The sequence below is a fragment of the Prevotella sp. E15-22 genome (assembly GCF_023204875.1).
In the GTDB taxonomy this organism is placed as follows: Bacteria; Bacteroidota; Bacteroidia; order Bacteroidales; family Bacteroidaceae; genus Prevotella.
In genome coordinates this window covers 2,306,577-2,364,247 of sequence record NZ_CP096247.1, presented here as the reverse complement: position 1 = coordinate 2,364,247, position 57,671 = coordinate 2,306,577, and the positions used below count along the sequence as shown (strand labels likewise).

Here is a 57,671-nt window from a genome sequence, read left to right as displayed (position 1 = left end):
GAAGACCTATCGTATCTCACCTGAGTTCAAACTCGACTATGAGTTGATGGGTAAGGACGATGAGCACACACGTCTGAAGTATACCGGTCTGGTATATCTGGATATCTTCTCAAAGAGTGAGCCTAAGTTCTGGCCTGGTTCTTTGGAGACCAAGGGATGGAACGATGGTAACTATAACCGCAACCAGGTGTACGACTACAACTCACAGGCTGTGACCACTCGCCACACCTTGACCTTTACTCCTCACTTCAAGAACGAGGACTTCTATGCTACGATGCTAGGTCGCTGGGAGATGACGATTGGTAATGATAACAACCAGACGGTGGTTAACAGAAACACACCTAATGGTATCACCTCGCCTACTGTTGACGTGAATATCGAGAGCATGAGTTCTGGTAACGGTCAGTGGCGTTCAATGTCAATGATCTACACTGGTCACTTGTCATTCAAGGAAAGATATGTGCTCGACCTCTCACTCCGTGCCGACGGTACCACTCGTTTCGGTGACGATAAGAAGTGGGGTTGGTTCCCTGGTCTTTCTGCTCGTTGGAACATCAGCGACGAGAAGTTCATGAAATGGTCTAAGAACTGGCTCAGCATGTTGTCATTCCGTCCCTCTTGGGGTATCGTGGGTCGCCCCCCTGGATCAGAGTACGTGCAGTATGCCAAGTATAACACCTCTGGTGTGTATGGTGGCGTGGGTGACACCCATAGTGTGACCTATCTGGAGGGCTTGCAGCTGAACAACCTGAAGTGGGAGCGTACTACTCAGTATAACCTCGGTGGTAACTTCGGACTGTTCAACGATCGCATCACTGGTGACTTCAACTACTATTTCAAGCGTACCAAGGACCTGTTGATGAGTGGCGTTCGTATTCCTTCAACCTCAGGTTTCTCAAGTCTGGCTTGGGCTAACGTAGGTGAGATGACCAATAAGGGTTGGGAGTTGAACATCTCGGCTAACCAGTTCCTGAAGGTTGGTAAGTTCTCTCTGTCGGCCAACTTCAACATCTCGCAGAACTTCAACGAGATTGTGGATATGGACGAGAGCGTGCTCGAGAGTATTAACACTGAGTGGGACTCAAGTAAGCGTGGTCAGTTCATGAACCGCATCCAGAAGGGTAATCCTCTGGGTTCTATCTACGGCTTGCGCTATAAGGGCGTATACCAGTACACCTATGAGTACCTGACAAACATGAAGACCAGCAACGGCTGGACTGGCAAGGAGTTTGAGGATTATATTAATAATGTGTTCCTCGCATCGGGCAAGACCGCTCCTATCGCCATCGATAAGGAGGGACATGTGATGATGGATGGCAGCGGTAATCCTATCCGTCAGGTGTACAACTTCAGCGAGGGTACTTCTACTTATAAGTTCCAGGGTGGTGACGCTATCTACGAGGATATCAACCACGATGGTCAGATCAACTCTCTTGATATTGTATATCTTGGTAACTCTAACCCTCACTTCAATGGTGGTTTCGGTTTCAACATCCAGTACGACAACTGGACACTGAAGACCAGCTTCAACTATCGTGAGGGATGCAAGGTGGTGAACAGTGCAAAGATGAACCTGGAGCAGATGTTCAATGCTAACAACCAGAGTTCTGCTGTGAACTGGCGCTGGCGTAAGAATGGTGACGTGACCATGATCCCACGTGCTATGTACAACACGGGTTATAACTTCCTGGGTAGCGACCGCTACGTGGAGGATGCCTCGTTCGTGCGTATGAGCTATATCCAGCTGTCTTACAACTTTAAGCAGAAGACTCTGAAGGCTCTTGGACTGCGTCGCCTGAACATGAGTCTCTCTGGTCAGAACCTGCTGTGCTGGAGTAAGTATAGTGGTACTGATCCTGAGCACTCTCCTGGCTCTTGGGGTATTGCCTACGATAATTCGCAGACACCAAGAAGTAAGTCGGTGACTCTGAATATCCAAGTAGGATTCTAAGACCTTGAACGTTGAACAAAGAATATTGAACATTATGATTACTAATAATATAAAGAAAATCATTGTTGGAGGTCTGACTTGCTGCGGCTTGGCTGTTGGACTTTCCAGTTGCACAGACTTTCTGACCATTTATCCCACCGACCGTATCGTTGGTGAGAACTTCTGGAAGACAAAGAGTGACGTCGACCAGATGGTGGATGGTTGTTATCAAAGTATGTTGAGTGCTGATGTTCAGACACGTGCCATCATCTGGGGTGCTTATCGTTCGGATGAGTTGGTGAAACTGTCTGATTACAACAACACAACTCTTGATAATATCAGTGCATTGAACCTGTTGCCTACAATGGACTATTGTTCATGGGAGAGCTACTATAAGGTGATTAACAACTGTAACATCGTGCTGAACCATGCACCCGATGTGATGGAACTCGACCCAGAGTTCACTCAGGGTGACTATGAGGTGGTTTGTGCCCAGATGAAGGCCCTGCGTTCGCTGTGCTATTTCTATCTGGTTAGAGCTTTCCGTGATGTGCCTTATGTGACACACTCTGTTGAGGATGATACACAGGTGGAGACTCTGCCTCAGAGTACTCCTGCTGAGGTTCTTCAGCATTGTATTGACGACTTGAAGGAGGCTCGTCAGTATATCATGAAGTCGGGTGGCTATGGCCAGAACGATTGGCGTAACTGGGGTTATATCACCACCGATGCCGTCGACGCTATCTTGGCCGACATCTATCTGTGGCGTGGCTCTATGACCAAGAATGCCTATAACGATTATGAGGAGGTTGAGAGACTGGTAGAGCAGATCGTTGATAATAAGGATGCTTACTATAAGAAGTATCATACTGATAAGGTGGGTACTGGTGATGAGGATAAGTATCATCTCTATCTCTATGGCGATGCTCTTCTGGAGGTGTTCTATCCCAGCTACAGCAATTCTCGCGAGAGTATTCTGGAATGGCAGTATAATGGTATTAACAACTCTAATACTGCGCTGGAGAACCACTATTACAAGTTGGACAAAAACGCCAGCAATGGTACGATGATGGCTTCGCAGATCTTCAATACTATTGAGGCTACTGCAAATAAGGAGCAGGCTAAGAAGGTGTTCTTCTCGAAGAACGACTATCGTTTCTGGAACAATGTCTATGATGCTGACAATGCTGAAGCTGAACAGATGGCTATCCGCAAGATGGTGTTTGGCGAAAGCTCTGCTGTTACCTTGGTACCACCTGCAACATCGGGCTTGTCAAAGAGCACTTCACGTGGCTACGATAACTTCCGTCAGAACTGGGTTGTTTATCGTATCACTGACTTGATGCTGATGGAGGCTGAGGCTTTGGTGGCTAGGTCGACAGATGCTGACGAGGAGAATCTGACAAAGGCATTCAATCTGGTACAGAAGGTGAACAAGCGTTCTATGCTGAAGACTGCTAAGGATACCTTGAATGCGAAGGACTATGTGACCAAGGATGCTATGGAGTTGCTCGTCCTGGCAGAGCGTGAACGCGAACTTTGTTTCGAGGGTAAGCGCTGGTGGGACCTGCTGCGTTATTGCTATCGTGGTATGGATGGTGTTGATATCAACAAGACCATGGCTAGTCAGACTGGAGAAAACGGTCAGCTCAAGGCTCCTACATTGCGTAAGTCTATGACCGAGTTTATCACTCGTAAGTATAAGGCTGGTGAGGGTGACGCTGTCTCTTACAAGATGGATACTGAACCTTATCTGTATTGGCCTGTCTACGAGAAGGAGATGAAGGTTAACAACCAGTTGAAGCAGAACCCTGTATGGATTCAGGAGAAATCTACGACGAAGAATTAAAAGATTAAAATTTAAGAAAGGTTACAATTATGAAACGAATTAGTATTTTTATATTTTTATTCCTTAATATTTTAATCTTCAATTCCTGTAAAGAGGATATTGACGAGTCGAACCTCTATACCTTTACTGGTGAGACCATCGAAGATTATCTGGAGAACCGCAGTGAGCAGTTCAGCAGTTTCAACTATATCCTGAAGAGAATCAACTACGACAAGATTCTGGCAGCTTATGGTACTTATACTTGCTTTGCTCCTGACAATGATGCCGTACAGGCTTATATTGACAGCCTTTACGACGATACGACAAACAAGGAGTTCCCTCACAATGGCATGACGAGCCGCAGCCTGGAAGGACTGACTGACTCTCTGTGTGAGGATATCGCTTTGTTCCACTTGTTGAACACTGAGGTGATGAGTGTCTATATGGGTAACGGTATGACTGTTAAAACCATACTGGGACGTGAGATTACTACCTCGTTCGACTCTATTGCTAAGACTGTGGCCATCAACCGCGATGCGAAGATTCAGAAGGAAGGTCTTGATGTGGACTTGGAGAATGGTGTGCTGCACGAGATTAGTCACGTGATCACACGTTCAAACCGACTGATTGCTGGTGAGATGGAATCTCATAGCGAGTATTCTATCTTCTCAAATGCTCTGAAGGCTACTGGCTTGGCTGATACACTTACTGAGACTAGCCACTCGTTTGGCGTCATCGAGAAGTCGTATGGCTTCTATGTTCCTGAGAAGTGTGAGGTTGGTTATACCTTGTTTGCAGAGACCGATGATGTGTTGAAGGAGAAGGGTATTGTGGACGTTGAGACAATGGCTCATTATGCTGATTCTGTATATGCTAACTGTCAGGAATGGTACGATTATGTTCGTAACAACAATATTCAGATTAGCCGCGGCACAGACTATAAGAATCCTTGGAATGTGTTGAGCATGTTCTTGCGTTATCACGTTCTGAAGTATAAGATTCCTTATGCTAAGTTGACAAACGACCACAACCAGATTAACAAGGTGACGCTTGTTGAGTATTATGAGACGATGTTGCCCTACACACTGGTGAAGGTTACCAAGAACAAGAATGTGTTGAGACTGAATCGCTGGGAGGCAAACTCTTCACTGACCAACCAGGTGGCAGAACTTGGTACAAAGGATATGCATACCGTGATGTTCGAGGGCGTTGAGTTGGTTGGCCTGAAGGGTCAGGTTCAGCCTGCCAACGGTTATATCCACCCCATCAAGGACGTGCTTGTCTATAACAAGGATGTGCCTCGTGGTGCTTTGAACGAGCGCATGCGTTTTGATGATACTGTGCTGTTCGGTGAGATGATGTCGAACTCGTTCCGTCGTATTGCCGACTCAGAGGTGAAGGCCATGAATGGTGGTAAGGAAGGTAGCTATCCTGCTGCTCAACTGTCAGGTAACTACATCTGTATGCCTCCGGGCTTCCTCCAGAACCTGAGAATCTACAACGGTTCTTCTACTTTGCTGTTGTATCTGCCTGGTCAGAGCAGTGGCTGGAGTAACTATCAGGGCGATGAGTTCCTTGGCGAAGGTAACTACGACTTCGCTATGCGTCTGCCGCCTGTGCCCGATGGAACATACGAATTGCGTATGGGTTATACGGCCGAGGGTAAGCGTGGTATGGTGCAGATTTATATGGGTACCTCGTCTGAACTGAGCTCGATGAAGGCTATCGATATTCCTCTTGACATGCGTATTATTCCTGCTAATAACTCTAACCTGACACCTGACGTTTATACTGGATGGTGCGACTGGAGTAAGCTGGACGACAAAGGCGTGGAGAGTGATGCTAACATGCGTAACCTTGGTTACATGCGTGGTCCGCTCTATTATACTGTGGGTGTTGGTTCTGGTAACTACGCACGCAGCAATCCTAAGGACTTGCGCCGTATTATCTACAAGGGTAAGCTGGATCAGGGTGAACACTGGTTGCGCTTCAAGACTGTGATCGACGACAACAGTGCTCAGTTCCACTTGGATTACATCGAGTTGTGCCCTGAGAATGTCTATAATAGCACTACTTACGTAGAGGATATGTACTAAATCGATAACTGATAACAGAAATAAGACGATTATGATTAGTTTCAATATAAAACATCTTGGTTGGAAGGGAATGGCTTGCAGCGCTATCATCGCTGCAGCCACTCTGACGGCCTGCTCCGATTGGGACGATCACTTTGATACCAACTCATCTGTGTTGGATTCACAGCGTTCTACCTTGTGGCAGCAAATTGACAAGGCTGATAATCTCACACAGTTTGCTTCTCTTTTGAAGAAGACTGGATATGATGAGAAACTGTCGGCTTCACAGACTTATACTGTCTGGGCACCTGTTGATAACTCTTTCGACTATGACGTGTTGTCGCAATATGGCAATGAACGCCTCCTCAGAGAGTTTGTCGAGAATCACATCGCTCGTAACAATTATCCTGCATCGGGTGTGGTGAATAAGAAGATCTATATGCTGAATGAGAAGAAGATGTCTTTTGATGGTGCATCTGACTACTCTATTCAGGGTGTGAAACTGGCTATTCCCAACCTGAGCAGTTGCAGCAACGGTACACTGCATGCTGTTGATGGTAAGGTGCCTTTCTTGTCGAGTATCTACGAGTCGTTGAATAACTACGACTATGAACTTGACTCAATCAGCGCCTTCATCAAGAGTTACGATGAGAAGAAAATTGATGAGTCTAAGAGTAAGAAGGGCCCAGTGCTCCATGGCGAACAGACTTATCTTGATACGGTGTACTATGAGCACAATGACCTCTATGATATCTATGATGCCTATATCAATGTAGAGGATAGTAGCTATACTATGGTTGCTCCTACTAATAAGGCTTGGAATAAGGCATATGCAACGGTTAGCTCGTTCTTTAAGTACGTGCCTGAGTTTGAGTTTATGGAGAGCGTTGAGAACCAGACTATCCAGAAGGTTAAACTGGATGATGCTGCTGCTATAACTGACTCTATTGCTAAGATTTACCTTGCTGGTGAGCTGTTCTACAACAACAATATCTACGACAACAAGAAACTGAAGAACCAGCAGGATGGTGCATCTTTGAAAATGGACTCTCTGATGTCAACAATCGGAGCGAAGTCTTATTCTGAGGATGCTGCCAATCTGTTTGCCCATACAACGCGTGTTGATAAGAGTAACGGCGCTATATGGGTGACGGCAGACGACAGCTTGCATGTTCGTACATGGAACTTGTGGAACCCTGAACTGCGTTTCGAAACTGAGTATTCACGATTCCTTGCTTATGTAAGCAATGGTAGTGCTGAGGCTGTTTCTGTAAACAGAAAGAACGAGGAAGTTGATGGTAAGGTGTCTAACAATAGTTACTTGGAGATTACTCCTGCCAGTAAGGCAGTGAACCCTGAGGTTAACTTCTATCTCCCTGGTGTTCGCTCAACAGAGTATAGCGCATATATTGTCTTTGTTCCTGCAAACATCAACAGTAAATACTATTCAGAGCCTCTGAAGAAGAATCATGTTGAAGTGACCTTCTATTATGCTGACGAGAAGGGAAAGACGAAGGACATTACCTTTAAGGATATTGACCCCGCAGTTGACTCACTGCAGAACGTTGAAGGCATGACTGCTAAGGTTGATACTACCTACATTGGTGATGTGACGTTCCCAACATCTTATGTGGGTATGTCTGGTTCTAATCAGACTTATGCTCCTTATGTGCGTATTAGAAGTCGCGTAGGTAGCAAGCAGACTGCTATTTACGACCGTACGATGCGTATTGACTGTATCATTCTTCGTCCGAAGAACCTTGATACTTATATCAAGGAGCATCCCGACTATAAATATGACCGAGGTCTCTAATAATAAAAAACTGAATGAGTTATGAAACAATTCAATATTATAATACTTTCTCTTTTTAGTGCTTTTGTAGCCATGCCTGTTCTTGCACAGGATGACGACACTGACAGTGAAGAGATAAAGGTGGTGAAGAAGGAAAAGAAGGCTGTTTTGCCTACTTATCCTACAAAGGAAATCAAGGGTATCTGTGTGGATGCTGCTACGAAGGCTCCCCTGTCAGGTATCATGATTCAGGCTCTCGGTCATGCTAATTATACGGCAATGACAGAGGATAATGGTGAGTTCGTTATTAAAGTGCCAGTTTTCGCAACTGCTCTTTATGTTCACACTCCCCAGTACCTGAGTCAGCAGGTGGCTATTGGCAATGATGGCAAGCAGCTGCGCATTGAGATGCTGGCAGATAAGTTCCGTCCAATGTATACTACGCAAACGGACATCACTGCTTCTAACACACAGAGCATCACGAATACAACCTCTCAGACCATCGACACTGATATCGAAGGACTGATGGGTGCTGATGTTCGTGCTATCACTCGTTCGGGTGGCCCTGGCTATGGTGCCGCTATGTTTATTCGTGGTTTGAACTCGCTGACTGCGAATGCTCAGCCGCTGATCGTTATCGATGGCGTGGTGCAGGATATGCAGCAGACTCGTTCTACTTTGCATGACGGCGACTATGCCAACCTGTTGCTGAACATCAATCCTGAGGATATTGATAAGGTGACTGTGCTGAAGAATGCTACGGCTCTCTACGGTGCCAGAGGCGGCAATGGTGTTATCTTGATTGAAACCAAGCGCGGCCACTCTATGGCTACTCGTATTGATGCAAACATTGGCGTGGGCGTTTCTTTGCAGCCTCGTCTGCCAAAGGTGATGAACGCTTCTGACTATCGTATCTATGCATCTGAGATGTTGGGAACGTATCCCACAATCTCTCAGTTTAAGGAGGCTGATGCTTTCAAGTTCTTGGTCGATGATCCCTCAAAGTACTACTATGCCATGTATCACAATGATACGGACTGGTCGAAGGAGGTATATCGTACAGCCATGACACAGAACTATAATATCAATGTGCAGGGTGGTGATAACATTGGTATGTATAACCTGTCTTTGGGTTATACCGATGGTCAGAGCACTGCTAAGGAGAATGGCTTTAACCGCCTGAATGTACGTTTCAATACGGATATCAACATCATCAACCACCTGTCTACACGTTTTGATATGTCGTATACAAAGGTGAACCGTGATGTGTTTGATAACGGTGCACCAGAGGACTTTACTACTGGTCCTGTATCTTCACCCACTTTCTTGGCACTGATTAAGTCGCCTTTCCTGAATCCTTATACATTTAATAATGTGACACATCGTTTCTCGTCAACGCTTTCTAATGCTGATGACTTTCTGACGATGCTTGATCAGGATTTGAGTCTGGGTAACCCCACGGCTATCTTGGATAATGGTAATGGTATCAACAAGAACCGTTTTGAGTCTACTCACTTCAATGCTGTTATTGCTCCGCGTTATGAGATTAATCGTTATCTCACACTGACTGAGACCTTCAGCTATACTCTGGATCGTATCTCGCAGCGTTATTATCGCCCAGCGGGTGGTATGCCTACTTTCCTGATTGATGGTATCGGTCGTGTTCAGAACATGGCAATGTCAATGTTCTCTAAGGAGACGAGCATCAGTAGCGACACTCGCTTGCAGTTCGAAAAGCAGTTTGGTGCACACTATCTGAATACTTTCGTTGGTGCTCGCTTGCTGTCATTCGCATTCGATAATAACCAGCCTGAGGGTCAGTATAAGAGTGCTGCTAACGACCAGACGCCTAACATCAGTACAAACATGGACTTCTATGATGCTATAGGTGCTAACGATGAATGGCGTAGTTTGACATGGTATGCCAATGCGGACTATAACTATCGTAATCGCTATTATGTTCAGGCTTCACTGAGTCTGGAAGGAAATAGCCGATTTGGTAAGAAGGCTGAAGGCATTAAGTTTGGTGGCGTGAAGTGGGGCGTGTTCCCCAGTGTTCAGTTGGGTTGGGCCGTTACTAACGAGTCATGGTTCCCCAAGAATGAGTTTGTTAACTATTTGTTGGTGCGTGCAGGTTGGGACCTGAGTGGTAACGACGATATCAGTAACTATGCTGCTCGTACCTCTTTTGGTGTTAGCAAGTACTTGTGGAAGTCTACTGCTGCCCAGCTTGATAATATTGGTAACGAGGAAATCTCTTGGGAACAGACTCGTAAATTGAACATTGGCTTCAAGGCTTATTTCCTGAACAACCGTATAGGTGTTGACTTCGACTATTATCATCATCGTACTAGCAATCTGTTGACTCTGAAGGAGTTTGAAAATCCTGTGGCAGGTATTCTTAACTACTGGAGTAATGGCGGTTCGCTGACTAACACTGGTTTTGAATTGACACTGACTGGTAAGCCTATTGTTTCGAAGGATTTGCAGTTGGAACTGGGTGCTTCTATGGGACATTATGTAAATAAGGTGAAGTCATTGCCCAATGATGATCTGATTTATGTGGATGGTGTAAAGTCTGCCCAGGGCTACACTTCTTCAATCTATGGCACAGATAATGTTGCTACTATCGTTGGTCAGTCTCTTGGTGTGTTCTACGGTTATCGTACCAATGGCGTGTTTAGCACCGATGCTGCTGCTCGCGTGGGTAAGGTGACAGCCGAGAATCCTGAGGGATATCTCTATATGAAGGATGCTACTGGTGCAAATCAGTATTTCAAGGCTGGTGATGTTTATTTCCAGGACCTCAACAACGATGGTGAGATCTCTGAGGCTGATAAGACAATCATTGGTAACCCCAATCCTGACATCTACGGTAATATCTTTGCTAACGTTAGTTGGAAGAACTTCACTCTCTATATGGGCTTCAATTATTCTGTTGGCAACGATGTGTTCAACTATCAGCGTAGTATCCTTGAGGGTGGTAACAACTTCTACAACCAGTCTACGACTATGACCAACCGCTGGCGTGCTGAAGGTCAGCAGACCGATGTTCCTCGCATCAGCTATGGTGACCCCATGGGTAACAGTCGCTTCAGCGATCGTTGGATTGAGGATGGTTCTTACTTGCGTCTGAAGACTCTCCGTCTGAGCTATAAGGTTCCCGTTGCTTCTGACTGGTTGCAGGGTCTCTCTGTATGGGCAGAGGCAAACAATCTCCTGACCTTTACTCATTATCTGGGTAGTGATCCTGAGTTCTCTGTTAATAACTCAGTGTTGTATCAGGGTATTGATGCCGGTAATGTGGCCATGGGACGTGCATTCACTGTCGGTATGAGGATTAACCTGTAATATTGAAAGATTAATGAATAAAAAGACTAAAGTTATGAGACGTTTAAGTATTATCATATTTTCATTATTTAATATTTTGATTTTCACAGGTTGTGAGGATTTCTTCGAGACTGACTCTGACCGCCAGATCTTTGATCCGGCTTTGGGCGAGAAAACCGACTCAATGTTCTATACGCTTGGCATCATGAAAGGCCTTCAGCAGGTGGCCGATCAGTATGTGATGACGGGCGAGATGCGTGGCGACCTTGTTGCAACCAACATCTACACAGAGACGGATTTGCGCGAGTTGGCCGACTTCTCTGCTGGAACCTCGAACAAGTTCAATCAGGCTTACCTGTATTACAATGTGATTAACAACTGTAACTATTATATCGCTCATCGCGATACCATGCTTCTCACTGGTAGCCGTAAGGTTGCTATTCCTGAGTATGTTGAGGCATTGGCTGTGCGTGCATGGGCTTATATGCAGTTGGCAAAGACCTATGGAAAGGTTCCTTTCTATACCGATCCTATCGTAAGTATTGATGAGGCTAATCGTGAGTTGCCTTCTCTGGATCTTGAGGCTATCCGTGATTCTCTTGCTCCCCAGATGATTAGATATAGTGGTACTGTGGTGCCCAACTATGGTAACATCTCTGCAGGCGTATTGAATGGCGAGGGCTCTTCTGAGGAGAAGACAGTGCAGTCATCAAAGATTATGCTGCCTATTGACGCTGTGTTGGGCGACCTCTATCTGGAGACCAACGAGTATGAAGAGGCTGCCAAGTATTATTTCAACTATATCAAGACTAATAAGTTGGTGGCTCATCAGGCATATATCAGTCCTTATAGTTTCTCAACCTTGTTGATGGATAAACTCACTGACGAGATGGATTACTATGTTAATAGTGATGACTCAAGATATTTCTCATGGAGTTCTATCTTCAGTACTTCGGATCCACAGGATATTGTTACTTATATTCCCTTGGCATCTAACAGACTTCGTGGTGTCGTCACTGAGTTGCCTCGCTTCTTTGGTTTCGACTTCTATAGCACCACCTCTGGAACATCTTCAAACGACCGCTATCTGGTAGAGCGTCAAATCGATGCTTCTTCTGCTTACTTAAACCTGAGCAAGAGTCAGAGTTGGTATTATGTTCCTGCCAATACTGTTGGAACAGGTACTACTATCGTGAAGTCGGCCGATTTGGGTGATTTGCGTCGTTTCGTTACAATGAAGCAGATTACCAAGGAGGACTCTACCTTCTCAGTGATGACAAAGTTCTTCAGTGCCAACGTGCCCATCTATCGTACGGCAACCATCTACCTCCGCCTGGCAGAGGCTATGAACCGTATGGGACAGCCTGAGGCAGCCTTCGCAATCTTGAAGGATGGTATCAATTCGTCTTCTTCTACGAACTATGATTACTTCCACCCTGTGGACAGCACACCTGGCAGTCGTATGAGCACGCTTGAGTTCCTGACCACAAAGGTTCCTTTCTTGTCAGTTGAGAATAGCGCACTCTTTGAATACAACTGGGGTATTCATGCTCGTGGCACGAACTATACCATGGGTTCTTTCTCTCCCTATCAGTTGGATACCCTCGTATCAATGAAGATGGATGAGCTGAAGACTCTTTATGGTATCGTTCCCACAGGAACCCTCAATGATACCATCAATGCTGTCGAGGATCTGATTTGCGATGAGATGGCTCTTGAGCTGGCATTCGAGGGTAATCGTTTTGGCGATCTGACTCGTTTCGCTCGTCATAAGAACAAGCAGGGTCTTTATAGCGCTAACTTCGGTTCGTTGTGGCTGGCTCGTAAACTGGCCTACAAGAACCCCAGCAAGTCGCTTGCTGACGAGAGGAACTGGTATCTCCCTTTGAAATAAATTGAGATAAGATGAATATTAAAAGAACTATTCTTAGCATAGTGGCACTGACTTACATCAGTGCCACTTATGCTCAAACAGGTAAGGAATGGGACGATCCCAAGATTACCAGTGTGAACCGAGAGGTGGCCCACACCATGGCATTGCCAATGGCCAGTGAGACCGATGTGACCAAGAACGATCGCACCTTGTCGCCCTTCTATCAGTCGCTTGATGGCGTCTGGAAGTTCAATTGGGTGAACACCCCGTCGAAAGCCACGTCAGCCATGTGTGCCACAGACTATAACGATGCCTCTTGGACCGATATCGACGTGCCCAGTAGCTGGCAGGTATGGGGACTGCATCATAACAAATCCTGGGATAAGCCCCTTTATTGCAATGTGGCTTATCCCTTCTCGTTCAATGAGTCCACCTACAGCGTGATGGCTGATCGCCCCAGTTGGTTTACGTACAATGCCAATATGCCCAACCCCGTGGGCACATATCGCCGTCATTTCAATGTCTCGGCCGATATGCTGGCAGGCCACAATGTCTATGTGCGTTTCCACGGTGTGGGTCACGGCTTCTATCTGTGGATTAATGGTCAGCGCATAGGCTATAGCGAGGACTCGTATGTGCCTGCTGAGTTTGATATTACAAACTATCTGACAGAGGGTGACAATGTGATGGCTCTGCAGGTGTACCGCTTCACCAGTGGTTCTTTCCTTGAGTGTCAGGATTATTGGCGCCTGACGGGTATTCAGCGTCATTGCTTCTTGTGGGCAGCTCCCAAGGCGCAGATACGCGATTACTTCTTTACCACTGATCTTGACAACCAATATGTGAATGCGAAGGCCAATGTGAAGGTTAAGGTGGCTGGCGATTTGTCTAATGGCTCGGTTGAGGCTAAAATCCTGGATGGCGCTACTGTTATTGCCTCACAGACCTCAGCCTTCACCTCTCAACCCTCAGAGCTTAGTCTTGATATGGACGTTACTGCTCCTCGTTTGTGGAGTGCCGAGACGCCTAATCTCTATGATCTTGTCTTGACGTTGAAGGATGCTAACGGACAGGTGAAGGACATCCGTGGTGGCAAGGTCGGTTTCCGTGAGGTGGGTATCCGTAGTGATGGTGCTTTGATTATCAATGGCAAACGTATGGTTTTCCATGGTGTCAACCGTCATGACTTCTCACCTGAGAATGGTCGTGCCATCACCGATGCTGAGATAGAGGAGGATATTAAGACCATGAAGCGCCTCAATATCAATGCCGTGCGTACTAGTCATTATCCCAATGATCCTATCTTCTATGATCTTTGCGATAAGTACGGCCTCTACGTCTTGGCTGAGGCCGATGTGGAGTGCCATGCCCACCAGAAGCTGTCTTCTCTCGAACTTTTCCGTCCAGCAATGGTCGAGCGTTCTGAGAACCACGTACGTTGGATGCGCAATCATCCCTGTATTTTTATCTGGTCTTTTGGTAACGAGAGTGGGGGTGGCGAGAACTTCAAGTATGTTGCTCAAGCCATCAAGGCACTCGACAAGACCCGCCTGACTCACTACGAAGGCAATAGTGACTATGCCGATGTTTCTTCTACCATGTATGGCAGTTACGAGACAATTCTGAACATTGGCTCTTCACGTCAGGGAAAAACTGGTCAGAAACCTCATATCCAGTGTGAGAACTCGCATTCTATGGGTAATTCCATGGGCAATGTGCGCGACATGTTCGATCTCTATGAGAAGTATCCCTGTCTCACTGGTGAATTTATATGGGACTTCAAAGATCAGGGTCTGCTTACCAAGACCAGCACAGGTACTGCATTTTGGGCTTATGGTGGCGACTTTGGCGACAATCCTAATGACGGAAACTTCTGTATTAATGGCTTGGTGCGTCCTGACTGGAGTCTGACGGCCAAGTCGTATAACACAAAGAAGGTCTATCAGCCATTAGAGTTCAAGGTTATCAAGGGTAAGACCAACCAGTTCCGCGTTAAGAACAAGATGGCCTTCCTTCCCAGTACCACATATGATGTACGCTATGTTGTGGAGGACGAGGAAGGTCAGGTGCTTGCCAATGGTACCATTGACCAAGAGGTAGCTGCCAATGACAGCACCGTCGTAACCATCGACCTCTCTTCTTTGTCGTCAGTTGATAAAACCAAGGAGGCCTTTATCCGCTTTACTGCCACACAAAAGGAGAATACCCTTTGGGCTGATGCCGGTTATGTGGTAGCCGAGGAGAAACTTCCTGTACAGACAGCGCAAAAGCCCATGTACGATGTCAACAAGTTGACTGAGAATGAAGCTCTGACGGTTAGCAACACCTCTTCGACTGTCACCGTTTCCAACAGCCATTTCAAGGCCGTATTCTCAAAGTCGCAAGGCACACTCTCAAGTTATACCTATGACAATGTGCAGCTCATCAGTAAGCCTTTGCTGCTGAATACTTTCCGTCTGCCCACCGATAACGATGGACGCCAGAGTGGAACCTGGGACAATATGGGTCTGCGTAAGCTCACCGTTAAGGGCATCGATACAGATGTTAAGACGGCAGAGGACGAGAAGACTGTCACTATCTCGATGAACAGCACCCATACGGGTAAGAACGGTACATCGTTCGATGTAAATCTCAACTTTATTGTTTGTGCCGATGGTAACATCATGGTCAACTCTTTCATTCGACCCTCTGTCACAGGTACCATTATTCCCAAGATAGGTTTCCGTTTGGAGATGCCAGCCGCCTTTGAGCAGCTGCAGTGGTTTGGTCGTGGACCATGGGACAACTATCGCGATCGCAAGGAGGCATGCTTGCCTGGAATCTACACCAGTACGGTGACCGATCAGCGTGAGGATTATATTAAGCCTCAGGAGCATGGCACCAAGCAGGAGGTTCGCTGGATGGCACTTGCCAATACCGATGGCCAAGGACTCGTTTTCGTTGCTCCTGATCAGATGGCAGCTTCTGCGGTACACTTCCGTGCCGAGGATAACTATACCGATGGCAACAACCGCTCAAAACACACCTATCAGTTCAAGACCTGCCAGACGGCAGTTGTCTCGCTCGATGCCGCCACCCGCGGCTTGGGTAACGCTTCTTGCGGTCCTGATGTGCGCGATATGTACGAGTTGAAAGCTGCTAATACACCTTTCCGCTTTTTCATCATGCCTCTTGTTCCTGGTGTGAAGGCTGCTGACGTGTCACGCGTAGAGATGCCCGTATGCCAGCCTGTTAGTTGCGAGCGTCAGAGTAATGGTCGCATCAAGATGACCACGTCGACCAAGAACGCCACAATCTGGTATAGTATTGATGGTGGTGAATATCAGAAGTACACTTCCGTTGTGAATAATAACGATGGCTGTACCATCAAGACCTACTGTACAGCCGATGGTTTACTGGACAGTCCTGTGATGACCTATAAGTTCGACCTCTTTATCAATAAGACGGGTTGGAAGCTGGTTAGCGCCGATAGCTATCAGGGCGGCAACGAGCCCAAGTATGCTTTTGATGGAAAGAACGACACCTTCTGGCACACCGCATGGGGCGCTAACGAGCCCCAGTGCCCACATACGTTGATTGTCGATATGACCAACACCTATAAGGTAACGGCCTTTACCTATCTGGCTCGCCAGGATGGTAATCAGAACGGTATGGTGAAGGCCTATGAGGTTTATCTGAGTACCGATGGTAAGACATGGGGCAATGCAGTGGCTACAGGAGAGTTCAAGAATACTACATCTCTGCAGGTGGCTAAGTTGAAGACTCCTAAGGTGGCTCGCTACCTGAAGTTCGTGGCCAAGAGTGAGATTAATGGTAATGCTTGGACATCAGCTGCCGAGATTGGCATTCAGGCTGAGGCCGACGTCACTGCTATCCAGTCTACGGAGACTAGCTATGTCCCTCGTTCGCAGGGTTACTATGATCTTCATGGTCGCCGTGTGAAACATCCTACAAAAGGAATCTATCTGTCGCAAGGCAAGAAGGTGATTCTTTGATAATAAAAAAAGAGGAGATGCTCAATTGAGTATCTCCTCTTTTTTATGTGCGCCTGACAGGACTCGAACCTGCACTTCGCGAGAAACTAGATCCTAAGTCTAGCGCGTCTACCAATTCCGCCACAGGCGCAACTTTTTCTGATGTCGCAGGAATTGCGGGTGCAAAAGTACTAATTTTTGGCGAGATTGCCAAATTATTCCCTAAAAAATAATTTTCTGTTGAAGTTTCTTTGTTGTTTTCGAATTAATTGCTATCTTTGCAAATAATAAAGTCTAATAATCTATTAACCTATGTATTACCAAGATAAACAATTCAAGTTGTCGATACTTGCGGATGTACTGTTCTGCAGTATTGTAATCATGAGCATTAATCTCGTCTCTTGCGATAAGGCGGAAGCCAAGACTGACGATGTGCAGCAGGTGGAAAGTGTTGAACTTATTCGCACCTCTCAGAGTTGGGATGGGGTAGAGTTGCCCGACTATTTTGAGGGGCGTCCTGAACTCGTTGCCGTGAAGTATGTCTTTCCGGTTGGTCAGAAGTTAGGATGGCACCACCATGTAGCCATGAACTATGGTGTTCTGGTTCAGGGAGAACTGACAATCATTGGCCAGGATGGCAAGACGAAGGTTGTTCATGAGGGTGAGGCTGTCGTCGAGATGGTTGGTACCATTCATCATGGTGAGAATCGTGGCACCAAGCCCGTCATCCTCTATATGTTCTACCTCTCTCAGAAAGACCTGCCCCTTGCAGTGCAGCATCCTGACATTCCTCTTGAGTAAAGGCTGAAAGTTAGTCTGAGTCTATCGCGACTCCGTCATCTTCATCACATCTTCCAGTGTGAACTTGCCTGAGAAGACGAGGATCGTCAGTTCATCGTCATCATCAACCTGCATGATGACGGCCGACTGCTGTTTGCCTATATGATGATAGATGTTGACCTTGCTGTCGTCCTCATTCACCTGCATCATCAGCTCGTACTTGTCCTTTGCAATGATGTTCTTAACGTCGTTTTTCATCTTGGCCTGTGCTCCTCTGCTCTCACAACTGATAATCTGTATGCCAGTCAGTTTGTTCGATAGTGATTTGACGTCGACACCAGGTACAGACAAGGCTGAGTTCTTGCCTGCCAATCCTAGCATGTATTTTGAGATGAACACGTAGGTCACGTTCTTCATATCGGCATATTTCTCAAATGCTTTAACCTGCGCATTGGCGTTAAGGCTGCACATGGCGACCACCGTGCAAAGGAGAAATTTGATAAATGTTTGTTTCATATTATTTCAATACCTTTAATTGTTCGTTTAATGTCTTTTCTGTCTTGTCGCCCAAGGCCTTTGCCTTTTCCAAGTGTCCCATGCCTTTGTTCAGGTTTACTGCCAGTAAGGTGAGGGCGCGTTCAGCCTCCTGTTTTGCCAGTAGTGGGTCTTGGTAAGTGTCCTGTTCGGCCAGATTCACATATTGTTCCTGACTCAGCAGATGATATCCCACACCAAAGACGAGGGCGACACTGGCTGCAACAGCTGTATAGCGCAGAGTTCTGGGCAGAAGTGTACGGTGCTGGGCCTTCTGCTGCTTCTCTTCCTTCTCCCATTCGTCAATTTTGGCCGAGAGACGCTCTTCCAGTCCTTCTGGAATAGGTATCTGTTCTAACGCTTTGTAATCTAATTCGTCCATGTCTTCGTGATATTATTAAATTGTTGTTTCAACTTCTTTTTCGTTCGCATCACGATGATGCGGATATTACCTTGTGAGAGTCCAGTGTCCTGTTCTATCTCTTCGTAGGAGAGATTGTCCACCACGTGCATCCGGATGATCTTAGCATCCCTTCCTGGCAGTTCGTTGATGAGTCCCTCCATCTTCTGTGCCTCGTCTTTGGCGTCTATCTGATGATCCAGACTACGTTCGTCGGGGGGCGATGCTTCCTCTTTCAGTTCTGCCGACGTGTCTAGGCGTTTCAAACGATGCTGGTCAACGAACAGGTGTCGTATCATCGTCACGAGATAAGCCTCCTTCATCGCCTCATCGGGCAATTCGTCACGCTTCTGCCATAGCTTCAGGTATAGGTCCTGAAGCAGGTCTTCGGCGTCCTGTGCGTTGCTTGTCAGGTGATAAGCCACCCTGTAGAGCAACTTATAGTGAGGCATAAACCGCTGCTTAAACTCTCGTGCGTCCATTCGTTATTCCTGCTCTTTATCGTTGTCGAGAGAAAAACTACTACTTTCCATCAACTTCATCCAGATATCCTTGTCAATCTTAGTGTCAATATGCGATAGTACCACCGTATTCCATATGTTAACGTTGGATATTTCAACGCGTAGCAGTAGGTCACTAACTATTTCGTCATCCGTCTTACCGTAGCATTGAAATTTGATACTCGGGTTCAGAGCAAAAGAGAACATCTGTTTAATGATGTTATTAGCATCTTCCGAAGTTTCCGAGTCTTTCAAACCCTCTTCCAAACTGATATTACGGGTAGTCTCGAAAATTAGTTCGTGGTTCTTTAGTGCCTTGATGTCTTTGTCTACTTGTGCTAGTAACTCTTCACTGACATTCTGAATCTGCACCTGTTCGCTCTTCTTGAAGTATTTCTTCAACTTGGCGATTTCTTCGACAGACAGAATGGAATCCTCCTTATCAAGATCCTTCAGGCTCTGATCTGTTGTATTCTCGTATACAGCACCAGGCATCGCCTTGTATTTCTCAATCAACTTTGCTGGTGTCTGTCCGAAGGCATAGCCTACGCAGATCAGCATGGTTAAGGACAGTAATAACTGTTTCATGTTGTTATGAGTTTGATTAGTTGTTAACCTCTATGTTCGCATTCATGCCTTGTTCCATCATTTTCTTGAGGTCGAAGGTTCCGTCGATAACCACCAGATGGGCCTCGTCATCTTCTATAGCCAGAACGACATTGGTTGAACGCTCTCCCTGCTTTGTAAGATAGATCTTGACAATCTCACCGTCATCACCTTTTGTATCAATGAGCGTCTCCCATTTCTTGTTTTTCAGCAACTTCAAGGTTGCCTTCGTGAAAGCTTTAATGCTACTCTTCTCTTCGCACGAGAAAACCTTCACATCGTCAAACTGGTCAAGGAACTTTGCATCATCACTACCACCCAGGTTGACAACTTCTCCTAACTGCAGGCCTTGGCCACTCTTTGCGGCAAGGCCGATCATCTCCTTGTTAACATGCTGGAGCTCCACGCCTTTTATCTTTGCCAACTTGTCGAAGTCTTTGCACTGGGCATTGATGTTGACACAAGCGAATACTAATGCGGCACAAATGGCCAGTTTTTTCAAAGCCTGCATGGGGCTGATTGTTTCAGTTAAATACTTCATCATTTTTTGTTTTTATTATTATTTGTTGTTTCTTTTATTCTCAAAAGTGTCATCGATGAACGCTTCTATCTATACATACGAGTATTCTTTTGAGTTTGTTACAACAAGATGCATGTTTTTTTGAAAAAAGTTTTTTTTGCGCCACAAAGGTACGTTAAAACTAAGTATAAACCAAAGAAAATCAGACAATTCTTTGGCGTTTCAGTTTTAATTACTACCTTTGCAACTGCATTTACTTTTTCGAGTAAGGCCTATGGAGGTGCGCTTAGCCGCGCTTAATTGGGAACGTAGGTCCATGAAATGGATTGGGTGAGAATCCCCGACTGTCCCGCAGCTGTGAACTTCATTATGCCCTAAGGAACAAATGCCATTGTCCAATTGGATGAGAAGGCCTCTTGGGGTGGAGGAAAGTCAGAAGACCAGCCTTCATTAGAAATACTGCCGACTGCTCTCGATGTAAGGGCACGAGGCGATAATAACAAACGATATGACAAAACGTTGTGCGTTGCTTTTGCTGTGCATCCTTGCTTCATTTGTTGTTGCCCATTCGCAGCAACCCGCTAGTCTTGACTCTTTGCAAGAGATTAGCGAAGTGGAGGTGTATGGAAAACGACCACTTGCCACAGCACAGACCCTGCGTGGTGCCGATCTTCAGGCTCTGTCCACCACATCGGTGGCCGATGCCCTGAAGTATTTCTCTGGTGTGCAGATTAAGGACTATGGCGGACTGGGTGGCTTGAAGACCATCAATGTTCGCTCGATGGGTGCCCAGCATGTGGGTGTCTATGTGGATGGCATTTGCATCACCAATGCCCAGAATGGTACTGTAGACTTGGGTAAGTTCTCATTATCGTCGATGGAGAGCGTGTCGCTTTATAATGCCAATAAGTTGGACAACTGCCAGTCGGCCAGCGAGTATGCCTCTGGTGCCACGGTCTATCTGCGTACCCGTCGACCCATCAGCGATTCCTTGTCAGTACAGTTACGCCGTGCCTCCTTCTCAACCTATATGGTCAAAGCCAACGCCCAGTTTGCGTGGAGAGGGTGGAGTGGTTTCCTTGATGGCGAGTGGTGCGATTCTGAGGGAGACTATCCATTCCGCTATCACTCTGAGTATGAGGACACCGTGGGGCGTCGTGCCAACAGTGATATCCGCTATGGTCGCGTTGAGGGCGCCCTGTTCAAGGGTGGCTTTTCATCACATCTTTATTATTATGACTCAGAACGTGGTTGTCCTGGAGGCATCGTGCGCCGACTGAGTGACAAGTATATCAATGTGGGTCGTGAGTGGGACAGAGACTTCTTTGTGCAAGCCAGTTATCAGCAGGAGTTCTTGGACCATCATCGTGTGAAGGCCAATGCCAAATATACCAACGAGTATCTGCGCTATTGCACTGACTATCCTGAGAATCAAAACACTGCCCGCGTGGATAACCACTATCGACAGGAGGATGGCTATGGCGCTCTGTGCTATGGCTATATGCCTTGGACCTGGCTCTCGTTATCCACGAGTTATGATGTGCGTTATAGTAAATTGTGGGCCGACTTGAAACGCTTCAGTAGTGTGTTCCGTTTGGATCAAAAAGAGGTGGTGGCTGCGCAGATGAATCTCAAAGGTGTTCAGGCTGCCGTATCGATGCTTCATCAACATCTGCACGACTTCACCAATGTGCATGCAGGTGCTGCCGACCCTTTGGATCGCTGGACGCCAGCTGTGTCACTGGCCTATACCTTCAATCCAAGCAGTTCACAGAGTGAATTAACCCTTCGTGCTTGGTACAAGAAGATTTTCCGTGCTCCCACACTCAACGACCTTTATTATACGCAGGTGGGTAACCGCGACTTGCAGCCAGAATACACGAAACAGTGGAACATCGGGATGGAATACCATTGGAATAACAGGCAATGGGCATTGAATGTTCAGGCCGATGCCTATCAGAACAAGATAGAGAACCGTATCGTTTGTCTGCCCCTGAAAGGCACCTATACCTGGACAATGATGAACTATGGCTATACTTTCTGTCAAGGACTCAATGCCACCGCCTCTGGTCGCTATCAACTTCGTGATTGGCAATTGTCGTTGTTGGGCACACTGACCTGGCAGCGTGATGTGAATCGCACCGATCCTAATGATGAAGATACCTACGACAAGCCTATCTGCTATTCACCCCGCCTGTCGCACACCATCACTGCCATCGCTGCTTGGCGCCAGTTATCGCTTACGGTCAGCCATATGTATGTGGGCGAACGTATGTGGAGCTATGCCGACCCAGAGGATATCCTGAAGCCCTATCATAACATTGATGCAAAGCTCTCATATAGTACTACAATAGGAAAGACCTCTGTGGGAGCCTGCTTGGAAATCATCGATTTACTCGACGAACAGTATGAGCATATCCCTCGCTATCCGATGCCGGGGCGTAATTACAAATTGACATTGACATTTGGAATTTAATCATTCTGAGATGAAGAAATATATCCTTCTAACCCTGTCGTTTCTGCTGGTCATCGTTGTCGATGCCCAAGAGAAACTCATCCTGCTGAACGAAGGCATGTGGCAGGCCGACAACGGACGCGTTACCTATTTTGAAGACGACCATGTGGTGAGCAATCAGTGGTTTCGCGAAAAGAACGGCATGAAGATAGGCGACACTCCCAACGATATTATTCAGGTGAACGACACCCTCATCGCCATTGCTGTCAACTGGTCGAACATCGTGCAGTTCATTAGGCCTGATGGCACAGCTGTGGCAGCTACTGAGGATATTCCCAACAATCGCAAACTGTGCTCCGATGGGCAGTATGTCTATATCACCAGCTACGGACACGAGTGCGCCACGGTGGATGGCATGAAATACTTCGAAAAGGGGTATGTGGCCAAGATTGACGTGTCCACCTTCAAGGTCGTTGCTGCTACCGAGGTAGGCTACGAACCAGAAGGCATCGCCCTCTATGATGGCAGGCTTTTTGTGGCCAATACGGGTGGCTATGCCTTTGAAGAAGACCACGAATATGAAACCACAGTGAGCATTGTTAATGCCGCCACAATGGAACTGGAGAAGAATGTCGATGTAGAGCAAATTAACCTGTATGGCAAGATGCCGCAAAGTGGTCGCTACCTCTGCATCAACTCACCTGGCGACTACTATGAAATCCCTGCTGCCTGCATCATCTTCGATTGCGAAAAGGCCCTGCAGGGCGATGCAGATTGCTTTGTGAAGTTAGACTATGCCTCTACCTATAGTTGTACCACTCTCGATGGTAAGTTCTTGGCTATAGGTTCTCGTTTCTCATACTACACGAATGAGTACGAGTTCAATTATATCACGATTGATCCAGAGGAAGTGATGACTAGCTTGGGAGGTAGCGGCGTGGAAGAGACGTTGCCAGGCAATGTGTTGGACGACATTAAACAGATGGGTATGCCCTATGGCCTGTATGTCAATCCCTACACAGGTTATATCTACGGAACTGATGCTGGCTCGTTTGCTGCTGCAGGCCTGCTTTATCAATGGTCACCAGAAGGAGAACTGCTGGGCAAACATAAGGTTTATATTAATCCGGCCCACTTCCTGGCCCTTCAGCCCGATGAACAGTCCAATGGTATTGTACAAACTGTGAATCCCCAATCTCAAGTATCAATGCTGTTCAACATGCAAGGACAGCGCATCGCTGTTCCTCAGCATGGACGCCTGTACGTCAGAGATGGTAAGACATTCATTGCGAAATAGAATAAACAAACTTTTTTAATAATTACCAATTATGAAAAGACTATTACTAAGTATCATGGCATTAGTTATGTTTGTAGTAAACATTGCTAATGCAGCCAGCGTAAAGGTGGAGATGAACAGTACATCGCCCACCATGAGTCTGGCTGAGAAAACCACAGGCGATGCCGTTGACGTAGGCGAACCAAGTGGCAAGATCTATTCGTTCGATGTTGCTCCTGGTGTCTATGTGCTGACAGCCTATGGCACGAAGGACAACACTGTTAACGGTACCATTGAGCTCAATGTGACCGATGAGGCTGAACAGGAGTTCAAGGTGCTTACTAACACCATTTATGCCACCAACAAAGATTGGGTGGTTGACAATGACTACACCATCGAGGTGACTGTGAACACTCGTGAAGGAGTCAAGCAGACGATTACCATTGGTAACAGCATTACTGCCAATCGCAAGACGTTCCTGGCTTTGAATGGAAATAGTTATTATGCTGCCCTGATTCCCAGTGAAGCTCATCAGGCAGAGGACTACATGACGCTCTACAAGCAGGGTACGCTGACTGGAGGTATTAATATCTCTGGTGCTATTCCTCAGGGAGCCGACTATACCATCACAGTGCCCGCTGATGCCGAGTTCTTCTTGGGCATGAAGTTCAGTCATTTTATTGCCTTCACCAAGGTTGAACCAAAGGCTGTGGAAAACGAGGGCGGCAACAAGAAACTGACCTATCGCTTGGCTAATAGTCAGACATATAACTATCGTACATGGAAGAGTGGCGGACTGACACAGGCAGGCTATTTTACCATGAATCTGGACGAGACCAAACGTCCTGTGCTGGCCTTTACCGATGCCGACTACGAGGCCTTTGGCGCAAAAACCATCAAGCACGATGTGCATTGGAATGGTGGCTATGAAACAGGTGATATCTTTGTGAATATCAATGAGCGTGGTCACCTGAAGCTGAATGTGGGCGACACCTTTGATGCGCATGCCATGCGTTCATGGGAGTTGACCGACAACTCTACGAACAACTATTTCATGGAGCCCGACTTCCACTATACTGTAATCGGACTTGATGGTACTCCCAGCACCGATGTGATTGCTATCGAAGAGACTGCAGGCGATCCTTGGGCTACCATCAAGGCTGTAGGAAACGGCACGGCTATTGTGCTTGTGACCTATGATGCCATCGGACTGAACTACTATAGCAATACGACGAAGAACACCTATATGGGTGGTGAGTATTGGAGTGCCATCTGGCCAGAGAATACTGCAGCCTATGTGGTGACCGTGGGTGGTGGTGTTACAGCTATCGAGCCTAATATGGTGATCAATGAATCATACAATGAGGACACCAAGAAACTGGCCGGCAAATACGTTGATGCCGAGCACGATGTGTTCTACTATCTGGATACAGAAGAAGGCTTTGCCTATACCTTCAAACCTACTGGTGTAGAGAATGTAGAAATTGCCTATCCCACAATAGGCGAGCAGATGGCAACCTATACAGGCTTCGGAACGACAGGTGTAACCAAGAACGAAGACGGTTCTTACACCTTATTGTTGAAAGAAGGTCGTCAGATTGTTCGACTGACCGATATTGCTGGCAATTCTGTTTATCAGGTGCTGACTGCCAAGAAATGTCATCGCGACATTACTAATGTCACCCGTAATAACAGTACGACCTTCATTCCTGGTGACCAGGTGAAGATTCAATACTCTGGTCTGCGCCATCCTGCCAATAAGATGGCTGGTATCTATAATATGTCGGCCTATGTGACCTATAACGGCATCCCCAACGGCACTTCTCTGATTCTGGGTAGTGGTCAGTATACCTTTGGTTCTGTTCCTGCAGCTCAGGCCGTTACGGTGACCATTCCTGATGATGGTAGCGAAGCATTGCTGTTGAACGAGGGCGTAATCCAGGTGAACGGTTATGGCGATCCTATTGGAAACCATCGTAACACCAGTCGCCTGACGGGACGCTCGGCCAATTTCGCGGCTATTGCACACAAGACCTATTTTGGTGCTATTCCAGAGGTTCGTATTCCCATCAAGGAAGCCAAGCAGTTCATCATTCGTTTGCTGTGCGACCAGGAGGATGTCAACTATACTCTGACACGCAATGGCGTGGCTGTTGCTCTCAATGACGATGGAACTTATACAGGTACCTATGGTGACTATGCGCTGACAGCTTCGAAAGCAGGCTATCGCTGCTATCGCCATACCTATACCATTGCCGATGATGCTGAGGGTGAGCAGACCTTCAACGTAGCATTGACTGCTGCCGATGCTGCTACATGGGACGGAGCAACACAGACTGAGCCTGCTGTCGTAGAGGATGTTTATCAGATTGGCACAGGCGCAGAACTGGCTTGGTTTGCTAATCAGGTGAATGGCGGACAATATAAGACGAAAGCCGTGCTGACTGCTGATATCGACCTGGGCGACTATGCATGGACACCTATTGGTGGCACCACAACAGCCAAGGCTTATCAGGGCGCGTTTGATGGTAAGGGACATACCGTTAAGGGTCTCTATATCACCAATGCTACAGCAACCTATCAGGCCCTCTTTGCTTATCTGAAGGATGCTACTATCAGCAATGTGACTGTCGAGGGTGAGGTTTCTGCCAAACAGTATGTGGCTGGTATTGCGGCTAATATGGGTGCCAATTCAACTATCGACCGTTGTGTGAATAATGCCAAGATTACAGGTGCTTCTACTTATGTAGGTGGTATCACTGGTTATGCAGGCGTTCAGACGGCGAAGGTGACCAACAGTTATAATACTGGCAACATAACAGGTACTACCAACTGTGGCGGTGTTGCAGGTTCAAACAATGCTTCAGCTGTCATCGAGAATGTATTCAACGTGGGTGCTGTTGAAGGTACCACCGTTGGTGCTTGTGTGGGTGGAACCACGAAGAAGGATAATGTGAAGAATGCCTTCGCAACACAGGAATATGGCATTGTTACCAGTCAGACCACTGTTACTGATGAGCAGATGAAGTCGGGCTATGTGGCTCGCCTGCTGGGTGAGGCCTTTGGTCAGACCCTTGGCACTGATGCACATCCTGTTATCGATGGTCCAAAGGTGTTTATGGTGAAGTTCACCACTAGCCTCTCTGAGGACAGCGATTCAATTTATACCAACGGTGCTCTGCCTGAGTTCGAACCTGTCAATGGCCTCTATCCCACATGGCTGACACAGGAGAATGGCGAGGCTATCAGCGAGGTTACTTCCGATTCGACACTGTTCGTTAGTTATGCTCCTGTTGTTGTTGATGCGAAAGTAGCCGACTTTGAAGATATCGAACTGGCTGCTGAGAGTCATATGAGTGTGACTACTGCTGAGGACGACGAACGCACTGAGTTTACCAGTGGTACATACCAGTTCCATACTGGTTGCATGAGCGACTGGGACTACTGGTACTGGTTTGGCTATGCCAGCCATAGTGACAATACCTACGCTTCGCTCGATGACCAGTGGAAGAACGTCGTAGGTGGTGGCTATGCTGGTTCAAAGAACTATGGCGTGGCCTATGCTGCAGCCTTCAATGGTCCTTGCTATGTTGACGTGATGCATAACTCAACAGGTGATGTCGTTCCTGGCTTCTATATCACCAACTCAGCCTATGCCTACAACTCCCTGACGGGTGGCGACAGCTTTGCTAAGAAGTTTGGTAAGGGCGACTGGTTCAAGGTGACTATCACAGGTTATGACGCTAACAACGAAGTGACTGGCACGAAGGACTTCTATCTGGCCGACCTTCGTGACCCCAATAAGGCTTACATCATCAACGATTGGCGTTATGTCGACCTCTCTGGTCTGGGCAAGGTGAGCAAGCTCGGCTTCGAGCTTAGCAGCACTGACAATGGCGACTGGGGCATGAACACACCTGCTTACTTCTGTTTCGATAACTTTGGTGCCGAAGGCGAGGAGGTGCTGCCTGAGAAGAACGTAGAGTTCCCACTTGAGATGGCCGACTTCGAGAACCTCGAATTGGCAGCAGAGAGCCATATGAGTGTATCTACTGCTGAAGATGACGAACGCACAGAGTTTACAAGTGGCGACTTCCAGTTCTCTACTGGTTGCATGAGTGAGTGGGCTTCTTGGTGGTTCTTTGGCTATGCCAACAGCACTTCCACGAAGTACGAGAGTCTTGATGACCAGTGGAACAATATCGTGGGCGGTGGCTACGATGGCTCAAAGAACTATGGCGTAGGTTATGCTTCAGCCTACTATGGTCCTTGCAACATCACTGTTTTGAATCATGAGGGTGGCATTGTCGTTCCTGGCTTCTATATCACCAACTCTGCTTATGCCTATACCTCCATGCTCAATGGCGATGCCTATTCAAAGAAGTTCGGCAAGGACGACTGGTTCAAACTGACTATCAAGGGCTACGACGCTGAAGGTGCAGAGACTGGCACGAAGGAATATTATCTGGCCGACTTGCGTGATGAGGCTAAGGCTTATATCATCAACGACTGGCGCTATGTCGACCTTTCTGGTCTTGGCAAGGTGAGCAAGTTGAGCTTCGCACTTACCAGCACTGACAATGGCGACTGGGGTATGAACACACCTGCCTACTTCTGCTTCGACAACTTTGGAGCCGAGGGTGAAGAGGTGCTGCCTGAGAAGAATGTAGACATCACAACAGGTATCAGCGAATTCTCTGCTGCCAAGATGCAGAAGAACTATTACGACCTGAAGGGTGTGAACGCATCTGGCCTGCACAAGGGTGTGAATATCGTTCGCATGCCTGATGGCTCTGTTCGCAAAATCGTTGTGAAGTAATCGATGAGACATTCTATTTATTATTCTCTCTGTATATCGATCTTCGTATTCCTGACCTCCTGTGGCGGACATTCCGTTCGCCAACAGGAGGTTGGCGATACGTTGGTCTTTCATTATTCGTCGCTGCTTTCTGTTGTTGAGCACGATGGCTATACGGTGGCCGATATCAGTAATCCGTGGAAGCCGGGCAAGCTTCTGCATCGTTATTACCTTGTGCCTCGCGAATCGGACATTGACATCCAGTCATCCGACTTCTCCGATGGCACCATCGTTCGTACGCCCATTCAGCGCGCAGCCGTTTTCACCACCGTTCATTGCGCCTTACTAACTGAGTTAGGACTGGGTAGTCATATTGTGGCGGTGGCCGATGCGAAGTATGTCAAGGTGCCCTATGTTCAGCAGCAACTCAAGGCGGGCCGCATTGTGGATTGTGGCAATGGCTTGAATCCTGTGGTCGAGAAGATTATGGACGTAAAGCCCGATGCCATTCTGCTGTCGCCCTTCGAAAATAGCGGAGGCTACGGCAAGACTGAAGAGATAGGCATCCCAATCATCGAATGTGCCGAGTATATGGAGACCTCACCTCTGGCGCGAGCCGAGTGGATGCGCTTCTATGGTCTGCTCTTTGGCGTGAGCGAGAAGGCTGATCGACTCTTCCATCAGGTGAACAGCTGCTATACGGCCTATAAGCAACAGTGTGAGAAGATAGGGCCTGGTCGTTCAGTTATCATTGACAAGATTGCAGGAACGGTATGGTATATGCCTGGCGGAAAAAGTACCATTGGACAGATGCTGAAGGATGCGGGAGCCCGTTATCCATGGGCTGATGACGAGCAGAGTGGCTCGCTGTCATTGCCTTTTGAGGCCGTACTCGAAAGGGCAGGGGAGGCCGATGTGTGGATGCTGCGTTATTCGAGTGACCACGAGCTGACCTATGATGAACTGCTGTCTGATTATCATGGCTATAGTCAATTAAGAGCCTTCCGCAATCGTGAGGTCTATGGCTGCAATGTGGAACTCTCGTCATTCTATGAGGACACACCTTTCCATCCAGAACGCCTGCTCAGCGATTTTATGCAAATTCTGCATCCTGACATAATAGGAATGTCGTCTTTGCGTTATTATAAAAAGATAAAAGAGTAAAAAGGAAGCAAGAAAGTGAAGCGAGGCGTTGTCATTTGTTGTCTGCTGGCTTTGATGGTTGTTGTGCTGCTGGCCGTCAACCTGGCCGTGGGGTCGGTATCCATTCCACTTCGCGATGTTGTCAGCATTGTCACTGGTCACCAGGCAGCCCGTCCCTCATGGCATTTTATTATCATGGAGAGTCGACTGCCACAGGCTATCACGGCGATGCTCTGTGGAGGCTCGTTGGCAGTGAGTGGACTGATGCTCCAGACGGCGTTCAAGAATCCCTTGGCAGGCCCCAGCATCTTTGGCATTAACAGTGGCGCAGGCGTTGGCGTGGCCTTGGTGATGCTGGCACTGGGAGGCTCGCTCTCCGTGGGTTCTGTCAGTATCTCGGGCTTTATGGCCGTGCTTGCTGCTGCTTTCGTGGGAGCGATGGTCGTGATGGGACTTATCTTCCTTTTCAGTACCATGGTGCGCAATAATGTGATGCTGCTCATCGTGGGCATCATGATTGGTTATATCGCCAATAGCGTGGTGGCACTACTCAATTTCTTTGCCACCGACGAGGGCGTTAAATCCTATATGGTGTGGGGCATGGGCTCCTTTGGTGGCGTGCCGATGAGTCAGATTCCCCTCTTTTCATCTCTCTGCATGGTGGGACTGGTGGGTGCCCTGCTCCTTGTGAAACCCCTCAACGCCTTGCTCTTAGGCGAGCAGTATGCTGAGAACCTGGGTGTGAACACACGCAGAGTGCGCAATTGGCTCATCATTGTCACAGGCCTTTTGACGGCTATCACCACGGCCTATTGTGGCCCCATTATGTTCATCGGACTGGCAGTGCCTCATATTGCTAATCTCTTGTTTCGCCAGTCAAACCATCGCATCCTGATGCCTGGCACTATCCTCTGTGGCGCTGTCATCGCCTTGATTTGCAATGCCATTTGTTTCCTGCCGGGCGAGTCGGGCGTCATTCCCCTGAATGCTGTCACTCCTGTAATGGGAGCCCCTGTGATTATCTATATCATTGCCAGGCGGAAGCAATGATTCCTGGTGTGAAGCAACCAAAATGAAATCGGGCTGAGAGCAAATGCTTTCAGCCCGATTCTTTTTATGTTTATTATTAATTTCTTGGGGGGGTAGTCTTTTTACAGACTGTAAACTGAAGTCTTAACCATGAGTTCGTTAATCTCGTTCCAGTTCTTGGCGATGGTCTTCACCATCTTCTTTGCAATCTTTTTCATATTCATCTTTTTCCTTTCTTCTTTAATCCTCACGACCCTTTGTCATTGAGGTGCATCATTAATACTAATTTTTATCCTACGCTAAGGATGTGCAAAGTTACCGTTATTCCCTGGAACTACCAAATGTTTGGTATGGAATCATGGTGATTTTGGCGAAATCGTGACGTAAATCAATTTTTATTCATAATGCCTGATTCTTACATCAATGCCCTCGCTTGCGAGTTGCGAAGGAATCGTTGTGACATCCGTCTGACCATAGTGATAGGGAAAGAGAACCTTGGGTTTGATTGTCTTGGCAGCCTTTACCAGTTGCTCCGTCGTCATCGTATAGGGCTGGTTGCAGGGCAGGAAAGCCACATCGATATCCTTGATGGCTGACATCTCAGGAATATCCTCTGTGTCGCCGGCTATATACACGCGCAGACCGTCGATGGTCAGTATATATCCATTGTCGCGACCCTTGGGGTGGAACTGTGTGCGCCCTTCCGATGTGTTATAGGCTGGCACGGCCTCAACCTTTATGCCGTCGATCACTTCTGTTTGTCCGTTGCTCATTGCCTTTCCTGCGCCAAACATCTCGGCACAGCGCTTGTTCATGATGAGTTGCGTCTTCTCTGTTGACAGCAGCCTGATGGTCGAGGCGTCGTAGTGATCACCATGCTCGTGGGTCACAAAAATATAGTCGGCCTTGGGCATGGTGCCGTAGTCGATGGTGCGATTGCCCAACTTCGCCACTGGGTCGATCTCAATCTCCTTGCCGTCGAACTCAATCCTGATGCACGAATGCATCAAGGCGTGAAACCTCACCGTCTTGCCACTCTTCGTCTGAAACGCATCCACCTCGTAGGCATCAGTGATCACAGCCTTGCCAGCTTCTTTCCATGCCCTGATGCCGCCCTTCAGGTTCACGCACTTATAACCCTCGGCAGCCAGTAGGCCAGCGGCATTGGCCGAACGGCGACCACTGCGACAGTAAACGGCAATGGTCTTCTCTTTCTGAAGCATAGCCTTGGCTTTCTCCATGAAATCATCTTGGTTCTGGTCAATGAGCAGGGCACCAGCGATGTGTCCTTCCGCATATTCCTCAGCGCTGCGCACATCCAGTGTCACAACGCCCTTTTCGGTTATCAACTTTGCGAACGCCTCCACGTCGGCATTCTCGAAATTTCCCTGACCGCAGGCTGTTGTCAGTCCCAGCGCAGTCAATAAACATGTTATCAACTTCTTCATAACGATGTATAGCTTAGTTCTTTTTTATATATATGGTGTTTTATTATTCTGAATGCAAAGATACAATCTTTTTTGTAATCTGACGAATGATTGGGATAAAGAAAAACAAGATTACTCTTGAAGTGGTTTTGAAATTTGCGGACAATAGCGCCTCTGAGATTTAAAAATTCTGAGCCAAAAATTTTTTCTGTGCGTACAGGCGAAATATGAGAGAGTTTGTAAATCGTTGAAAATGAGAGGTTTACAAAATTGGCTCGAAAAGTGTAAAGATTTAGAACGCAATCGAATATTCGTTTAGGGTGTAACGGAGCCTGAGTTACACTGCAACGGAGGCTGTTTTGCATGGTAAAACAGCCTCCGTTGGGTTGTAAAACAGCCTCCGTTGCATGGTGAAATCGATAGGGGTATGAAAAAAGGGGCCAAAAGCCCCATTTTTCCGTTCTAGTTTGCATTTTTTCAGAACCCTGTTTTTCGGCACTATTTCTTGACAAACCTATTGGGCGAGCAGCCTGCGGGCATACTCGATGATAGTGTCTCGCCCTTTAGCGAAGTCGTCGTCGGTCTGCTGAACATTATAGTGGGGCTCGATGCCAAACTCGCAGGCCTCGCCCTGAGCATCGTACATGGGCACGGCCGAGAAGCGAACGCTCCAGCCGTTGGGCAGACTGCTGTTGAAGGGCATGCCGGCTCCGCCTCCTGTATGGTCGCCCACCAGAAAGACGTTGGGCAGGGTTTTCATATAGACTGCAAACTCGTTGGCGGCACTAAACACACGGCGGTTGGTGAGCACCACGGCTGGCTTGTTCCAGCGCAGGTTGGCCGATGGTGCCAGATAGCGCTCCTCGCGACTGGAAAAGTCGCTATGTCCAGGACCTGTCTTGTGCTGATAATAACCCACGAGCGTTAGCTTGTGACAGAAGCGGGCCGCCAGTTTCTCGGCGTTGGTGAGCATGCCGCCGCTGTTGTTGCGTATGTCAATGATGAGGCCGCGACAGAGGAGCATGTGCTTAAACACCTCGTCGAGGTTGCCTTCGCCAATGCCATCGTTGAAACTCTCATAGCGCATGTAGCCGATGTTGTCGTCAAGAATCTTGTATTTGATGCCTGAGGCAATCTGGTAGTCGGTACCCATATAGCGGCGTAGCAGCGTGTCGCTGAAGTTGGTGGGGTAGTCCTCGTACCACGACCAGTAGCGACCCATGTCGTGGGCAGCGTTCAGGTTCACATGGCCGTCGCGCAGTTCGCCCAGCATGCCAGCAAGCACCTCGAAGAGTTGCTTGTTGCTCATATCGTTGTCAATGCGCACGCGATATTTGTCGTACACCTGCTGCCAGTCCAGTCCGTAGGCCTCGTGCTTGTAGTTCAGGAAGCAGTAGTGCTCGTCGATAATCTTCCACAGTGCCTCGAAGTTGCCTTGTGGGGTGTTGTCAAACTCCTCCTCGTCGACGCAGGCCGTGAGCAGTGGGAGTGCGCAGAGCCATAAACAGAGAGTCAGCCAAGAGAATAGTTGTTTCATAATCTCGATTGATGTTGTTTATCACTGCAAAGGTAGCGCAATCCCTGCTAACTACCAAATGATTTCTGATACTTTTTCTTCTGGAAAAGTTGTAAAAATAGGACAAAAAAGAACAAAGATAATATTGTCCTATAAATAGTACGAATTGTGATATTGAAATAAGTGTTTTTTTTACTATCTTTGCATCATCATTTAATACACAAATGGTTACACTATATGGAAGGCTATATTCAGACGATATCAAATGGAACAATAAAGCGATATGTGCAGTTTCTTGAGATTAATAATGATCCAGAGCTGATAGCACAATATCGCTACTGGCACTCGGAGGAACACCACTGGCAGGAGATACGCGAAGGTATCAAGGCCGTGGGTATCCTCGAGATGGAAATATATATGCTTGACAATCGATTGGTGATGATTGTTGATACACCTGCCGACTTTAACTGGCAGGAGGCGATGGACCGCTTGGCTACTTTGCCCAGGCAGGCGGAGTGGGAGGCCTTCGTGGCTCGCTTCCAAGGTTGCAATGCTGAGGCTCGCAGTGACGAGAAATGGCAGCCGGCCGAGCGCATCTTCCGACTTTATTAAACCTTTAACGACCATATGAACTAAAACTATGATGCAAATTCCTATCGAATCCTTTAATCTGCAGATGCTCAATGTGGGACTGGCACACCACAATGGCGACTGGAACTGGAAGAATGTGAACTCTCCCTTTACGCGTATTTTCTATGTGACAGAGGGTGAGGCTTGGGTGCGACTGCCTAATAAAACGGTTCATCTGTGCCCAGGTAACTTGTATATTGTCCCTGCCTATACACTGCATTCTTACGAGTGTAATGGCGTGTTTGTACATTACTATCTGCATGTGTATGAGGGGGTTACGGCAGAGATGAACTTGGTGGAGCAGTATGACTTCCCTAGCGAGGTGCAGGGCAGTCATGACGACGAGTTGTTGCTTCAGCGTATGTGTGAACAGCATCCGCAGGCACGACTCCCAGAGAGTAACCCACAGGCTTACGACAATGCCACGCAGTTTTCTGACTATGTGGAGCGCTATCGTGATATGCCTTTATGGCAGAAGATGGAACTTCGTGGTGCTATCCTCATGCTCTTCTCGCGCTTCCTGCGCAAGGCTGTACTGCATATGTGGACATCGGACGACAGAATGAAACGTGTGCAGGAGCATATCCATTCGCATATATGTCATAATATTGATGTGGAGGAGTTGGCCGATGTGGCTTGCGTGACGAAGCCTTATCTTATCCGCTTGTTTAAGCGTGAGTTTGGCACATCGCCTGTACAGTATATCAACAAGAAAAAGGTGGAGCGTGCGCAACTGCTGCTCTATACCACGGATATGCCTGTGAAGGAGGTGGCCTATCAGTTGGGTTTCAGTGACCATAGTTATTTTATCCGCATGTTTCGCAAGCAGACGGATATCACACCACAGGAATATCGTGAGCGTATGAGAAAATAAGTAATTAAGTAAAATAGGTTTTGTTAGTTGATTGAGGGGTGTCACTTGTTATCAAGAAATGCAAGTGATGCCCATCATCTTTTTTGTTACAGTCCGTAGCTGACGCCCACCATGAGGCGATGAGTGAGCACATGCTGCTTCAGGTTGTTCACCTGTAACTGCTGATAGTCGCCCAGATAGCCCAGCGAGAGGGCTGTGCGACAGCTGAGCTGCCACGAAACGGTGAACTGCTGGCGGAAGCTGGGGGCTGAGATAAACGTGGTGGGCACAACATTGTGGTCGTAGTTGCCCTGAGTGAAAATCTCGTAGTATGATTGACCGTAGTTGGGACTGAACACAAGGCCGCAGAGTGGCAGGTCAATCTCGTAGCGCAGTCTGAACTGTTTTGGTAGATAGTAGGTGGCAATGCCCGATGGGCGTAGTTGCAGACCCACACGTGCCTGGGCAGGGTTGTTGCCGTTGCGTGTGTTGTAGATAAATCCAAGTCCCAGGTTGGCCATGCCGCCTGCCTGCAGCTTCAGTTTTCCGCTGAGAAGGTGCCACGTATGGTAGCGTCCCAGATAAAGGTTGTAGGCACCCTCCAATTCAGTGCCGTTCTTGGCTCTGTCCTCTGTGGAGGAAAGGTTGAGCTGGTGCTGCCACAGCCACGACCAGCGAGAATAGTGCTTGGCATTAGAAAAAAGCTTGACGCTCTCACTGGTGGTGAGAAACGTCAAGCCTGTACCTTTAAATTTTTCCTGCGAGAGATAGGTGTCCAGAATCTGCGTGGGACCTATGCCCAACTGAAAACTCTTTTGTGCCAGCGCATTCAGTGGAGCCAGCAGGAGCGCCATGAGTAGGATACCTATCTTCTGCTTCATTGTCGAGTTGTTTTTCTAGTGTGTCATTATGCCTCGTCGTCGAAGAGTCTTAGCTGACCAGTCATCTCGTCGATAATCTGCTGCTGACTCTTACCTGCGTCAGGATCAACATCGGGTTCCTCAGGAATAACTTCTGAAGCAGTTTCCTCTGTGGCTTCCGACTCTTCAGGGAAACGCACTGGCTCTAGTTCCACGATGCTCTCTATCTGGTAGGTGCTCAGTCGCTTGCCCTTGGCCTTAAAGCCCTTGACGGCGATAAACTGCTCTGCATCAATCTCTTCTGAGCCGCGGAACTCATCGGCACCACCATAGGTTATTTTGACAAGCGGATAGACCACGTCTGTGAGTAATACCATTTGCGACTGTGGATTGTCGCCCAGGAAGTTCTGCTTGCGTTTGTTGCCCTCCATGAGGAAGCGCTTCATATAGGGATATCCCTGGTTGTCAGCATCGAAGAGTACGCACGTCCATACCTTGTCGGCCTGGAACTTCTCAATGCGTAGGATATTTTCCTCGTAGTGGTTGTTGGCGTCGAAGTTGGTGAGGTAATAATCGCCATTCTTCAGTATCACCAGAATCTGGTCGTCGTCGAAGAACTCGCCCAGAAGACGGCCGTGCTCGTCGTAGTTAAGACGGTTGACGTCTGGGTCGAACCACACCTTGCGGCCACCCAATGTGGAGTGTCCCTGACTCTTCAGTGTGATGCGATGAACGGGGAACTTCGTGAGGATGTTGCCTTTCGATGAACGTCCCTTGATGTCGATGGCTGCAAACGAGCGCTCCAGGAAGAGACTCATGCGTGGATGATCGTTGAGCACAGTAGCCTCGAGGGTTATCTTGATGATTTCTGCCTCGCCATTGGGGTTGGCGGTGAAGTAGAGTACGCGTGTGCCTGGTGTGCCCATGGTGAGGTCCACCTCGCGATCGCGTGTCACGCCAGTCACATTGAAACGCTTGATATAGCACGTGCCAGCCCTGCCGTCGCGATATACCATATTATAAATGGTTCGCTTGTCGTTCTTTTTGAATACGCCAAGCCAGATGACGTTCTTGCCTACAAACAACTTCTCGGCTACGCGCACCACCTTGAACTTGCCATCGCGATAAAAGATGATGATATCGTCGATGTCCGAGCAGTTACACACAAACTCGTCCTTCTTCAGTCCTGTGCCAATGAAACCCTCGCCACGGTTGATGTAGAGCTTCTGGTTGGCCTCGGCCACTTTTGAGGCCTCAATGGTGTCGAAGTTGCGAATCTCTGTGAGTCGTGGATGCTCCTTACCATATTTGTCCTTGAGGAACTGGAACCAGGCTGCTGTTACCTCAGTGAGGTTAGCCAGGTCGCGGTCTATCTCGTCAATCTCGGCCTTGATGCGTGCCATCAGCTCGTCGGCCTTCTCCTTGTTGAACTTCAGGATGCGCTGCATCTTGATTTCCAGCAGACGCAGGATATCGTCCTTCGTTACCTCGCGCACCAGTTGTGGGTAGTAAGGTGTCAGTCGGTTGTCAATATGTTCGCACACCTTGTCCACATTAGGCGCTTCCTCGAACTTCTTGTCCTTGTAGATGCGCTCCTCAATGAAGATCTTCTCGAGCGAGCAGAAATGCAACTGCTCCAGCAGTTCGTTCTTGCGAATCTCCAACTCCTGGCGAATGAGGTCCTTAGTACGCTCGGCACTGTGGATAAGCACATCGCTCACAGTGAGGAACTGAGGCTTCTCGTCCTTGATGACACAGCAGTTGGGCGAGATGTTAATCTCGCAGTCGGTGAAAGCATAGAGGGCGTCGATGGTCTTGTCGCTCGATACACCAGGAGCCAGATGTACCTGAATCTCTACCTCGGCCGAGGTGAGGTCGGTGACGTTGCGTGCCTTAATCTTTCCTTTCTCGATGGCACGTGTGATACTCTCGATAAGTGTGGAAACTGTCTTGGAGTAGGGGAGCTCGCGAATGACCAGCGTCTTCTGATCCAACTTCTCAATCTTTGCGCGTACCTTCACCACGCCGCAACGCTGTCCGTCGTTGTATTTTGATACGTCGATAGAGCCACCCGTCTGGAAGTCGGGATACAGATGGAACTCCTCGCCATGCAGGTAGCTGATGGCAGCATCGCAAATCTCACAGAAATTGTGAGGGAGAATCTTGGATGACAGACCTACGGCAATACCCTCGGCACCTTGACTCAGGAGGAGGGGGTACTTGACAGGAAGCGTGATAGGCTCCTTGTTACGACCGTCGTAGGATAACTGCCAGTCGGTGGTCTTGGGATTAAAGACCGTGTCGAGGGCAAACTTCGAGAGACGCGCCTCAATATATCGGGGTGCGGCCGCACGGTCGCCAGTAAGGATGTTGCCCCAGTTTCCCTGCGTGTCAATCAGCAGGTCCTTCTGTCCCAGTTGCACCAAGGCATCGCCAATACTAGCGTCACCATGGGGGTGAAACTGCATGGTGTGACCAACGATGTTGGCCACCTTATTGTATCGTCCGTCGTCCATACGCTTCATAGAATGAAGGATACGGCGCTGCACGGGCTTTAGTCCGTCCTCGATATGCGGAACGGCACGCTCCAGAATCACATACGAGGCGTAGTCCAGAAACCAGTTCTGATACATGCCGCTCAGGTGGTGTACCACTGAGGCGTCGAAGCGATTCACGGGCTTATAGTCAGAATGACCCTCAGAGCCCTCTGGGGTCTCAGAGTTCTCGGAGCCCTCAGTGCCTTCTGAGTTCTCCAAAATTTCGTCCTTTATTTCGTCGTCCATTATCTACTATGGTTTTCAGTTTGTTTGCAAAATTACAAAAAAAAACTGAATAAAGTGTGCTGATGTCAGAAAAATCCCTTAAATTCCCATAATTTATCAATTCTCATTTCTCATTTTTCATTAAATTTATTACCTTTGCACAAAATTTCTAGAAATAATAATTTTATGGCACAAGAAGACGTATTTAAGAAGATTGTATCGCATTGTAAGGAATATGGTTTTGTGTTCCCCTCAAGTGATATCTACGACGGACTGGGCGCTGTTTATGACTATGGACAGAACGGCGTGGAGTTGAAGAACAACATTAAACAGTATTGGTGGAAGTCAATGGTTTTGCTGCACGAGAATATCGTGGGTATTGACTCTGCTATTTTTATGCACCCCACCATCTGGAAGGCTTCTGGCCACGTGGATGCTTTCAACGACCCCCTCATCGATAATCGTGACAGTAAGAAGCGTTATCGTGCTGACGTGCTGATTGAGGACCAGATTGCCAAATACGACGAGAAGATTCAGAAAGAGGTTGAGAAGGCTCGTAAGCGCTTTGGTGACTCTTTCGATGAGGCTAAATATATGGAGACTAGCGAGCGCGTGAAGGAAGCTAAGGAGAAGCGCGACGCTCTGCACGCCCGTTATGCTGAGGCTATGCAGGGTCCCGATCTGGAGGCTCTGAAGCAGATTATCCTCGACGAGGAGATTGTTGACCCCATCAGCGGAACTAAGAACTGGACCGACGTGCGTCAGTTCAACCTGATGTTCTCAACAGAGATGGGTGCTAGTGCCGATGGTTCCATGAAGGTTTATCTGCGTCCTGAGACGGCTCAGGGTATCTTTGTGAACTACCTGAATGTTCAGAAGACTGGTCGCATGAAGATTCCTTTTGGTATCGCTCAGATTGGTAAGGCTTTCCGTAACGAGATTGTGGCTCGCCAGTTCATCTTTCGTATGCGCGAGTTCGAGCAGATGGAGATGCAGTTCTTCGTAGCTCCTGGCACTGAGTTGGAGTGGTTCCCCAAGTGGAAGCAGACTCGTATGGCTTGGCACCAGGCTCTGGGCTTCGGCGCTGAGAACTATCGTTTCCACGACCATGACAAGTTGGCTCACTATGCTAATGCCGCTACCGATATCGAGTTCAAGATGCCGTTCGGCTTCAAGGAGGTTGAGGGTATTCACTCTCGTACTAACTTCGACCTGTCTCAGCACGAGAAGTTCTCTGGTAAGAGCATCAAGTACTTCGATCCTCAGACCAACGAGAGCTACACTCCGTATGTGATAGAAACCTCTATCGGTGTCGACCGTATGTTCCTTTCTATCATGTGCCACTCTTACTGCGAAGAGAAACTGGAGAATGGCGAGACTCGCGTAGTTCTGAAGTTGCCCGCAGCCTTGGCTCCTGTTAAACTGGCTGTGATGCCTCTGGTGAAGAAAGATGGTCTGCCCGAGAAGGCACGCGAGATTATCAACGACCTGAAGTTCCACTTCAACTGTCAGTACGACGAGAAGGATTCTATTGGTAAGCGCTATCGCCGTCAGGATGCCATCGGTACACCTTACTGTGTTACCGTTGACCACGACACACTGAACGATGGTTGTGTTACTCTGCGTTTCCGCGACACCATGGAGCAGGAGCGCGTGAAGATTAGCGACTTGGCTTCAATCATCGAGGACAAGGTTAGCATTGCAAGTCTGTTGAAGAAGCTTCAGTAATGAAAAAGTATATCATTTATCTGTTCGCTATGACGATGGGTCTTTGTGGCCTGTCGTCGTGTAGCGAGGAGACCGAGGAGGACAACGAGTTTGCTGACTGGGCCGTACGCAATGAGCAGTATCTGGCCTCTATTGCCACCGACTCGATGAAGCAGGCAGGCTGGCAGCGTATCAAGAATTATTCGCTGAACGATTCTGTAGAGGGTGGTATCAGTGACTATATCTATGTTGACAGTATAGCTCATTATGACCTTGGTGTTAATAAACAGGGCTCGCCCGCTTTCACTGATTCTGTTCGTGTGATGTATCAGGGACGTCTGATGCCTTCTGCATCTTATCCCCGTGGTAAGTTCTTTGATAAGGGAACTGCTGTTGGTACTTTCTCTGTGGCCACCAGCTCTACGGCACGTTTCAGTGTCTCAGGGGTTGTTACGGGTTTCACAACTGCTCTTCAGAAAATGCATGTAGGCGACTACTGGCGTGTCTATATTCCCAGCGGTTTGGGTTATGGCACTGCAGGTAACGGCACTTCTTTACCTGGTTCCAGTGTCCTCGTCTTCGATCTTGTCCTTGTGGATTATAGTCCAGTGGGGCAGGTGATGGATCCTTGGCAGTAAAAAAATAATAAATGATAGATATAAAAAATCCGAATCGATAGCCGATTCGGATTTTTTTTTTCTTCTGTGTCGACACTTGGATTCGAACCAAGGACCCCCACCATGTCAAGGTGATACTCTAACCAACTGAGCTATGCCGACAGGTCTTTTTTCTTAAGCGGATGCAAAGGTACATAAAATAATTGAGAATGGATAATCGAAAAATAAGAAATTTGGGGAACAAGACGAGTATTTAACATTTCTTTGAGAAAAATGTGAGCATGGATAGAGGCCATGTCGGAAATATGTTGTATATTTGCGTCATAATTAAAAACTGATAGCTATGCAGAAGTACGCGAATTATATCAAGAAAATTGAGATTGACGCATTGTGGAGCGGCAAGAAACATATTGTGTGGGAACTAGACCCGCATGTGAATATCTTGAGTGGCATCAACGGTGTGGGCAAGAGTACGATTCTGAATAAGGTTGTAAAAGGTCTGGTTGCTGGTGGCGAGTTCCCCAGTCATATGCTGAAGGGGGTAAGACTGGAGGTGATGCCAGAGGAATGCAAGTGGATTCGTTATGATATGATTCGCTCACTTGATTCGAACTTGTCGCAGGCATTCACAGAGAGTGATGGTTTTGTGCGCCAGGCTTTGACGGCCCTGGCTGGCGTTGGTGGTGGTTCACTACTTGATATTCAACTGTATAATCTGCAACGAAAATATCTGGACTATCAGGTGAACATCGGCAATCGAATCATTGAGCAACTACAGCAGGGACATGCGGATGCTGCTCAACAACTGTCGCAGAAGAAGACGCGCTTCCAGGATATAGTGGACGAGCTTTTTGCTGAGACGGGTAAGAAGATTGTTAGAACGGAGAATGAGATTCGCTTTACTCAGATTGGTGAGGTGTTGGTGCCTTATCAGTTGTCGAGCGGCGAGAAACAGGTGTTGGCCATTCTGCTCACTGTGTTGGTGCAGGACGATCAGCCTTATGTGCTCTTTATGGACGAGCCTGAGGTTAGTCTGCATATGGAGTGGCAGAAGCGACTTATCGATCTGGTGATGGAGTTGAACCCTAACGTACAGATTATTATGACCACTCATTCGCCTGCCGTGGTGATGAATGGTTGGGCAGATCATGTGACTGAGGTGAGCGAGATTACTGTCAATGGCTAGTCGACTGATAGATAATATAGATAGCCGTTACTTTGAGGCGGCCAACGCGCTGAGGGGAAAACGGGCGCGACGTAGGATTGTGGCCTACGTTGAGAGTTATGACGATATCTATTTCTGGCGCACGGTACTCAACCGTTTTGAGGATGAGAACCGCTATTTCGAGGTGATGTTGCCATCGAAGATGAACCTGACGCGTGGTAAGAAGTCGGTGCTGATGAATTTCGTGGGCGACCATGTTGGCCCAGATATGATTGCCTGTGTGGATGCCGACTACGACTATCTGTTACAGGGTGTCACTGAGCAGTCGCGCAGGGTGTTGGAGAGTCCCTATGTGTTTCACACCTACGTCTATGCCATTGAAAACTACCAGTGCTTTGCGCCATCGCTTCATGATGTATGTGTGGCAGTGACGCTTAATGACCATCGTATTTTTGATTTCCAGGAGTATTTCCGTCAGTATAGTGAGGCCTGCTTTCCGCTCTTCGTGTGGTCCGTGTGGGCTTATCGTACAGGGCACCATGGTCGTTTCTCGTTGTCCGACTTCAACCGTGTGGTAGACCCGGGTGGATTTACCGTTCAGAATCCTCAGGCATCCATAGAGCATATGAGACGCAAGGTGAAGACTAAGGTTCACGAACTGCAACGCTTGTTTCCCAACAATAAAGAGGCTTATCTGAAAGTGAAGACTGACCTCTTGGAACTGGGGATTACTCCACAGACAACTTATCTTTATATGCAGGGGCATCATCTGTTTGATACGGTGGTGACACCTATCATGACGAAGGTTTGTAATGTGTTACGGCAGGAGCGACAGGTCGAGATATACTACTCGCAGGCTCATCGTACACAGAAACGTAATGAGATGTCGTGCTACGAGAACTCGCAAGAGGATATCAAGTCGATGCTTAAAAAGAATACGGGCTATCAGCGGGCACCGCGCTTCGTGCAATTACAGGAAGACATACGTAGGTATTTGGATTCCCCAGTTAGTTCTCCTTCCAGAACGCTCGAGTGAACAATACTAATACGGCGATAATTTCCAGACGTCCTACTAACATCAGGAATGAGCAAAGCCACTTCACGCCAATGCTTAAGTCGGCCCATGACATCTGTGGTCCGATGTTGGTGTCAAGTCCTGCTCCAACATTGCTGATGAGACTTATCGATATGGTGGCAGCGTTGGTAATGTCGACCCCCGATTCCATCATGATGATGGTGGTGAGAGCCAAGGCGATGACATAGATAGTGAAGAAAGCGAGAAGGGTGGTCAAACGACTCTGAGGAATACTCTGACCGTTCATCTTCACTGGTAGAACAGCATTGGGATGGATGATGTGTCGGAACTCATTACGGAGTACCTTGAACAGCATCATCACGCGTATACTTTTGAAACCACCTGTGGTGGAACCTGCACAAGCACCCATGAACATCAGTACACCCAGAATAGCCCACGTGATATGGGGCCATGTGCCAGCGTCCATATTACTAAGACCTGTGGTGGTGATGAATGAAACTACTTGGAATAAGGCCGAGCGGAAGGCTAATTCGAAGTCGTAGCCCATGCGGGTGAGCAGCAAATACATAATCCACAGGGTGGCAATGATGATAGTGGTAATATATACCTTGAACTCCGAGTTCTTGAATAGCGTACTGACCTTGAACTTGAAAATACTGACGTAGAGTAAGGTAAAATTGATGCCAGCCAAGAACTGGAACAGAATGGCCAAATACTCAATGAGTGGTGAGGCCAGGAAGATAGTTCCGTTGTGCGTAGAGAAACCACCTGTGGCTGTGGTGGACATAGAATAGTTGGTGGCATCAAACCATTCCATGCCTGCTAACCAAAACGATAGACCACAGGCAATGGTGAGCAGCAAATAGATACTCCAAATCCATTTGGCTGAGGTTGATAGGCGGGGATGCATCTTTGAGCGCATGGGACCAGTTGCTTCAGCAGCAAATACCCTGACGCTTCCTCCTACGAGTGAAGGAAGAATGGCGATAGTAAAGAATACGATTCCCAAACCACCAATCCATTGCATCAGTGAACGCCAGAAAAGGAGTCCGTGAGGCAGCGACTCTACATCGTCTATAACGGTGGCACCTGTCGTTGTGAAACCCGACATGGTCTCGAAATAGGCATCGGTGACGCTTGGGACGGAACCATGAATCAAAAACGGGAACATGCCGAAGAACGAGAAGACCACCCAGGTGAGTGTCACCACGACATAGGCATCGCGGCGACTCAAAGAGTTTTCTGCTTCGTGTCCGAAGAACATAAAGATGCAACCACTTCCAAAAGTCATCAAGGTCGAGGTCATGAAGGCCATTACATCGTCCTCGTGGAAAGAGAAGGCCATGGCCAGACAAATAGCCATGAAGAACGACTCGAGGAAGAGCAATGATCCAATGATCTTCGATATGATGCGGAAGTTTACCATAAGAGGGATTTTTTGAAAAATTTCTCGGCTTGCTCTAGGTGATGTCTATGGCAAAACACCATAACGGAGTCGCCAGTCAGTATCTGAGTATTACCATTAACAAGGATACCCTTGCCATCGCGTACCAGTCCGCCAATAGTGATACCAAAAGGTAATCCCAACTCCTTCACCGGTTTTTTTGTGACCTTCGAGCCTTCAGCAGCCACAAACTCGGCTACGTCGGCGTCGACCATCATCAGTGAGCGTAGATTACGCACATCGGCCTTAAGCATCATCTGGAAAATATGACTGGCTGCCACTGTTTTTTTATTGATGACGGTTCCTATATCCAAGCTGTCGGCCATTGGCACGTAGTCGAGGTTTTCTACCATGGCAACGGTTTTTCTAACGCCTAGCTTCTTGGCTGTGAGACAAGCAAGGATGTTGGTCTCGGCATTGCCTGTAAGTGCTACAAAGGCCTGTGTGTGCTTGATGCCTTCTTCGTTGAGCAGTCCTAAATCGCGTCCATCACCGTGAATCACCATCGCATCGGTCTCGGAGAGCAGCTGGTTCAGACGCTCACATCGGTCGGGGTTAATCTCAATGATTTTGGTGTTCATGTAATCGGGCATGGTTAAGGCAGCTCTTACAGCTGTCTTTCCGCCACCCATGATGATGACGTTGTGAACGTCCTCATAGTGCTCCTTACCTACAATCTTACGGATATAAGGGATATATTCGCTGGTGGTCATGAAATAGGCCAAATCGTGAAGCAATAATTCGTCCAAACCACCAGGGATAATGGTCTCCTGTCCTCGTTTGATGGCTACCACATGATAGGGGTCTTCTGGACCGATAAGATCTTTTAAGGGCTGGTTTAGAATTTCGCATCCTTCGCGCAATTTAATGCCCAATAGTACAAGCGCACCATTATGGACATCCCAGCGCTGACGCACCCATGACAGTTTTAGTCCGTTGATGATGTCTGTGGCTGCCAGTACCTCTGGATAGACCAGCGAATCGATACCCAGATCGTGGAAGAATGGCAGGTTCTGGGGGGATAGATATTCATAATTGTCGATGCGGGCAACGGTCTTTTTGGCTCCTAAAGCATGGGCCAATGTACATGCCGTGATGTTACGACTCTCATAGCGTGTGACACCAACGAAAAGGTCTGCACTTCCTACACCGGCATCTTTCAAGGCTTTGATGCTAGTAGGTGAGGCATTGACGGCCATGATGTCGTAGTTTGAGTCCATGCCGCCCAAACGATTCTCGTCATCATCAATCAGCACACAGTCGTGGTGTTCTGTTGAAAGGAGCTTCGATAGGTGTGTGCCCACGGCTCCTGCGCCCGCAATCACAATTTTCATGACAGTATTACTTTCTTAATGGATTCTTTATCGATACCCACAATATGACGAAGCTCGTCAACAGTGCCGTGCTCCACAAATCTATCTGGTAAGCCCATGCGAGTAATGCAGGGCTGATAGCCGTGATCGTTCATCCACTCCATCACAGCACTACCCATGCCACCATTGCGCACACCGTCCTCAATGGTGATGATGCGCTTAAACTTGCGGCCAACCTCTTCGAGAATAGTCTCGTCAAGAGGTTTCAAGAAACGCATGTCGTAGTGGGCGACGGATTTTTCTGATAATTCGCTAATAATTTCCTGAACATCATTGCCAATGGGACCGATGGTTAGCACTGCTACGTCGTCGCCATCACAGAGTTTGCGTCCTGTTCCTATGGAAATTTCCTGGAAGGGACAACGCCAATCAACCAGTACACCACGACCTCGCGGATAGCGGATGATGAAAGGACCTTTACCTTCAAGCTGGGCAGTGTACATCAGGTTTCTCAATTCGTGCTCGTTCATTGGCGAAGCAATGGTGAGATTGGGAATGGGGCGCAAAGCTGCCATGTCAAAAGCACCATGATGGGTGGGGCCGTCTTCGCCAACCAAACCGGCACGGTCGAAACAGAGAACGACAGGCAACTTGAGGATTGCTACGTCGTGGATAATATTGTCGTAAGCGCGTTGTGCAAAGGCACTATAGATGTTGCAGAAGGGCTGAAGTCCTTCCTTGGCCATTCCTGCGGAGAATGTTACAGCATGTCCTTCGGCTATGCCAACGTCAAACATCCTGTCAGGCATTTCTTTCATTGGGATGTTCATGGAACAACCTGTAGGCATGGCAGGAGTGACACCCACAATCTTTGGATTGCTACGAGCCAACTCCAATAGGGTGTGTCCAAAGACGTCCTGATATTTCGGAGGCATGTCGCCAGTGTCGTTGGTTATTAGCTCGCCAGTGTCAGGGTCGAACTTTCCAGGTGCATGCCACACGGGCTTGTAGTTTTCGGCAGGGGCATAGCCATGGCCCTTTTTTGTGTGTAGGTGGAGCAGCTTGGGACCTTTCATGTCCTTCAACTGTTTCAGGATGCGAACAAGTTCCAAAACATTGTGCCCATCGAAAGGACCAAAGTAACGGATATTCATGCCTTCGAAGATGTTCTGCTGTTCGGAGATGGCGCTCTTTACGGCATTGCTCAGACGGATGAGCCCCTTTTTGCGTGCCTCGGAAAGCAAGCCTTGCTGGACTAGCCACTTGGCTGCCTTATAGCGTAACGAGTTGTATGTCTCGTTAGTACTCAGGTTAAGCAGATATTCTTTCATACCACCCACTGATCGGTCAATAGACATGTCGTTGTCGTTGAGGATTATCAGTAGATCGTTGGGGGTGCTTGATACGTTGTTGAGTCCCTCAAAAGCTAAACCGCCACTCATGGCACCATCGCCAATGACGGCTACCACTTTGCGAGTGTCCTTGGCTGCTACAGCCATGCCGAGGGCTGCGGAGATGCTATTGCTGGCATGTCCACAGATGAATGAATCGTATTTGCTCTCTTCGGGAGTGGGGAAGGGGCGAATGCCACCTAGTTTGCGGTTTGTATAGAATTGCTCGCGGCGACCTGTCAGGATCTTATGTCCATAAGCCTGATGACCAACATCCCATACGATGCGGTCTTCTGGTGTATTAAAGACATAGTGAAGTGCAACGGTAAGTTCAATTACGCCTAAACTGGAAGCCAGATGACCTGGATTCTCGGCTAGCTCTTCAACGATATCTTGTCGTAATTCTGAGCAGAGCCTAGGCAGCAAATCGATATTCATTTGCCTCAGTTGGCTTGGGTTGTCAATGCTATTGAGTATCTTTAGATTACTATGTTCCACGATTTAAGAATAATCATTTGGGCGACAAAGTTACAAATATTCGTTCATATTTCAAAAACTTAGTCTAATTTTTTTGGCTGTTACATATTTATTTCATAAATTTGCAAGCAAATCATATCCTATAATTTGCCAACAATGAAGTATGTTGTCCTGAAGGATCAAACGGATAGACGATTGTCATTTTATCTTGCTATGGAGGAGTATGTCGCTCGCCATATGGGAGATGATGACGATTTGTTCTTTATGTGGCAAGTGAAGCCAACGGTTATCTTCGGACGCAACCAATTGATGGAAAGTGAGGTTAATGTGGATTACTGTCGAACACATTGCATTGAGATGTATAGGCGCAAGAGTGGTGGTGGTTGTGTGTATGCAGATAGAAGCAACGTTATGTTGTCGTTTGTGTCGAAGGAAGAGAATGTGGCTCTCACCTTTAATCGCTTTGTCAACATGTTGTTGTTGGTGCTGCGGAGGATGGGTATTGAAGCAACAAGCACCACTCACAACGATGTGATGATTGGAGATCGAAAAGTGAGTGGCGCGGCTTTTTATCATCTGCCAGGTCGCAGTATAGTGCATAGTACGATGCTTTATGATACAGATATGGAACATATGCTTCATGCGATCACACCCAGTAAGGAAAAGCTGGAGTCAAAGGGCATCAAGAGTGTGCGACAACGTATCACCTTGCTAAAAGACCATACTTCACTGTCGTTAGAGGAGTTTAAGGCTCTTGTCCGGCAGACATTATGTCAGGGAGAACGATTGTTGACGTCCGAAGATGTATCGGGCATTGAGCAATTAGAACAAACCTATCTGAAAGAAGAGTTTATCAACCGTATACACTGATTTTTATCGATTATACTAAAAACTTAAAACAATGGCAATAAAACAAGAAAAGCAAGACCGCGAAAAAAGAACATGTCTGTATGAAAGACATATAGCAGAGGGGGCTTTTATGGCTCCGTTTGCAAATTTCTGCATGCCTATTCAATATCGCAATATCCAATTGGAACATTTAGCAGTGCGTCATAATTGCGGATTGTTTGATGTTTCACACATGGGCGAGGTCACTGTAAAGGGAAAGGATGCTGAGCGCTATGTCCAACATATCTTTACAAACAACATCGCTGAGGCTCCCATTGGTAAGATATATTATGGTATGATGTGCTACGAGAACGGTGGCACGGTGGACGACCTGCTGGTTTATAAAATGGGTGAGAATGATTTCTTCTTGGTAATCAATGCAGCTAACATTGATAAGGATTGGGCATGGATGCAACAGCAAGCTAAGGGATTTGACATTGTTTTGCAGGATCGTAGTGACTTCTATGGACAGATAGCCTTGCAAGGACCAGAAGCTGAGCAACGTATGGAGGAGGTCTTGGGATTACCATGTCGCGAGATGGCTTTTTATACCTGTAAAACCATTGATGGCGTCATTGTGTCGCGAACGGGTTATACGGGTGAGGATGGATTCGAGGTGTATGCTTCGCACGATTATATCCAGCGTTGTTGGGATAAATTGATTGATGCCGGCGTTCAACCTTGCGGATTAGGTTGTCGCGATACCCTGCGTTTCGAAGTCGGTTTACCTCTTTATGGCGATGAGTTATCTGAAGAAATATCTCCCATCATGGCAGGATTGGGTATGTTTGTTAAACTTGACAAGCAGGAGTTTGTCGGTAAAGAGGCGCTGGCTAAACAGAAGGCCGAGGGACCGGCGAAGAAACTTGTTGGCATTGAGTTAGAGGATAAGGCAATTCCTCGCCATGGTTATACTGTTCTAAAAAATGGAACCCCCATTGGTGAGGTTACTACAGGATATCATGGGATATCAGTAGATAAGAGCGTATGTATGGCCCTTATCGATGCTGATTATGCTGCATTGGGAACTGAGGTGGAAATTCAGATTCGCAAGAAGGTGTTCCCTGGAAAAATAGTGAAGAAACAATTCTATCATAAGAGTTATAAAAACTAAAAACTTAAAATTAATACTATGGCTAAAGTAATTGACGGACTCTTTTATAGTGAGTCACACGAGTATGTAAAAGTTGAAGGTAACATTGGTTACATCGGTATCAGTGATTATGCTCAGCATGCCTTGGGCAATGTTGTATACGTCGATATGCCCGATGTGGATGACGAGATTGAGGCTGGTGAGGAGTTCGGTGCCGTGGAGAGTGTTAAGGCTGCCAGTGATTTGTTTGCTCCTGTCAGTGGTACTGTCGTTGAGGTTAATGATGTACTTGACGATCAACCCGAACTTATCAATCAGGATCCTTATGAGAACTGGATTGTTAAGGTTGAACTGAGTGATAAGTCGCAACTTGACAATCTGATGGATGCCAAGGCATATGCAAAATACTGTGAGAAATAATCATGTTTGATAATGGATTATAAGTATTTTCCCCATACAGAGGATGACCTGAAGGCGATGATGGATAAGGTGGGAGTGAAAGACCTGGATAGTCTTTATGCCCAGATACCTGATGCCATCCGCTTTAAGAACGACTATCAGCTGCCATCGGAGATGAGTGAGATAGAGGTTCGTCAGTTGTTTGACAAACTAGGCTCGCAGAATCAACAGATGACATGCTTTGCCGGCTATGGTGTATACGATCACTACACACCATCGGTAATACCAAGTCTGCTGCAGCGCTCAGAATTCCTTACGTCATATACTCCGTATCAGGCAGAGATTTCTCAGGGCACACTGCACTATATCTTTGAGTACCAGAGTATGATGGCCGAACTGACAGGCATGGACATCAGCAATGCATCGATGTACGATGGAACGACTGCTACTGCCGAGGCGATGATGATGGCTGTGGCTGCCGGCAAGAAAGTAAACAAGGTGCTAGTGTCTGAGGGCTTGAATCCAAAGACACGCAAGGTTCTTGATACCTATGCCCTTCATCAGGGCATTGAGCTGGTAAATATACCTCTCAAAGATGGTGTTACCGACATCTCAACAGCCAACTTCGACGGTGTTGCTGGTGTCATAGTTCAGCAGCCAAATGTTTATGGTATAGTTGAAGACTTCACAGGTTTTGCCGATACATGTCATGAACATAAGGCTCTCTTCATTATGGATAGTGTTGCTGCTGATTTGGCTGTGCTCAAGACTCCTGGAGAGTGGGGCGCTGATATCGCTGTTGGCGATGGTCAGTCGTTAGGTATTCCTATGTTGTTTGGTGGTCCTTATGTGGGCTATATGTGTTGTACGGAGAAGTTGATTCGTAAGATGCCTGGTCGTATCGTAGGTATGACCAAGGACAATCGCGACCAGCGTGCTTTCGTGCTTACCCTTCAGGCTCGCGAGCAACATATCCGTCGCCAGAAGGCAACATCAAATATCTGCTCGAATCAGAGTCTGATGGCGCTCTTTGTTACCATCTATCTCTCGTTGATGGGAAAACAGGGCGTGAAGGAGGCTGCTGAACTATCGTATGCAGGAGCTCACTATCTCTGCGATAAACTTGTTGAAACAGGTAACTTCCATCTGGTTTATAATCAGCCTTTCTTCAATGAGTTCTATGTGAAGTATGCCGGGGATGTGGATAAATTGCAGAAGCGTTTCATCGATGCCGGATTCCTTGGTGGCGTTAAGTTTGCCGATGGCATCCTTTTCGCTGTTACTGAGAAGCGTACTAAGGAAGAAATTGATAACCTCGTAAAGATTGCTGCCGTATGAACAACCGACTATATGGAAATCTGATCTTTGAACTCTCAAAGGAGGGGCGCAAAGGATACAGTCTGCCAAGGAATAACTATGGCAGTTACGAGATACCTGCTTCGATGAAGCGTGCTGGGGATGCTGAACTTCCTGAGTGCGACGAGCTTACCGTGGTGCGCCACTACACCAATCTGTCGAATAATAACTTTGGTGTAGATACCGGCTTCTATCCGTTGGGCTCTTGTACCATGAAGTATAATCCTAAAATCAACGAGGAGATGGCCGCTCTGCCTCAGTTCCAGAATCTGCATCCAGAGCAGCCTCAGAAGACGGTGATGGGTGCCTTGGCCTTGGTATCACTGTTGGAGAAATCGCTCTGCGAGCTTACTGGTTTGGCTCACTTCACCTTTAAGCCATACGCTGGTGCTCATGGTGAGTTGACGGGACTGATGACTATCGATAACTATCATCGCCATCGTGGTGACATGCAGCGTAAAAAGGTAATTGTACCTGATAGCGCACATGGCACTAATCCAGCCTCGGCTGCAGTATGCGGATTGGAGATTGTTGAGGTAAAATCTCTGGCCAACGGTCAGGTTGATTTCGAGGATCTGCAGCGTATCGTGGCTGAACAAGGTCAGGAGATTGCTGCTATGATGATGACCAATCCAAATACACTCGGCCTATTCGAAACTCGTATCCCTGAGATAGCGAAACTCATCCACGACTGTGGTGGACTGATGTATTACGATGGTGCCAACCTGAATCCTATGCTTGGTGCATGTCGCCCTGGCGATATGGGATTTGATGTGATGCACATCAATCTGCACAAAACATTCTCAACGCCTCATGGTGGCGGCGGTCCTGGCTCAGGTCCTGTAGGTGTTCGCGAGGGATTGCAGGATTGCTTCCCCTTCGTGTCGCCCTATCATGGCAACTATGCTGTGATGATGCGTGCTTATGCTTACATCCTCTCGTTGGGTCGTGAGCATGTTAAGGAGGTTGGGCCGTTGGCAGTGCTTAACGCTAACTATATCAAAGAGTGCCTGAAGGATGCCTACGAACTGCCCATCGATGGCCTGTGCTGTCATGAGTTTGTGTTCGACGGCCTTAAGGATAAGAGTACGGGTGTAACTACGATGGATGTGGCTAAGCGACTGCTTGACTATGGTTATCATGCTCCCACCATCTACTTCCCGTTGCTCTTCCACGAGAGTTTGATGGTTGAGCCCACAGAGAATGAGTCGAAGGAGACACTCGATGGATTCATTAACGTGATGCGTAAGATTGCCGAGGAGGCTAAGACCGATCCTGAGATGGTGAAGAGTGCTCCACACACTACGCCTATCGGACGTGTCGACGATGTCCTTGCAGCCAAGCATCCTGTTACGACTTATAAACAGTTAAAGAATGAACAAAACTGATTTGATTATCATCGGCGCGGGCCCTGGAGGTTACCGCGCCGCTGAATATGCTGCTAAGCAGGGCTTAAAGGTAGCTATTTTCGAAGGCTCTGAGGTGGGTGGAACCTGCTTGAATGTGGGTTGTATTCCTACTAAGACCTACGTGCATAGCGCTTCTTTTGATGAGGCGCGTGAGCGTATGGCTACGGTTGTGACCCAACTTCGTCAAGGTGTTGAGGGCATCCTCTCTCATCCTAACATCACGCTGGTTCGTGAGAAAGGTGTGTTTGTGGATGCTCATACCGTTGGCGACTACACCGCTGATAACATCATCATCGCCACAGGTTCTGAAACCAAATGGCTTCCAATTAAGGGCGTTGATGATCCTCGTGTGGTAGATAGCACAGGCCTGCTACAGCTAGAGACTCTCCCCAAGCGTCTTACTATAATCGGCGCTGGAGTAATCGGTATGGAGTTTGCCTCAGTATTCAATCGATTTGGTTCTGAGGTTACGGTCATCGAGTATCTAAAGGAATGCTTGCCTGCCCTGGATAGCGACATCGCCAAGCGTCTGCGCAAGTATCTGGAAAAGCAGGGCATCACCTTCAAGATGAAGACTGCCGTAGAGGATATCGCAGATATAGATGCTGACGTGGTACTGATGGCAACAGGCAGAAAGCCTCGTGTGCAGGCTGACTTTGCCAATGCTGGCGTAGAGTATGATGAACGTAAGGGTGTAGCTGTAGATGAGAACTTCAAGACAGCCGTGAATGGTATTTATGCAATAGGCGATGTAAATGGTAAGCAGATGTTGGCCCACGCTGCTGAGATGCAGGCTGTGCATGCTGTGAATCATATCCTTAACAAGGAGGATGCTATTCGTTTCGATATCATGCCTGCTGCCATCTTTACTACTCCCGAGGCTGCTTGCGTTGGCCTCACTGAGGATCAACTCAAAGAGCAAGGTTATGCCTATGAATGTCGCAAAGCATTCCATCGTGTAAATGGAAAGGCTTTAACGATGAACGAGACAGAGGGAATGTTGAAACTCTTCTCGGAACCTGAAGCAGGACGTATTCTTGGGTGTCATGTCTTTGGCGCCCATAGTGCCGATATGGTGCAGGAAGTCAGTGTGCTGATGTGTCGTGATACAACTGTCTCACAATTGCGCGACATGGTGCATATTCATCCCACAGTCAATGAATTACTGCTGACTGCTGCCCAGTCTTAAAAATCTCACGTTGTTCATCAGCAACTGTGCTGTCTCTTGGTCTATCAAGTGCTCATTCTTGTTATAGACAATGGTGCAGTTGCTGATGTTTATGTTCTTAACACATGACAATCCCTTGATACCTTTTGCTTTGATACCTGTTTTGCAGTTGTAACATACCACATTGTTGATGTGGATATCTTGAAACTGTGGTACCCATTGTCGGTCGACCTTTGAAAATACAGGTATTTCGCTGTTGTCGCCTGCCTGCCGATTAACATAGTCGCATTGAAAGCTGATGGCCTCGCCAGCAATGTCGTTCATCATGATATTACTAAAATAGAGCGCTTCCGTTCGTCCACCTCGGCTTAATGAACTCTTGAATCTCAGACCTACGTCTGTACCACTGAAAGTGTTGTCTCTTACCACTATGCGACGGATGCCGCTGGCAATCTCACTACCTAACACAAAGCCACCATGGGCATGGTTCACGGTGTTGTTCATAATCACCATGTCTTCGCATCCAGCGATGTCACGTCCTTTGGTTGGCTTGTTGCTTTTCAGACAGATGCCGTCATCACCCACACTAACATTACAGTTGACAATCAAGGCTCGTCTACAATCAGACAGGTCGATGCCGTCAGCATTTTGAACGTTCCATTCAGAGCGTACGGTGATTCCATCAATGATGATGTTCTCGCAGAAGCAGGGATGCACATGAAATCGTGGTGCGTTCTGAATGGTAACTCCTTCCAGTAGGATGTTTTGACAGTCGGTTAGTCTGATAAGGTCATTACGCATTCCTTCCTGTTTCTTGGCATCATCAGCAATATCGGGATAACCATTGGCCATCTGCCAAGGATACCACAGGTCGCCTTTCTCAGTCACTTGTCCACCCATATCCAAATAACGTTCCCATTCTGTGTTACTCGATTTCAGACGTTTAACAGGACGCCATTGCTGACCATTGCCATCTATAATGCCTTGCCCTGTGATAGCGATGTTTTTCTGTTTGGAGGCACGGATACAAGGATGAACGCGTCTGATTTCGTCATTCTTCTCAAGATAAAGACGCTTGTCTGGAGAGAACACCACGATGGCATTGCGTTCCAGATGCAATTCTGTATTATTTCTCAGGATGATAGGCCCAGTGAGCCACACACCTTCTGGCACAATGAGACGACCTCCTCCCTGCTCGGTCAACTGCGTCAACCCTTTCTCAAAAGCATCCGTGCATAGAGTGATACCGTCACCTATGCCTCCTACATCTTTCAGGTTTATCTCGTTCTGTGGAATTGCAAATGCTTCCACTGCCTTTACTTGTGTGGGTAAATCTTTGTAGCACGTATTATAGTCGATAGCCCATGTACTCAGTACAAAGCACAGTAGACTGCTTAGTATCCATAACTTATTGGTCATAGTCTATTGTTTAAACGTGCACAAAGATACGAATTATATCCGAAATGAAAAAGAAAACCACACTTATTTGTTCAAGGCCTCATACAGATGGTCGAGAGCAACGTCTGCATTACCATTGGCTTCGTTCAAAAGCGTAACAAATTTTGAGCCGATGATAGCACCGGTTGCATTGTCTTGTGCAGCTTTTAACGTTTGAGCGTTACTGATGCCAAAACCAATCATGCGAGGATTGCGCAGGTTCATGGCGTTGATACGGCGGAAATATTCCTGTTTCTGTTCGTCGAATGATTTCTGAGTACCAGTGATGGAGGCAGAGCTAACCATATAGATAAATCCATCGGTATGCTCGTCAATAAAGCGGATGCGCTCTTCGCTGGTCTCTGGGGTGATAAGCATGATGATGCGTAGGTCGTATTTGTCGGCAATGGGCTTTACAATGTTCAGATAGTCATCAAAGGGAAGGTCGGGGATGATGGCACCACTGACGCCCGCCTCTACACAACTCTGACAAAACGCTTCGATGCCGTAATGCAGAATAGGATTCAGATAGCCCATGAGCACGAGGGGAATCTCCACTTGTTCTTTAATGTCCTTCAGCTGACCGAAGAGCGTCTTCAGGGTCATGCCGTTCTTCAGCGCCTGTGTAGCTGCACTCTGGATGACAGGCCCATCAGCCAATGGGTCGCTGAAAGGAATACCCACCTCGATCATGGCAATGCCGCGGTGCTGCATGGCGAGAATCACGTCGGCCGTACCTTCAAGTGTTGGACAGCCTGCACAGAAATAGAGCGAAAGGAGTTTTTCGTTCTTCTTATTTTCGAATAGAGAATTAATCTTGTTCATAACTGTTCTAAGAATTGTTTGAGTTTATTGATATCTTTGATTCCTGGTGTTATTTCGAAACGAGAGTTTAGGTCAATGCCTATACACTTTGGATGACGGATGTTTTTTACTTTCTCTGCATCATCAGACCCGATGCCACCGCTGAGTAGGAAAGGCTTCTTTCCGTCATAAGCCGAGAGAATGCTCCAATCGAACTGCTTACCACTGCCTCCAACGGATAGACATTTTGTGTCGAAAAGAAAATATTCCACGACGTCTTCATATGCCTTGTATGTTGCGATGTCGTCACGGTCGTTAACACTGATAGCTTTTATGACAGGACGTTCCATCTGTGCAACATATTCGGGTGACTCATGCCCATGGAGTTGTATGTAATCAAGGTTATATTCGTCCGAAAGACTTTTGACAGTTTCAATGTCTTCATTCACAAATACCCCTACACGTTTTACCCTGTTGGGCAAATATGCAGGGCGTTCGCTGACAAATCGACTGGACTTTGGCCAGAAGATGAAGCCCATTAGGTTGATGCCCAGGGCCTCTGCCTCTCGGATATTCTCCGTATCCCTCATTCCACAAACCTTAACAATCATAACTGTGAGATGAATTCGTTTAATGACTTACCAGGGTCGGCTGTCTTCATGAAGTTCTCGCCAATGAGGAAGCCACGGAACCCTGCCGAACGGAGAGTCTTGACCGTCTCTGGGTTCGAAATGCCGCTTTCGCTCACCTTGACAGCGTCCTTTGGCAGAAGCTCAGCCAAACGGAATGAGTTCTCTACATCCGTGACAAACGACCCCAGATTACGATTGTTGATGCCACATACATCAGGCTCCAGTTCGGCATACTCTAGCTCCGCTTCCGAGTGCATCTCAAGCAGTACCTCTAGTCCCAATGCATGCGCCTTATCCATCAATTGCTTGCATTCCTGTTTCGAAAGACAGGCGGCAATCAGTAGAACTGCCGATGCCCCGCAGAGCGCAGCCGCATATAGTTGCGCTTCGTTGATAACGAAGTTCTTATAGAGAATGGGAAGTGTAACACCGCTTAGACGAGCC

41 protein-coding genes, 2 tRNA genes and 1 riboswitch (2 of these 44 cut by a window edge) are annotated in these 57,671 nt (G+C 47.6%); of the genes, 25 read left to right on the top strand and 18 right to left on the bottom strand.

From position 1 onward, the window contains the following. The 7 genes in view from M1D30_RS09625 to M1D30_RS09595 are tightly spaced (at most 34 nt apart) and all read left to right on the top strand, a layout consistent with a single transcriptional unit that may run on beyond the window. On the top strand, positions 1 to 1,951 hold the 3' portion of the coding sequence (locus tag M1D30_RS09625; RefSeq protein WP_248503428.1) for a SusC/RagA family TonB-linked outer membrane protein. Its footprint begins 1,442 nt before the window's first position; only the last 1,951 of its 3,393 coding nucleotides appear in the window; its start codon lies beyond the left edge, outside the window; its stop codon occupies positions 1,949 to 1,951. 34 nt (positions 1,952 to 1,985) lie between these two features. Next, on the top strand, positions 1,986 to 3,779 hold the full coding sequence (locus M1D30_RS09620; RefSeq protein ID WP_248503426.1) for a RagB/SusD family nutrient uptake outer membrane protein: 1,794 nt from the start codon (positions 1,986 to 1,988) through the stop codon (positions 3,777 to 3,779). Between the two features lie 29 nt (positions 3,780 to 3,808). Then, entirely contained in the window at positions 3,809 to 5,854 is a 2,046-nt protein-coding gene (locus tag M1D30_RS09615) for a fasciclin domain-containing protein (RefSeq protein ID WP_248503417.1), read from the top strand. Between the two features lie 31 nt (positions 5,855 to 5,885). Further along, positions 5,886 to 7,646: a fasciclin domain-containing protein gene (locus tag M1D30_RS09610; RefSeq protein ID WP_248503415.1), complete on the top strand. Its 1,761-nt coding sequence runs from the start codon at positions 5,886 to 5,888 to the stop codon at positions 7,644 to 7,646. 21 nt (positions 7,647 to 7,667) lie between these two features. Further along, complete coding sequence (locus M1D30_RS09605; RefSeq protein WP_248503413.1) at positions 7,668 to 10,976, top strand: SusC/RagA family TonB-linked outer membrane protein; 3,309 nt, start codon at positions 7,668 to 7,670, stop codon at positions 10,974 to 10,976. 34 nt (positions 10,977 to 11,010) lie between these two features. Next, positions 11,011 to 12,849, top strand: a complete 1,839-nt coding sequence (locus M1D30_RS09600) for a RagB/SusD family nutrient uptake outer membrane protein (protein ID WP_248503407.1) — start codon at positions 11,011 to 11,013, stop codon at positions 12,847 to 12,849. Positions 12,850 to 12,860: 11 nt separating this feature from the next. Beyond that, a complete protein-coding gene (locus M1D30_RS09595) occupies positions 12,861 to 16,823 on the top strand; it encodes a glycoside hydrolase family 2 TIM barrel-domain containing protein (RefSeq protein WP_248503399.1) in 3,963 nt (1,320 codons plus the stop codon). Between the two features lie 48 nt (positions 16,824 to 16,871). Here M1D30_RS09595 and M1D30_RS09590 read toward each other — a convergent pair. Further along, positions 16,872 to 16,953: transfer RNA gene (locus tag M1D30_RS09590), tRNA-Leu, on the bottom strand. A gap of 230 nt (positions 16,954 to 17,183) precedes the next feature. Here M1D30_RS09590 and M1D30_RS09585 point away from each other — a divergent pair. After that, positions 17,184 to 17,603 (top strand): cupin domain-containing protein, encoded by a 420-nt coding sequence (locus M1D30_RS09585; RefSeq protein WP_248503397.1) that lies wholly within the window; start codon positions 17,184 to 17,186, stop codon positions 17,601 to 17,603. A gap of 21 nt (positions 17,604 to 17,624) precedes the next feature. On the opposite strand, the gene M1D30_RS09580 is transcribed toward M1D30_RS09585, so the two are convergent. Genes M1D30_RS09580 through M1D30_RS09560 form a run of 5 tightly spaced genes read right to left on the bottom strand, consistent with a single transcriptional unit; the run spans position 17,625 to position 20,166 of the window. Beyond that, the gene (locus M1D30_RS09580; RefSeq protein WP_248503395.1) at positions 17,625 to 18,098 is read right to left on the bottom strand and encodes a DUF4252 domain-containing protein; all 474 of its coding nucleotides are present in this window, start codon (positions 18,096 to 18,098) and stop codon (positions 17,625 to 17,627) included. A gap of 1 nt (position 18,099) precedes the next feature. After that, complete coding sequence (locus M1D30_RS09575; protein ID WP_248503393.1) at positions 18,100 to 18,498, bottom strand: hypothetical protein; 399 nt, start codon at positions 18,496 to 18,498, stop codon at positions 18,100 to 18,102. Then, positions 18,486 to 18,998 carry an RNA polymerase sigma factor gene (locus M1D30_RS09570; protein ID WP_248503391.1) on the bottom strand — a complete coding sequence of 171 codons (513 nt, stop codon included), beginning with the start codon at positions 18,996 to 18,998 and terminating at the stop codon, positions 18,486 to 18,488. Before M1D30_RS09570 ends, M1D30_RS09575 begins: the two co-directional genes overlap by 13 nt. Positions 18,999 to 19,001: 3 nt before the next feature. Then, positions 19,002 to 19,604, bottom strand: coding sequence for a hypothetical protein (locus M1D30_RS09565; protein WP_248503389.1), 603 nt, complete (start codon positions 19,602 to 19,604; stop codon positions 19,002 to 19,004). A 16-nt stretch (positions 19,605 to 19,620) separates the two neighbouring features. Next, positions 19,621 to 20,166, bottom strand: a complete 546-nt coding sequence (locus M1D30_RS09560; protein ID WP_248503387.1) for a DUF4252 domain-containing protein — start codon at positions 20,164 to 20,166, stop codon at positions 19,621 to 19,623. 237 nt (positions 20,167 to 20,403) lie between these two features. Beyond that, positions 20,404 to 20,606, top strand: a riboswitch (cobalamin riboswitch). Positions 20,607 to 20,650: 44 nt separating this feature from the next. On the opposite strand from M1D30_RS09560, the gene M1D30_RS09555 reads away from it, so the two are divergent. From M1D30_RS09555 to M1D30_RS09535, 5 genes are read left to right on the top strand one after another with little or no spacing between them, the layout of a single operon-like run. Continuing rightward, positions 20,651 to 22,618, top strand: coding sequence for a TonB-dependent receptor (locus tag M1D30_RS09555; RefSeq protein ID WP_248503385.1), 1,968 nt, complete (start codon positions 20,651 to 20,653; stop codon positions 22,616 to 22,618). 10 nt (positions 22,619 to 22,628) lie between these two features. Continuing rightward, entirely contained in the window at positions 22,629 to 23,894 is a 1,266-nt protein-coding gene (locus tag M1D30_RS09550; protein ID WP_248503383.1) for a YncE family protein, read from the top strand. A gap of 31 nt (positions 23,895 to 23,925) precedes the next feature. After that, a complete protein-coding gene (locus tag M1D30_RS09545; protein ID WP_248503381.1) occupies positions 23,926 to 28,692 on the top strand; it encodes a DUF4465 domain-containing protein in 4,767 nt (1,588 codons plus the stop codon). A 3-nt stretch (positions 28,693 to 28,695) separates the two neighbouring features. Further along, on the top strand, positions 28,696 to 29,835 hold the full coding sequence (locus M1D30_RS09540; protein WP_248503380.1) for an ABC transporter substrate-binding protein: 1,140 nt from the start codon (positions 28,696 to 28,698) through the stop codon (positions 29,833 to 29,835). Between the two features lie 15 nt (positions 29,836 to 29,850). Then, positions 29,851 to 30,864 carry an iron chelate uptake ABC transporter family permease subunit gene (locus tag M1D30_RS09535; RefSeq protein WP_371874070.1) on the top strand — a complete coding sequence of 338 codons (1,014 nt, stop codon included), beginning with the start codon at positions 29,851 to 29,853 and terminating at the stop codon, positions 30,862 to 30,864. 374 nt (positions 30,865 to 31,238) lie between these two features. Here M1D30_RS09535 and M1D30_RS09530 read toward each other — a convergent pair whose 3' ends face one another. Next, positions 31,239 to 32,291: an MBL fold metallo-hydrolase gene (locus tag M1D30_RS09530; protein WP_248503378.1), complete on the bottom strand. Its 1,053-nt coding sequence runs from the start codon at positions 32,289 to 32,291 to the stop codon at positions 31,239 to 31,241. A gap of 493 nt (positions 32,292 to 32,784) precedes the next feature. Further along, the gene (locus tag M1D30_RS09525) at positions 32,785 to 33,807 is read right to left on the bottom strand and encodes a S41 family peptidase (protein ID WP_248503377.1); all 1,023 of its coding nucleotides are present in this window, start codon (positions 33,805 to 33,807) and stop codon (positions 32,785 to 32,787) included. A gap of 216 nt (positions 33,808 to 34,023) precedes the next feature. Between M1D30_RS09525 and M1D30_RS09520 the strand changes: the two genes are divergently transcribed. Then, on the top strand, positions 34,024 to 34,398 hold the full coding sequence (locus M1D30_RS09520) for an L-rhamnose mutarotase (RefSeq protein ID WP_248503375.1): 375 nt from the start codon (positions 34,024 to 34,026) through the stop codon (positions 34,396 to 34,398). Positions 34,399 to 34,426: 28 nt separating this feature from the next. Then, the gene (locus M1D30_RS09515) at positions 34,427 to 35,290 is read left to right on the top strand and encodes a helix-turn-helix domain-containing protein (protein ID WP_248503374.1); all 864 of its coding nucleotides are present in this window, start codon (positions 34,427 to 34,429) and stop codon (positions 35,288 to 35,290) included. A gap of 86 nt (positions 35,291 to 35,376) precedes the next feature. On the opposite strand, the gene M1D30_RS09510 is transcribed toward M1D30_RS09515, so the two are convergent. Next, positions 35,377 to 36,150, bottom strand: coding sequence for a DUF3316 domain-containing protein (locus tag M1D30_RS09510; protein ID WP_248503373.1), 774 nt, complete (start codon positions 36,148 to 36,150; stop codon positions 35,377 to 35,379). Positions 36,151 to 36,176: 26 nt separating this feature from the next. Beyond that, positions 36,177 to 38,912, bottom strand: a complete 2,736-nt coding sequence (locus M1D30_RS09505; RefSeq protein ID WP_248503371.1) for a DNA gyrase/topoisomerase IV subunit A — start codon at positions 38,910 to 38,912, stop codon at positions 36,177 to 36,179. A gap of 165 nt (positions 38,913 to 39,077) precedes the next feature. Between M1D30_RS09505 and M1D30_RS09500 the strand changes: the two genes are divergently transcribed. After that, on the top strand, positions 39,078 to 40,619 hold the full coding sequence (locus M1D30_RS09500; protein ID WP_248503369.1) for a glycine--tRNA ligase: 1,542 nt from the start codon (positions 39,078 to 39,080) through the stop codon (positions 40,617 to 40,619). After that, positions 40,619 to 41,236 (top strand): FKBP-type peptidyl-prolyl cis-trans isomerase, encoded by a 618-nt coding sequence (locus M1D30_RS09495; protein WP_248503367.1) that lies wholly within the window; start codon positions 40,619 to 40,621, stop codon positions 41,234 to 41,236. The genes M1D30_RS09500 and M1D30_RS09495 overlap by 1 nt, the downstream gene beginning before the upstream one ends. Before the next feature lie 67 nt (positions 41,237 to 41,303). On the opposite strand, the gene M1D30_RS09490 is transcribed toward M1D30_RS09495, so the two are convergent. Further along, positions 41,304 to 41,377 (bottom strand) — tRNA-Val (locus M1D30_RS09490). 181 nt (positions 41,378 to 41,558) lie between these two features. Here M1D30_RS09490 and M1D30_RS09485 point away from each other — a divergent pair. Together M1D30_RS09485 and M1D30_RS09480 are read left to right on the top strand one after the other, a co-directional pair. Continuing rightward, a complete protein-coding gene (locus tag M1D30_RS09485) occupies positions 41,559 to 42,401 on the top strand; it encodes an AAA family ATPase (protein ID WP_248503366.1) in 843 nt (280 codons plus the stop codon). Beyond that, positions 42,394 to 43,416 (top strand): DUF4435 domain-containing protein, encoded by a 1,023-nt coding sequence (locus tag M1D30_RS09480; RefSeq protein ID WP_248503364.1) that lies wholly within the window; start codon positions 42,394 to 42,396, stop codon positions 43,414 to 43,416. The genes M1D30_RS09485 and M1D30_RS09480 overlap by 8 nt, the downstream gene beginning before the upstream one ends. Here M1D30_RS09480 and M1D30_RS09475 read toward each other — a convergent pair. From M1D30_RS09475 to dxs, 3 genes are read right to left on the bottom strand one after another with little or no spacing between them, the layout of a single operon-like run. Beyond that, complete coding sequence (locus tag M1D30_RS09475; RefSeq protein ID WP_248503363.1) at positions 43,388 to 44,842, bottom strand: TrkH family potassium uptake protein; 1,455 nt, start codon at positions 44,840 to 44,842, stop codon at positions 43,388 to 43,390. The two genes, M1D30_RS09480 and M1D30_RS09475, sit on opposite strands and share 29 nt — an antisense overlap. Further along, positions 44,836 to 46,194 (bottom strand): Trk system potassium transporter TrkA, encoded by a 1,359-nt coding sequence (gene trkA, locus M1D30_RS09470; RefSeq protein WP_248503361.1) that lies wholly within the window; start codon positions 46,192 to 46,194, stop codon positions 44,836 to 44,838. The genes M1D30_RS09475 and trkA overlap by 7 nt, the downstream gene beginning before the upstream one ends. Beyond that, complete coding sequence (dxs, locus tag M1D30_RS09465) at positions 46,191 to 48,062, bottom strand: 1-deoxy-D-xylulose-5-phosphate synthase (protein WP_256466168.1); 1,872 nt, start codon at positions 48,060 to 48,062, stop codon at positions 46,191 to 46,193. The genes trkA and dxs overlap by 4 nt, the downstream gene beginning before the upstream one ends. Positions 48,063 to 48,197: 135 nt before the next feature. Here dxs and M1D30_RS09460 point away from each other — a divergent pair, with 135 nt between their 5' ends. From M1D30_RS09460 to M1D30_RS09435, 6 genes are read left to right on the top strand one after another with little or no spacing between them, the layout of a single operon-like run. Next, positions 48,198 to 48,911, top strand: a complete 714-nt coding sequence (locus M1D30_RS09460) for a lipoate--protein ligase family protein (RefSeq protein ID WP_248503354.1) — start codon at positions 48,198 to 48,200, stop codon at positions 48,909 to 48,911. Positions 48,912 to 48,942: 31 nt separating this feature from the next. Further along, on the top strand, positions 48,943 to 50,043 hold the full coding sequence (gene gcvT / locus M1D30_RS09455) for a glycine cleavage system aminomethyltransferase GcvT (protein WP_248503352.1): 1,101 nt from the start codon (positions 48,943 to 48,945) through the stop codon (positions 50,041 to 50,043). Positions 50,044 to 50,061: 18 nt separating this feature from the next. Beyond that, entirely contained in the window at positions 50,062 to 50,442 is a 381-nt protein-coding gene (gene gcvH, locus M1D30_RS09450) for a glycine cleavage system protein GcvH (RefSeq protein WP_248503350.1), read from the top strand. 12 nt (positions 50,443 to 50,454) lie between these two features. Next, on the top strand, positions 50,455 to 51,759 hold the full coding sequence (gene gcvPA / locus M1D30_RS09445) for an aminomethyl-transferring glycine dehydrogenase subunit GcvPA (protein WP_248503349.1): 1,305 nt from the start codon (positions 50,455 to 50,457) through the stop codon (positions 51,757 to 51,759). Beyond that, a complete protein-coding gene (gcvPB, locus tag M1D30_RS09440; RefSeq protein ID WP_248503347.1) occupies positions 51,756 to 53,165 on the top strand; it encodes an aminomethyl-transferring glycine dehydrogenase subunit GcvPB in 1,410 nt (469 codons plus the stop codon). The genes gcvPA and gcvPB overlap by 4 nt, the downstream gene beginning before the upstream one ends. Continuing rightward, entirely contained in the window at positions 53,152 to 54,375 is a 1,224-nt protein-coding gene (locus tag M1D30_RS09435) for an NAD(P)/FAD-dependent oxidoreductase (protein ID WP_248503346.1), read from the top strand. Before gcvPB ends, M1D30_RS09435 begins: the two co-directional genes overlap by 14 nt. Here M1D30_RS09435 and M1D30_RS09430 read toward each other — a convergent pair. From M1D30_RS09430 to trpC, 4 genes are all read right to left on the bottom strand, one after another. After that, positions 54,349 to 55,773 carry a glycoside hydrolase family 28 protein gene (locus M1D30_RS09430; protein ID WP_248503344.1) on the bottom strand — a complete coding sequence of 475 codons (1,425 nt, stop codon included), beginning with the start codon at positions 55,771 to 55,773 and terminating at the stop codon, positions 54,349 to 54,351. The genes M1D30_RS09435 and M1D30_RS09430 overlap by 27 nt on opposite strands. 63 nt (positions 55,774 to 55,836) lie before the next feature. Next, the gene (gene trpA, locus M1D30_RS09425) at positions 55,837 to 56,616 is read right to left on the bottom strand and encodes a tryptophan synthase subunit alpha (protein WP_248503342.1); all 780 of its coding nucleotides are present in this window, start codon (positions 56,614 to 56,616) and stop codon (positions 55,837 to 55,839) included. Beyond that, a complete protein-coding gene (locus M1D30_RS09420) occupies positions 56,613 to 57,206 on the bottom strand; it encodes a phosphoribosylanthranilate isomerase (RefSeq protein WP_248503336.1) in 594 nt (197 codons plus the stop codon). Before M1D30_RS09420 ends, trpA begins: the two co-directional genes overlap by 4 nt. After that, positions 57,203 to 57,671 carry the 3' portion of an indole-3-glycerol phosphate synthase TrpC gene (gene trpC, locus M1D30_RS09415; protein WP_248503333.1) on the bottom strand. 266 nt of this gene lie beyond the right edge of the window, so only the last 469 of its 735 coding nucleotides appear in the window; its start codon lies off the right edge, out of view; the stop codon is at positions 57,203 to 57,205. Before trpC ends, M1D30_RS09420 begins: the two co-directional genes overlap by 4 nt.

Excerpts from the sequence above, each read along its gene's own strand:
- M1D30_RS09480 (WP_248503364.1), top strand. The coding sequence starts at position 42,394 with ATGGCTAGTCGACTGATAGATAATATAGATAGCCGTTACTTTGAGGCG.
- M1D30_RS09595 (WP_248503399.1), top strand. The coding sequence starts at position 12,861 with ATGAATATTAAAAGAACTATTCTTAGCATAGTGGCACTGACTTACATC.
- M1D30_RS09460 (WP_248503354.1), top strand. The coding sequence starts at position 48,198 with ATGAAGTATGTTGTCCTGAAGGATCAAACGGATAGACGATTGTCATTT.
- M1D30_RS09435 (WP_248503346.1), top strand. The coding sequence starts at position 53,152 with ATGAACAAAACTGATTTGATTATCATCGGCGCGGGCCCTGGAGGTTAC.
- M1D30_RS09520 (WP_248503375.1), top strand. The coding sequence starts at position 34,024 with ATGGAAGGCTATATTCAGACGATATCAAATGGAACAATAAAGCGATAT.
- trpA (WP_248503342.1), bottom strand. The coding sequence starts at position 56,616 with ATGAACAAGATTAATTCTCTATTCGAAAATAAGAAGAACGAAAAACTC.
- M1D30_RS09500 (WP_248503369.1), top strand. The coding sequence starts at position 39,078 with ATGGCACAAGAAGACGTATTTAAGAAGATTGTATCGCATTGTAAGGAA.
- M1D30_RS09430 (WP_248503344.1), bottom strand. The coding sequence starts at position 55,773 with ATGACCAATAAGTTATGGATACTAAGCAGTCTACTGTGCTTTGTACTG.
- M1D30_RS09540 (WP_248503380.1), top strand. The coding sequence starts at position 28,696 with ATGAGACATTCTATTTATTATTCTCTCTGTATATCGATCTTCGTATTC.
- gcvPA (WP_248503349.1), top strand. The coding sequence starts at position 50,455 with ATGGATTATAAGTATTTTCCCCATACAGAGGATGACCTGAAGGCGATG.
- M1D30_RS09605 (WP_248503413.1), top strand. The coding sequence starts at position 7,668 with ATGAAACAATTCAATATTATAATACTTTCTCTTTTTAGTGCTTTTGTA.
- M1D30_RS09530 (WP_248503378.1), bottom strand. The coding sequence starts at position 32,291 with ATGAAGAAGTTGATAACATGTTTATTGACTGCGCTGGGACTGACAACA.
- M1D30_RS09545 (WP_248503381.1), top strand. The coding sequence starts at position 23,926 with ATGAAAAGACTATTACTAAGTATCATGGCATTAGTTATGTTTGTAGTA.
- M1D30_RS09485 (WP_248503366.1), top strand. The coding sequence starts at position 41,559 with ATGCAGAAGTACGCGAATTATATCAAGAAAATTGAGATTGACGCATTG.
- M1D30_RS09515 (WP_248503374.1), top strand. The coding sequence starts at position 34,427 with ATGATGCAAATTCCTATCGAATCCTTTAATCTGCAGATGCTCAATGTG.
- trkA (WP_248503361.1), bottom strand. The coding sequence starts at position 46,194 with ATGAAAATTGTGATTGCGGGCGCAGGAGCCGTGGGCACACACCTATCG.
- M1D30_RS09610 (WP_248503415.1), top strand. The coding sequence starts at position 5,886 with ATGATTAGTTTCAATATAAAACATCTTGGTTGGAAGGGAATGGCTTGC.
- gcvH (WP_248503350.1), top strand. The coding sequence starts at position 50,062 with ATGGCTAAAGTAATTGACGGACTCTTTTATAGTGAGTCACACGAGTAT.
- M1D30_RS09420 (WP_248503336.1), bottom strand. The coding sequence starts at position 57,206 with ATGATTGTTAAGGTTTGTGGAATGAGGGATACGGAGAATATCCGAGAG.
- M1D30_RS09570 (WP_248503391.1), bottom strand. The coding sequence starts at position 18,998 with ATGGACGCACGAGAGTTTAAGCAGCGGTTTATGCCTCACTATAAGTTG.
- M1D30_RS09600 (WP_248503407.1), top strand. The coding sequence starts at position 11,011 with ATGAGACGTTTAAGTATTATCATATTTTCATTATTTAATATTTTGATT.
- M1D30_RS09585 (WP_248503397.1), top strand. The coding sequence starts at position 17,184 with ATGAGCATTAATCTCGTCTCTTGCGATAAGGCGGAAGCCAAGACTGAC.
- M1D30_RS09555 (WP_248503385.1), top strand. The coding sequence starts at position 20,651 with ATGACAAAACGTTGTGCGTTGCTTTTGCTGTGCATCCTTGCTTCATTT.
- M1D30_RS09510 (WP_248503373.1), bottom strand. The coding sequence starts at position 36,150 with ATGAAGCAGAAGATAGGTATCCTACTCATGGCGCTCCTGCTGGCTCCA.
- M1D30_RS09620 (WP_248503426.1), top strand. The coding sequence starts at position 1,986 with ATGATTACTAATAATATAAAGAAAATCATTGTTGGAGGTCTGACTTGC.
- gcvT (WP_248503352.1), top strand. The coding sequence starts at position 48,943 with ATGGCAATAAAACAAGAAAAGCAAGACCGCGAAAAAAGAACATGTCTG.
- M1D30_RS09615 (WP_248503417.1), top strand. The coding sequence starts at position 3,809 with ATGAAACGAATTAGTATTTTTATATTTTTATTCCTTAATATTTTAATC.
- M1D30_RS09560 (WP_248503387.1), bottom strand. The coding sequence starts at position 20,166 with ATGATGAAGTATTTAACTGAAACAATCAGCCCCATGCAGGCTTTGAAA.
- M1D30_RS09550 (WP_248503383.1), top strand. The coding sequence starts at position 22,629 with ATGAAGAAATATATCCTTCTAACCCTGTCGTTTCTGCTGGTCATCGTT.
- M1D30_RS09565 (WP_248503389.1), bottom strand. The coding sequence starts at position 19,604 with ATGAAACAGTTATTACTGTCCTTAACCATGCTGATCTGCGTAGGCTAT.
- M1D30_RS09495 (WP_248503367.1), top strand. The coding sequence starts at position 40,619 with ATGAAAAAGTATATCATTTATCTGTTCGCTATGACGATGGGTCTTTGT.
- M1D30_RS09525 (WP_248503377.1), bottom strand. The coding sequence starts at position 33,807 with ATGAAACAACTATTCTCTTGGCTGACTCTCTGTTTATGGCTCTGCGCA.
- M1D30_RS09580 (WP_248503395.1), bottom strand. The coding sequence starts at position 18,098 with ATGAAACAAACATTTATCAAATTTCTCCTTTGCACGGTGGTCGCCATG.
- M1D30_RS09505 (WP_248503371.1), bottom strand. The coding sequence starts at position 38,912 with ATGGACGACGAAATAAAGGACGAAATTTTGGAGAACTCAGAAGGCACT.
- M1D30_RS09475 (WP_248503363.1), bottom strand. The coding sequence starts at position 44,842 with ATGGTAAACTTCCGCATCATATCGAAGATCATTGGATCATTGCTCTTC.
- gcvPB (WP_248503347.1), top strand. The coding sequence starts at position 51,756 with ATGAACAACCGACTATATGGAAATCTGATCTTTGAACTCTCAAAGGAG.
- M1D30_RS09575 (WP_248503393.1), bottom strand. The coding sequence starts at position 18,498 with ATGGACGAATTAGATTACAAAGCGTTAGAACAGATACCTATTCCAGAA.